At 36.0% G+C, this 57,671-nt stretch carries 55 protein-coding genes, 1 tRNA gene and 1 pseudogene (1 of these 57 running past the window's edge); 47 read left to right on the forward strand and 10 right to left on the reverse strand.

The genetic code is table 11. The features are described from left to right. Window positions 1-37: 37 nt before the first annotated feature. The 8 genes from GSM_RS00570 to GSM_RS00610 all read left to right on the forward strand — a co-directional run bounded on the left by GSM_RS00570 (window position 38) and on the right by GSM_RS00610 (window position 7,039). A complete protein-coding gene (locus GSM_RS00570) occupies window positions 38-382 on the forward strand; it encodes a phage head closure protein (protein WP_235720323.1) in 345 nt (114 codons plus the stop codon). Between the two features lie 49 nt (window positions 383-431). Then, complete coding sequence (locus GSM_RS00575; protein WP_003688126.1) at window positions 432-809, forward strand: DUF8602 domain-containing protein; 378 nt, start codon at window positions 432-434, stop codon at window positions 807-809. A 262-nt stretch (window positions 810-1,071) separates the two neighbouring features. Continuing rightward, window positions 1,072-1,545, forward strand: coding sequence for a phage terminase small subunit P27 family (locus tag GSM_RS00580; protein WP_010077674.1), 474 nt, complete (start codon window positions 1,072-1,074; stop codon window positions 1,543-1,545). Beyond that, the gene (locus tag GSM_RS00585; protein WP_003688123.1) at window positions 1,542-3,236 is read left to right on the forward strand and encodes a terminase large subunit; all 1,695 of its coding nucleotides are present in this window, start codon (window positions 1,542-1,544) and stop codon (window positions 3,234-3,236) included. The genes GSM_RS00580 and GSM_RS00585 overlap by 4 nt, the downstream gene beginning before the upstream one ends. Before the next feature lie 151 nt (window positions 3,237-3,387). Further along, complete coding sequence (locus GSM_RS00595; RefSeq protein ID WP_003688121.1) at window positions 3,388-4,509, forward strand: phage portal protein; 1,122 nt, start codon at window positions 3,388-3,390, stop codon at window positions 4,507-4,509. Further along, window positions 4,481-5,986 carry a phage major capsid protein gene (locus GSM_RS00600; protein WP_003688120.1) on the forward strand — a complete coding sequence of 502 codons (1,506 nt, stop codon included), beginning with the start codon at window positions 4,481-4,483 and terminating at the stop codon, window positions 5,984-5,986. Before GSM_RS00595 ends, GSM_RS00600 begins: the two co-directional genes overlap by 29 nt. A gap of 81 nt (window positions 5,987-6,067) precedes the next feature. Beyond that, entirely contained in the window at window positions 6,068-6,337 is a 270-nt protein-coding gene (locus GSM_RS00605; protein WP_003688118.1) for a head-tail connector protein, read from the forward strand. Between the two features lie 315 nt (window positions 6,338-6,652). Further along, window positions 6,653-7,039: a hypothetical protein gene (locus tag GSM_RS00610; RefSeq protein ID WP_003688116.1), complete on the forward strand. Its 387-nt coding sequence runs from the start codon at window positions 6,653-6,655 to the stop codon at window positions 7,037-7,039. A 21-nt stretch (window positions 7,040-7,060) separates the two neighbouring features. Here the strand turns inward: GSM_RS00610 and GSM_RS00615 are convergent, their stop codons facing one another. Next, window positions 7,061-7,555, reverse strand: coding sequence for a hypothetical protein (locus tag GSM_RS00615; RefSeq protein ID WP_003688114.1), 495 nt, complete (start codon window positions 7,553-7,555; stop codon window positions 7,061-7,063). Between the two features lie 287 nt (window positions 7,556-7,842). Further along, window positions 7,843-7,914, reverse strand: a tRNA-Arg gene (locus GSM_RS00620). Window positions 7,915-7,979: 65 nt separating this feature from the next. On the opposite strand from GSM_RS00620, the gene rpoN reads away from it, so the two are divergent. The 11 genes from rpoN to GSM_RS13775 all read left to right on the forward strand — a co-directional run bounded on the left by rpoN (window position 7,980) and on the right by GSM_RS13775 (window position 22,018). Beyond that, window positions 7,980-9,296 carry an RNA polymerase factor sigma-54 gene (gene rpoN / locus GSM_RS00625; protein ID WP_003688112.1) on the forward strand — a complete coding sequence of 439 codons (1,317 nt, stop codon included), beginning with the start codon at window positions 7,980-7,982 and terminating at the stop codon, window positions 9,294-9,296. Between the two features lie 323 nt (window positions 9,297-9,619). Further along, a complete protein-coding gene (locus GSM_RS00630; protein WP_003688110.1) occupies window positions 9,620-10,648 on the forward strand; it encodes a sugar-binding transcriptional regulator in 1,029 nt (342 codons plus the stop codon). Between the two features lie 60 nt (window positions 10,649-10,708). Beyond that, entirely contained in the window at window positions 10,709-11,722 is a 1,014-nt protein-coding gene (gap, locus tag GSM_RS00635) for a type I glyceraldehyde-3-phosphate dehydrogenase (protein WP_003688108.1), read from the forward strand. Window positions 11,723-11,824: 102 nt separating this feature from the next. Further along, a complete protein-coding gene (locus GSM_RS00640; protein ID WP_003688106.1) occupies window positions 11,825-13,015 on the forward strand; it encodes a phosphoglycerate kinase in 1,191 nt (396 codons plus the stop codon). Between the two features lie 33 nt (window positions 13,016-13,048). Further along, entirely contained in the window at window positions 13,049-13,804 is a 756-nt protein-coding gene (gene tpiA, locus GSM_RS00645; protein ID WP_003688104.1) for a triose-phosphate isomerase, read from the forward strand. A gap of 104 nt (window positions 13,805-13,908) precedes the next feature. Continuing rightward, window positions 13,909-15,234 carry a phosphopyruvate hydratase gene (eno, locus tag GSM_RS00650; RefSeq protein ID WP_003688102.1) on the forward strand — a complete coding sequence of 442 codons (1,326 nt, stop codon included), beginning with the start codon at window positions 13,909-13,911 and terminating at the stop codon, window positions 15,232-15,234. 351 nt (window positions 15,235-15,585) lie between these two features. Further along, window positions 15,586-15,822, forward strand: a complete 237-nt coding sequence (gene secG, locus GSM_RS00655; protein ID WP_003688101.1) for a preprotein translocase subunit SecG — start codon at window positions 15,586-15,588, stop codon at window positions 15,820-15,822. A 105-nt stretch (window positions 15,823-15,927) separates the two neighbouring features. Continuing rightward, window positions 15,928-18,273, forward strand: a complete 2,346-nt coding sequence (rnr, locus tag GSM_RS00660; protein ID WP_003688099.1) for a ribonuclease R — start codon at window positions 15,928-15,930, stop codon at window positions 18,271-18,273. 25 nt (window positions 18,274-18,298) lie between these two features. Next, window positions 18,299-18,766 (forward strand): SsrA-binding protein SmpB, encoded by a 468-nt coding sequence (gene smpB / locus GSM_RS00665; RefSeq protein ID WP_003688097.1) that lies wholly within the window; start codon window positions 18,299-18,301, stop codon window positions 18,764-18,766. A gap of 470 nt (window positions 18,767-19,236) precedes the next feature. Beyond that, window positions 19,237-20,382 (forward strand): 3D domain-containing protein, encoded by a 1,146-nt coding sequence (locus GSM_RS00670; protein ID WP_003688095.1) that lies wholly within the window; start codon window positions 19,237-19,239, stop codon window positions 20,380-20,382. 469 nt (window positions 20,383-20,851) lie between these two features. Continuing rightward, a complete protein-coding gene (locus tag GSM_RS13775; RefSeq protein WP_003688093.1) occupies window positions 20,852-22,018 on the forward strand; it encodes a 2-isopropylmalate synthase in 1,167 nt (388 codons plus the stop codon). 147 nt (window positions 22,019-22,165) lie between these two features. Here the strand turns inward: GSM_RS13775 and GSM_RS00680 are convergent, their stop codons facing one another. From GSM_RS00680 to GSM_RS00690, 3 genes are read right to left on the reverse strand one after another with little or no spacing between them, the layout of a single operon-like run. Next, entirely contained in the window at window positions 22,166-22,744 is a 579-nt protein-coding gene (locus GSM_RS00680; protein WP_003688091.1) for a GNAT family N-acetyltransferase, read from the reverse strand. A gap of 18 nt (window positions 22,745-22,762) precedes the next feature. Then, entirely contained in the window at window positions 22,763-23,278 is a 516-nt protein-coding gene (locus tag GSM_RS00685) for an LURP-one-related/scramblase family protein (protein ID WP_034541702.1), read from the reverse strand. A gap of 41 nt (window positions 23,279-23,319) precedes the next feature. Next, window positions 23,320-24,186, reverse strand: a complete 867-nt coding sequence (locus tag GSM_RS00690) for a Cof-type HAD-IIB family hydrolase (RefSeq protein WP_003688088.1) — start codon at window positions 24,184-24,186, stop codon at window positions 23,320-23,322. Window positions 24,187-24,351: 165 nt separating this feature from the next. Here GSM_RS00690 and GSM_RS00695 point away from each other — a divergent pair, with 165 nt between their 5' ends. From GSM_RS00695 to nrdG, 5 genes are all read left to right on the forward strand, one after another. Continuing rightward, entirely contained in the window at window positions 24,352-25,035 is a 684-nt protein-coding gene (locus GSM_RS00695; protein ID WP_003688086.1) for a uracil-DNA glycosylase, read from the forward strand. A gap of 18 nt (window positions 25,036-25,053) precedes the next feature. Beyond that, window positions 25,054-26,028, forward strand: a complete 975-nt coding sequence (gene pta, locus GSM_RS00700; RefSeq protein ID WP_003688084.1) for a phosphate acetyltransferase — start codon at window positions 25,054-25,056, stop codon at window positions 26,026-26,028. A 26-nt stretch (window positions 26,029-26,054) separates the two neighbouring features. Continuing rightward, window positions 26,055-26,522: a tRNA (adenosine(37)-N6)-threonylcarbamoyltransferase complex ATPase subunit type 1 TsaE gene (tsaE, locus tag GSM_RS00705; protein ID WP_003688083.1), complete on the forward strand. Its 468-nt coding sequence runs from the start codon at window positions 26,055-26,057 to the stop codon at window positions 26,520-26,522. Between the two features lie 333 nt (window positions 26,523-26,855). Further along, complete coding sequence (nrdD, locus tag GSM_RS00710) at window positions 26,856-29,015, forward strand: anaerobic ribonucleoside-triphosphate reductase (RefSeq protein WP_010077675.1); 2,160 nt, start codon at window positions 26,856-26,858, stop codon at window positions 29,013-29,015. Further along, complete coding sequence (gene nrdG, locus GSM_RS00715) at window positions 29,008-29,598, forward strand: anaerobic ribonucleoside-triphosphate reductase activating protein (protein ID WP_003688072.1); 591 nt, start codon at window positions 29,008-29,010, stop codon at window positions 29,596-29,598. Before nrdD ends, nrdG begins: the two co-directional genes overlap by 8 nt. A gap of 267 nt (window positions 29,599-29,865) precedes the next feature. Here nrdG and GSM_RS00720 read toward each other — a convergent pair whose 3' ends face one another. After that, complete coding sequence (locus GSM_RS00720) at window positions 29,866-30,423, reverse strand: M15 family metallopeptidase (protein ID WP_003688070.1); 558 nt, start codon at window positions 30,421-30,423, stop codon at window positions 29,866-29,868. Between the two features lie 50 nt (window positions 30,424-30,473). Continuing rightward, complete coding sequence (locus tag GSM_RS00725) at window positions 30,474-30,935, reverse strand: hypothetical protein (protein WP_003688068.1); 462 nt, start codon at window positions 30,933-30,935, stop codon at window positions 30,474-30,476. Window positions 30,936-30,998: 63 nt separating this feature from the next. Here GSM_RS00725 and GSM_RS00730 point away from each other — a divergent pair, with 63 nt between their 5' ends. From GSM_RS00730 to pepF, 5 genes are all read left to right on the forward strand, one after another. After that, window positions 30,999-31,739: an MBL fold metallo-hydrolase gene (locus GSM_RS00730; RefSeq protein WP_003688066.1), complete on the forward strand. Its 741-nt coding sequence runs from the start codon at window positions 30,999-31,001 to the stop codon at window positions 31,737-31,739. 365 nt (window positions 31,740-32,104) lie between these two features. After that, window positions 32,105-32,503, forward strand: coding sequence for a transcriptional regulator SpxA (gene spxA, locus GSM_RS00740; protein ID WP_003688064.1), 399 nt, complete (start codon window positions 32,105-32,107; stop codon window positions 32,501-32,503). A 241-nt stretch (window positions 32,504-32,744) separates the two neighbouring features. Further along, the gene (locus tag GSM_RS00745) at window positions 32,745-33,557 is read left to right on the forward strand and encodes an adaptor protein MecA (RefSeq protein WP_003688062.1); all 813 of its coding nucleotides are present in this window, start codon (window positions 32,745-32,747) and stop codon (window positions 33,555-33,557) included. 58 nt (window positions 33,558-33,615) lie between these two features. Further along, on the forward strand, window positions 33,616-34,623 hold the full coding sequence (locus tag GSM_RS00750; RefSeq protein WP_003688060.1) for a competence protein CoiA: 1,008 nt from the start codon (window positions 33,616-33,618) through the stop codon (window positions 34,621-34,623). Window positions 34,624-34,715: 92 nt separating this feature from the next. After that, window positions 34,716-36,527, forward strand: coding sequence for an oligoendopeptidase F (gene pepF / locus GSM_RS00755; RefSeq protein WP_003688059.1), 1,812 nt, complete (start codon window positions 34,716-34,718; stop codon window positions 36,525-36,527). A 155-nt stretch (window positions 36,528-36,682) separates the two neighbouring features. On the opposite strand, the gene GSM_RS00760 is transcribed toward pepF, so the two are convergent. Continuing rightward, window positions 36,683-37,306: a DsbA family protein gene (locus GSM_RS00760; protein WP_235720325.1), complete on the reverse strand. Its 624-nt coding sequence runs from the start codon at window positions 37,304-37,306 to the stop codon at window positions 36,683-36,685. Window positions 37,307-37,517: 211 nt separating this feature from the next. On the opposite strand from GSM_RS00760, the gene yjbM reads away from it, so the two are divergent. The 4 genes from yjbM to mgtE all read left to right on the forward strand — a co-directional run bounded on the left by yjbM (window position 37,518) and on the right by mgtE (window position 41,317). After that, window positions 37,518-38,150, forward strand: a complete 633-nt coding sequence (gene yjbM / locus GSM_RS00765) for a GTP diphosphokinase (protein ID WP_003688056.1) — start codon at window positions 37,518-37,520, stop codon at window positions 38,148-38,150. 94 nt (window positions 38,151-38,244) lie between these two features. Further along, entirely contained in the window at window positions 38,245-39,051 is an 807-nt protein-coding gene (locus tag GSM_RS00770; RefSeq protein ID WP_003688054.1) for an NAD kinase, read from the forward strand. After that, entirely contained in the window at window positions 39,041-39,943 is a 903-nt protein-coding gene (locus GSM_RS00775) for an RluA family pseudouridine synthase (RefSeq protein ID WP_003688053.1), read from the forward strand. Before GSM_RS00770 ends, GSM_RS00775 begins: the two co-directional genes overlap by 11 nt. A gap of 6 nt (window positions 39,944-39,949) precedes the next feature. Then, window positions 39,950-41,317, forward strand: a complete 1,368-nt coding sequence (gene mgtE, locus GSM_RS00780; RefSeq protein WP_003688052.1) for a magnesium transporter — start codon at window positions 39,950-39,952, stop codon at window positions 41,315-41,317. 171 nt (window positions 41,318-41,488) lie between these two features. Here mgtE and GSM_RS00785 read toward each other — a convergent pair whose 3' ends face one another. Beyond that, on the reverse strand, window positions 41,489-42,520 hold the full coding sequence (locus GSM_RS00785; protein WP_003688051.1) for a lactonase family protein: 1,032 nt from the start codon (window positions 42,518-42,520) through the stop codon (window positions 41,489-41,491). 144 nt (window positions 42,521-42,664) lie between these two features. Here GSM_RS00785 and GSM_RS00790 point away from each other — a divergent pair, with 144 nt between their 5' ends. Further along, window positions 42,665-43,021 carry a PTS glucitol/sorbitol transporter subunit IIA gene (locus tag GSM_RS00790; protein ID WP_003688050.1) on the forward strand — a complete coding sequence of 119 codons (357 nt, stop codon included), beginning with the start codon at window positions 42,665-42,667 and terminating at the stop codon, window positions 43,019-43,021. Between the two features lie 143 nt (window positions 43,022-43,164). On the opposite strand, the gene GSM_RS00795 is transcribed toward GSM_RS00790, so the two are convergent. Beyond that, window positions 43,165-44,142, reverse strand: coding sequence for a GMP reductase (locus GSM_RS00795; protein WP_003688049.1), 978 nt, complete (start codon window positions 44,140-44,142; stop codon window positions 43,165-43,167). 221 nt (window positions 44,143-44,363) lie between these two features. On the opposite strand from GSM_RS00795, the gene GSM_RS00800 reads away from it, so the two are divergent. The 13 genes and pseudogenes from GSM_RS00800 to argR all read left to right on the forward strand — a co-directional run. Continuing rightward, window positions 44,364-44,861, forward strand: coding sequence for a YbaK/EbsC family protein (locus tag GSM_RS00800; RefSeq protein WP_003688048.1), 498 nt, complete (start codon window positions 44,364-44,366; stop codon window positions 44,859-44,861). Between the two features lie 15 nt (window positions 44,862-44,876). Further along, the gene (locus GSM_RS00805; protein WP_003688047.1) at window positions 44,877-45,734 is read left to right on the forward strand and encodes a methyltransferase domain-containing protein; all 858 of its coding nucleotides are present in this window, start codon (window positions 44,877-44,879) and stop codon (window positions 45,732-45,734) included. A 205-nt stretch (window positions 45,735-45,939) separates the two neighbouring features. Beyond that, window positions 45,940-46,452, forward strand: coding sequence for a tRNA (uridine(34)/cytosine(34)/5-carboxymethylaminomethyluridine(34)-2'-O)-methyltransferase TrmL (trmL, locus tag GSM_RS00810; RefSeq protein WP_003688046.1), 513 nt, complete (start codon window positions 45,940-45,942; stop codon window positions 46,450-46,452). A gap of 50 nt (window positions 46,453-46,502) precedes the next feature. Next, window positions 46,503-48,829, forward strand: a pseudogene (locus GSM_RS15610) (DNA translocase FtsK). A 179-nt stretch (window positions 48,830-49,008) separates the two neighbouring features. After that, on the forward strand, window positions 49,009-50,280 hold the full coding sequence (gene yfmF, locus GSM_RS00820; protein ID WP_003688044.1) for an EF-P 5-aminopentanol modification-associated protein YfmF: 1,272 nt from the start codon (window positions 49,009-49,011) through the stop codon (window positions 50,278-50,280). After that, window positions 50,267-51,568: an EF-P 5-aminopentanol modification-associated protein YfmH gene (yfmH, locus tag GSM_RS00825; RefSeq protein WP_003688043.1), complete on the forward strand. Its 1,302-nt coding sequence runs from the start codon at window positions 50,267-50,269 to the stop codon at window positions 51,566-51,568. Before yfmF ends, yfmH begins: the two co-directional genes overlap by 14 nt. Continuing rightward, on the forward strand, window positions 51,568-52,293 hold the full coding sequence (gene ymfI / locus GSM_RS00830) for an elongation factor P 5-aminopentanone reductase (protein ID WP_010077676.1): 726 nt from the start codon (window positions 51,568-51,570) through the stop codon (window positions 52,291-52,293). The genes yfmH and ymfI overlap by 1 nt, the downstream gene beginning before the upstream one ends. Before the next feature lie 90 nt (window positions 52,294-52,383). After that, entirely contained in the window at window positions 52,384-53,304 is a 921-nt protein-coding gene (locus GSM_RS00835) for a helix-turn-helix domain-containing protein (RefSeq protein ID WP_003688038.1), read from the forward strand. Window positions 53,305-53,351: 47 nt separating this feature from the next. After that, entirely contained in the window at window positions 53,352-53,939 is a 588-nt protein-coding gene (gene pgsA / locus GSM_RS00840; RefSeq protein WP_003688037.1) for a CDP-diacylglycerol--glycerol-3-phosphate 3-phosphatidyltransferase, read from the forward strand. 92 nt (window positions 53,940-54,031) lie between these two features. Further along, window positions 54,032-55,270, forward strand: a complete 1,239-nt coding sequence (locus GSM_RS00845; protein WP_003688035.1) for a competence/damage-inducible protein A — start codon at window positions 54,032-54,034, stop codon at window positions 55,268-55,270. A 100-nt stretch (window positions 55,271-55,370) separates the two neighbouring features. Beyond that, the gene (gene recA / locus GSM_RS00850) at window positions 55,371-56,411 is read left to right on the forward strand and encodes a recombinase RecA (RefSeq protein ID WP_003688034.1); all 1,041 of its coding nucleotides are present in this window, start codon (window positions 55,371-55,373) and stop codon (window positions 56,409-56,411) included. 171 nt (window positions 56,412-56,582) lie between these two features. Then, window positions 56,583-57,305: a Crp/Fnr family transcriptional regulator gene (locus GSM_RS00855; protein ID WP_003688033.1), complete on the forward strand. Its 723-nt coding sequence runs from the start codon at window positions 56,583-56,585 to the stop codon at window positions 57,303-57,305. 74 nt (window positions 57,306-57,379) lie between these two features. Further along, window positions 57,380-57,671 carry the 5' portion of an arginine repressor gene (argR, locus tag GSM_RS00860; RefSeq protein ID WP_003688032.1) on the forward strand. Its footprint extends 173 nt past the window's final position, so the window shows 292 of its 465 coding nt (coding positions 1-292); it begins with the start codon at window positions 57,380-57,382; its stop codon lies beyond the right edge, outside the window.

The raw sequence follows: 57,671 nt of genomic DNA on the forward strand, positions 1-57,671 counted from the left end.
ATTCTTTACTGCAATGTTTTAGTTTATGAAGTAGGTGATGATGATGCTGAACTATGATATATCGAGATTAAAACAAAGAGTTGAGTTTGGATTGGTTAAGTCAGTTGAGGACGATAATACAGGCGACTATAAGCAAGAGTTTGTACCACAGTTCAAGTTATGGTGTGGTGATTATACACAGACAATGACACAACAATATACTTTATTAGGTAATGACCAACAGAACTTATTAACGATAGTTGTAAGACACAATCCAAGTATTAATGATACTTTACTAGCAAAGTTGAACGGTGTCTTGTATGATGTGGCAGCAGTCAATAGTGATAGTCAGATAAATGCGTTCGATACGGTAACATTGAAGCAGAGTAGCAAGAAAGGTTAAGCAATTGCGGTGGTGTAATAGCCATCGCTTTTTATTAGGGGTGATAAGAATGAGTGTACCAATGAAACAATGTAATCATGCTGGTTGTAGAACGTTAGTACCGTTTAATGAACGCTATTGTGTTAAACATAAGCAGGAACTTAACAAGTATAGATATAATAAGCGTATGTACAACTCAAATGAGAGCAAATATCAGCAGTTTTATAAATCAACGGCATGGCGAAGATTAAGCAGACGATTTTTGGAAAATAATCCAATTTGTGTGAAATGTTATGAAGATGGGGTAATAAGGAAAGCTGACGTTGTCGATCACGTACAGGAAGTTAAGGATAATTGGTCAAGAAGATTAGATGAAAGCAACTTACAAGCATTGTGTAACTCTCATCATAATACAAAAACACGAAACGAACGAAAAAAACGAGAGTAAAAATCTTTGAAACGCTGATATATCAACAATGGGGGGCCGTGTAAATTTCAAAAAGGAGCGACACAGTTACCTCAACGTTTATAAAAATCCCTTTTTAAAATTATCAATCGAACGTTTGTTTGCATTTTTTCAATAAAAATGCTATCATTATGATATAATAAAGATATTATAAATTGATTTCAGATATATGTAAGAGTAGTCGTTGCTAGGAATGGTAACGGCTTTTCTTGTAGATAAATTTAAAGCGAAAGGAGCTGATTGCATGGGTAGAAAGGTAAAACAACTTGCAGATATGAGTAAGCATCTAACCAATGAAGAAATTGAGCAACGTAAGGATATGGAAAAATCTTTATTTGAGTATCCTGAACTTGATAACAATGCGCCTGATTGGTTGAGTGGCAGAGCCTTAACAGAATGGAATAGGATAGTGCCCTATTTAAAGCAAAATACGCCCGTATCAGAGCTTGATAGAAGTTTATTAGCTAGTTACTGCAAACTATATTCGGTTGTTCAGACATGCAATACAGACATTACAAAGCATGGTTTAGTAATAACCAACAAAAGTAATGGGTCAAAGAAGAAAAATCCATACATTGAAATTATGAGTACAGCTATTAAAGATATGAAAGCCATCGCCAATGATTTAGGAATGACTATATCTAGTCGGGCAAGAATGGAATTGCACAAAGCCAAGTCTGATAAACCAAAAGATGAATATGAAGCGATGCTATCATGATTAAATATGTTGATGATGTGCTTGCTGGTAGAATTCTAGTTGGTAAGAAGATTAGACTAGCTTGCGAACGTTTTAAACGTGATTTAGGGCGTTCTAAGACAGATGAATTTAATTACTACTATGATGAAGAAGAAGCTACAAAAGCTGTTAAATTTATCGAGAGCCTGCCAAAAACGGATGGTAGTAAGTTGGATATGCAACCATTTCAAGAATGGATAATATCAGAATTATACGGCTGGAAAGAAAAGGATACAGGATTCAGGCGATATGATCGTGCTTTTATTTCAATGGCCAGGAAAAATGGTAAAACTTATTTGGCCAGTGGCGTAGCTGCTAATGGTTTATTAAGAGAAAAAAGCCCAGCAATGAATAGACAAGTCCTATTTGTTTCTAACGGCTTAAAACAAGCTAAATTGGGTTACAATATGCTTTCTAGTGGCTTAAACCAGGTTCGAAAGAAGTCCAAATATATGCGCCAAAGAATAAAGGTACAAAAACAAGAAATTGAAGATTTGGAAAGTGGTAGTAAGGCGATTGCGTTGGCCAGTGATACTAGTACGCTTGATGGTTTTGCAGGAACTACTATTGTTCTTGATGAATGGCATGAGGCCAAGGATAGAAAAGTATATAACGTTTTAAAGTCAGGGCAAGCACAAGAAGATAATTCCTTACTTGCAGTTATTTCAACATCAGGGCTTAATTTGAATGTTCCAATGCACGCTGAATATGAAATGCTTAATGATGTTTTAAATGGTAAAGCAGAGGCAGACAGGTATTTTATAGCTATCTGGGAACTAGACGATAGAGAAGAAGTATACGACCAAAATAATTGGGTAAAGGCTAATCCATTGTTTAGCGAGCCAAAAGTTAAAAAGAAAATGACTGAAAAAATAAAAGCTGATGTAGATTTGGCGATTAAGCAAAATAATATGATCCCGATTCTAGTTAAGAACTTCAATATGTGGCTACAAGCCAGTGAGGATAGTTATATAAGCGCAGATGATTGGAGTGTTGGCAAGGTTAAAAGTATTAATTTGAACAATCGTGATATTTATATTGGTGTTGATTTATCAAAAAGTAATGATTTGACCGCAGTTAGTTGGATAATTCCGACTGGTGACGGTCATTTTTACTGTGATAGTCATTCATGGATAGGCACTAAATACGGCTTAGACAGCAAGATAAAACGTGATGGTATTGATTATCGCAGTATGGAAAGAGCCAAAGAGTGTACCATTACACGTTTAGAGAGCGGAATTATTGATTATGATGCAGTCTTTGAATATATCCAGTCAATAATTGGTAAATATAATTTTAGAGTTAAAGCAATTGCATATGATCCATATAATTTTGATGCATTATTAACTAAATTTGAGAAAGCTAATTATCCGCTGTTTGAAGTAAGACAAGGAACAAAGACCTTGAATATACCAACTAGAGATTTCAGAGAAAAACTTTATGATGGCAAGATTCAGCATAATGGGAACAAGATATTAGCTTATGCAGTCAATAATGCAATTTTAAAAGTTGATAATAATGGCTGGCAGATTGATAAAGCAAGAAATAGTAATCGTATTGATCCAATCGCTGCATTAATAAATGCTTATGTTGCTGGCATGGATTATTACGAAGAAAGTGAGGCGAACCAACACGCAAACGATTATTACACGAGTGCAGAATTTTCTTTCTAAATATATTCAAGGCGTTTTATTAGTCCTAGGAATGTTGCTTCTAATAATTGGAGTGGCATTTACATGGGGCTTTTTTATTGCAGTAATGTTGGCGGGGTTGTTGATGATTGTGCTGGCATTCCTGATTAACTATGAAAGGAGTGAGGGATAATTGAGTTTTTTTACAACCAAGACCACAAGCACAACACAAGATCCGTTTTTAGATGCTTTGGTAAGTTTATCGAGTGACGATACAAATACATTTGTAAGTGCCAGCGTACTAAAAAATTCCGATATATTCGCAGCAATTAATATCATTGCGAGTGATATCGCAAGTAATCCAATCTTATGTGGTACTGATGCAATAGATAAGATGATTAACTCAAAGCCAAATAGTATTATGGACGGTTATCACTTTAAATATGCTTTAGCGGTAAACATGTTGCTGAATGGTAATTCATTTGCACAGATTTTACCAGGCAATCAACTTAAATTCATACCCAATAACAAAATGGTCGTTGAACAAGATGATGTGAGTGGAGTCTTAACATATACTTACTCACCTGATGGACGAACTAAGCAGCAGATTGAGCCTGTCAGCATACTTCATTTCAAGTATTTCACTAGAGATGGAGTTACTGGTATTAGTCCATTGTATTCATTAAAAGATGAACAAAATATTCAGTCTGCTGGAAACAAATTGTTAACAGGTTTCTTTAATCAGGGAGTTCATGGCACAACAATTGTGAAAGTCCACCAATCAGATTTGGGGAAAGATGCTAAGGAAAACATTAGGAAGAAATTTGATGAAGCAACAACAGGAAATAACTCACTTAATTCCGTTGTGGTTGATGATGGTATGGACGTTTCAAATTTACAAATTAATACTGATGTTTTAAAACTGGTTAACTCTAATGACTGGACAACTAGACAAATTGCTAAGGCATTTCAGTTACCAGTTGAACGGTTAGGGTTAGAGAATGAGCACTCAAACACCGAGCAAAGTAATATTCAATATCTTAAAGGCACTTTGCAGCATTATTTTGATTGCTTTACAAGTGAGTTAGCTTTCAAGTTAGATAAAACATTTAATTTCAATACTGATAAATTGCTTAGTTTAGACCCACAAGACCAACAAACAATGGCTGCTGCTGGTTATTCTGGCGGAGTTTTAACCAGAAATGAGGCACGAGATAAACTAGATCTTCCAGTAACAGACGATGGCAATATATTTGTAAATATTAATAAGAATGGAGCTGAGAATAGTGAAACAGGACAGAAGATTAACGGTTGAAGCTGAACTTAGAGCAGATCAACCACAAGCAGAAACACCAGAACAAGAACAACCTGAACAAGGGGGTGCGCAAAATGACGCAGACCCACAAGGTAAAGTTATTTCAGGCTATGCGATTGTGTGGAACTCACCAAGTAAAGATTTAGGCGGATTTACAGAAGTAGTTACACCGCAGGCACTTGATGGAGTGGATTTATCAGATGTTTTAATGCTGAATAACCATGATTATAGCCAAGTTTTAGCAAGCGTTAAAGCTGGCACGTTGGAACTTGAAACAGATGATAAAGGACTTCATTTTAAAGCCACGTTGCCAAATACGACCTATGCAAATGATGTTTATGAGCAAGTGACGGCTGGCAATGTTGATTCATGCAGTTTTGGTTTTGAAGTGAATGATGGTACAGATACATGGACAAAAGATGATGATGGAAACATTACAAGAACGATTAATGCAGTTAAGAGTTTGTTTGATGTTTCCGTTGTCGCTGTACCAGCATATGACGATACCAATGTTCAAGTAGATACACGTAGTTATGAAAAATTTATCAATAAAGAAAAGGAAGATGATACTATGACAAAGAAAACAATTATTGATCCAGAAAAGCAGACAGAAACACGTTCATTTGAAGATTATATTCGTTCACGTGGTGAATTACGTGATGGAATTACAACATCAGGAGCGGCTGCAGTTATTCCAGAAGAAATTATCACACCAGTATTTCAGTTAAAACAATCAAAATACAACCTTGCACAATATGCAACGGTTAAACAAGTTTCTACTGGTTCAGGTCACTATCCAATCGCAACAAGTCAGCAAACCGCAGTTTTAGCAACTAAGGAAGAACTTGCAGATATTGCAGATGTTGACGCAAATATGTTTGCTGATGTTCCCTTTGATGTAAAAACACGTGCTGGTAAGATTGCACTATCTAATGAAGTTGTCGAAGATGCAGAAGTTGATATTGTTGGTGAAGTTAAAAACCAGTTACAACAGTTAGTTGATAATACTGATAATTCTCAAATTATGACGCTGCTTACTGGTTCAAACTTTGCTAAGGCAACCGCAACGGGTGTAGATGATTTGAAGAAAGTCTTTAATGTAACGTTAGACCCAGCGTTAGATAAGATGTTCATTGTTAACCAATCAGGATTTAATTACCTTGATACCTTGAAAGATTCCGAGGGTCGTTATCTGTTACAACCAAACCCAACTGCACCAAGTGGATTTAGCTTGTTAGGTGCACCAGTTGCATTAATTAGCGACAAAGTGCTTGCTAATAATTCAGATGGTTCATTCCCTGTGCTTTGTGGAGATATTAGTCAAGCGGTAGCAGTATTTAGACGTAACCAAGTAACAGCACAATGGGATAAGTTCGACCAATTCAGTCAAGGTCTATCCGTTATCGTTCGAAACGATTACGAAGTAATTTCTAAAGATGCAGTAATAAATATTTCACTTAGCGCACCAGCAAAATAACATATAAGTAATTTTAGGGGGTGGCTGAAAATTCGGCCACCCTTTTTATACATATAACTAAAGAATTTAGGAGGTGAGAATATGGCAATAACACCAGCAGATATTAAGGCAAGTCTTAGGATAGAAGTTTCAGACGATGATGATATGATTCAACAATATATAGATAGTGCTTCAAACTACATTCAAACTGCGGTTTCAGCCACAGAGGAACAACTTGAAGCGTATAACCAGTATTGGTTTGCAGTCAGCTTACTAACTCAATTTTGGTATCAGAACAGAGCAACGGACATGAAGAATACACCGTATCAGGTTGTGTCAATGATTCAACAGTTAAGAGGGCTAATAGAGTAGTTTTATGCGAACGTATGTTTGTATTTTATTGAAAAAAGTCTTATAATATAGGTGTAGGGAAAGCCTACAATTGACAAAATAAAAGATTCGTCCACTGATTTGTGTCGAAAAATATTCAATATATGCGCCGGTTTGAGGTGTGAGTGATGCGCAGCTTATGACTTCAATTAATTCGATTGTAGGCTGGTATTTGGGTTTTAAGGCATAGGATATAGTTTCAATGTGTCGTTAATTAGTGCTTTTTTATTCATAATGTGGTGGGCTGAAATGCCCACCCTCCTTACATATATCTGGAATTGCTGAAAGGTGATTCCTATGAAACAAGAAATAAAACATATAAGAAACATATTAAAAGAGTATGCAAGACTTAAACGTGATATAAGGGCGTTTAGTCAAGTATCTAGTCCAGTAATAAGTGGTATGCCAAGTCATTCATATGGGAATGGCACCGAAAAAAGCATGGTCAATCACGTTGATCTAGCTTATCAAATTAAACAAGTTGAGGACGCTCTAAAGGCTGTAGAGGATCCACGTTATAGTTTTATCCTTAATGAGTACATTATTAATAAGCGATATTCAGTGGAGGACTGTTGCCACATGTGGGGAGTATCAAGAAGTAAGTTTAATTACATGAAGAACAAAGCACTTGAAAAGTTTGTGGGAGGATATACTGGTGAAAAAAGCACTGGCTATAAAGGCTAGTGCTTTTTTGTAACAAAAAAATTATTTAGAATTAACAGTAATTAGACTAACTGGTTCTAAAACATCTGTATCTTTTATATCTATAAAAGGTAATGCTAATTTGCTTTCCATAGACGATACATTAAATAGCTTTTTACCAATAGGATCATGACCAGAAAGTTTTAGGTCACTTACTAACTTTATAGTGAGGTCGAAGAGTAGAACGTTACTTTGCTTCAAAGCAATCGGTACACCAAATGGAGTGTCAAATTTTGTAAACCACGTGTTTCTGACTAATTGCAAGAATGATTTCTCAATTTCACTAATATAGATAGGATGTTCATCTAATTCACCTTGAGAATATTTTGGGTAAGAGAGAACAAAATGTTCTTTATAGCGAAGTGTATTACCAATTAAAAATCTATCGTTAAGTTTCCATACTATTTTAGGGGTTTCAAAAGAAATTTGTCTTGCTACAAGTAATTCCTTGGTAAGCCCTAGGGCGTATTCAAATGCCTGACATTCAACTAGTTTCATAATTTTCACCTCCAATGTATTGACATATTTGTAATTATATAACTTTATCAAAAAAAATGTCATTTATTATGCAAAAAACTGCTACTCGATTGAGTAACAGCCAATTAAATTTATTAGGATTTTTTTGAATAAAATGTTAGTATATATGCATAAAAGAAAGTGTTTTCTTGACTCACTATTGACTCACATTTTTTGAAAATACGTTAAAACTATTGAAAAGACAAAAATAAAAAAGCCTTGATTTTCAAGACTTTTGACGATATATGATAACCGATATAAACTATCCATGCGCCACGTGGGAGTCGAACCCACATTACAAGAACCGGAATCTTGCGTGCGATCCATTACACTAGCGGCGCAATTACTCATACTATTCTACAAGAAAGAATTCAAATTTACAAGTTGAAAAGATAGGTGAAATTTTATGCCCCACAATCAAAGTTATGGATATGGGCAGATTCAAAAGCAGATTCAAAAATTTGCCATGACGCAACAAATGCAGCAGTCGATCCAGATACTGCGTTATAGTACTGAAGACCTTGCGAAGTATTTGAAACAAAAACAATTGGATAATCCTTTTGTTTCCATCAAGGAAACAATGAATTACACGGGTAATTCAACTGACCTATCAAATGCAAAAGTGAGTCAGTTGGATATGGTTATGAATAATAAAAGTCAGTCTCTTTATGATTATCTACTATCACAGGTCCATTTGACTATGAGAAAAACAAATCTTAGGAGCTGGGTCATTTATCTAATTGGGCAACTTGATGAGAATGGATATTTAAAAGTTGACTTAGAGGGATTGATTAGAAAAACCGGTGTTGAATATATTACGATGATGGACGCAATGACTTTATTGCAGCAACTAGACCCACCTGGTGTTGGTGCACGTTCTTTGAAAGAGTGTTTGCTCCTGCAAATCCAAAATATTGAAAATGCTCCCATTGAGGCGCAACTAATTATTGAAAATGAGTTTGAAAGTCTAGTTGAGCAAGACTGGGATAAAATTGCAGCTGATCTATCTATAGACAGAGAAAAGGTTTTGAGTGTTGTTGAATTTATTAAACGTCTGACTCCAGCACCAGGTGCAGCTTTTGAACAAGAAAATGTTGGGTATGTTTATCCTGATTTGATAATAAAAAAGATTTCTGGAACGTCTGACTTTAGTATTAAGCCAACTAAGAAAACAAAGCCACTAGTTGTTTTCAAGCAAGATTACTATAATAAATTTGCAACGGCAAATGAAACTGAAGTAAAAAAATTTTTGAAGGAAAAGCAAAAAGACTTTCAAGAGCTTATCAGAGATATTGAATTGCGTGCAGAAACAATTGTCAGAGTGGCAGAGGTTATAATTGAACGTCAGCATGAGTTTTTCGAAAATGGTGACAGACAGTTGAAGCCGTTTCTATTAAGAGATGTAGCTCAAAAGTTGAATTTACACGAGTCTACCATTAGTCGTGCGGTTAATGGCAAGTATTTAAGGTGTGATTCGGGAGTGTATGAACTAAAATATTTCTTTAGGCGGCCTGTGAACAGTATGGAACAAGATATTTCTGTTGATACGATAAAAAAACATATAACTGTGATTGTGGCGGCTGAAAATCAGCAAAAGCCCTTGTCAGATATCAAGATTGCAATGAAATTAGAGAAAGTTGGGATAAAAATATCCCGTAGAACCGTTGCGAAATATCGAGAGGAATTAAGGATAGGCAGTTCAACTCAAAGAAAAAAGATTTAATTCATACTTACGCATTTTGAACACAGGTAAAAATATTTTATTGTTCGCTACTAGGAGTAGATTTTAAAATTTTCTTCATTAAAATTCGGAATAGTAGAATAATCAAGAAAAAAGTTGGCATGAAATTAAGCTATTAACGACTATTAATAACAAGACCTTACTCACTTGCATTAGGTGTGAAATATTGCTATAATGCAGTTGTTGATGAGGGTATGAGAACAATTAATTAGAGAGAAATTGTTGTTGTACTTTTGTTTTTTGACTAGCTGGGTCGCTTAGCGACACCATTGGACAATATTGGTCCCATTAGGAAGGTAACTATGATGCATCAGGAGTTTGAATGGATTGAAAAGATTGCTCCCGACATGGTGGAAACCATGGTGCAACGGTTCATGATATTACGTTATATCTCTTGGATGGGGCCGATTGGTAGGAGAGTTCTTTCGCAAGAATTTGGTTTAACAGAACGGGTACTTAGGACCGAGACTGATTTTTTGCGCGGACAGGGCTTGATTGCTTCAACTAGGTCTGGCATGATTATTACTGGAAAGGGTCAGGATGTTATTCAGGGCCTTCGAGGGTTGATGGATCAGTTCGCAGATATAAGGCACCAAGAAGTTGAGCTTTCGAAGAAATTAGGCATTGAAAAATGTCTGATTGTAGCAGGTAATTCTGATGAGCAACCAAGAGTTATAGAAGAAATGGGTAAGCTTGTTGATGAATCATTAGTTGCTATTTTACCGAGCGGCAAGAATGTGATTGCTGTTATGGGAGGAATTACGATGGCGGCTATTGCAAAGGCTCTCACGAAAAGAGTTGGCGAAAATCGTGAATTGCTTTTCGTACCTGCCAGAGGTGGTGTAGGAGAGGCTGTTGATATCCAAGCCAATACAGTTAGTTCACAAATGGCGATACATACTGGTGGACAGCATCGTGCGTTGTATGTACCTGAACAGTTGAGTGAGGAGGCATTTGAACCTTTACTCAAAGAACCAGCAATTCAAAAGGTAATTGGGTTAATTCGAAATAGTGATGCTGTTATTCATAGTGTGGGAGATGCTATTCGGATGGCTAAAAGAAGAGATATGCCTGTTTCTGTGATTGAAATGTTGAAAAAAAAGCATGCAGTTGGAGAGGCTTTCGGTTATTTTTTTGATGAGCTAGGTAATGTGGTGTATAAGATTCCAAGAATTGGATTGCAATTAGAGGATCTCACCGATAAGAAATGTGTGCTTGCGGTTGCTGGCGGTGCTTCAAAGGCTAAAGCTATTGCGGCATACATGAGACATGCTCCTAAACAAACTTGTCTGATTACTGACGAGGGAGCAGCAAACTTGATTTTAAAAGAGTAGTGTTTAACCAACACACTTTTTAAAATAAATTTTTTATTTCCTAAAGGAGGAAATTTTAGTATGACTACTAAAGTAGGTATTAATGGTTTTGGCCGTATTGGCCGTTTGGCATTCCGCCGTATTGCTGAGACTTCAGAAAGCTTGGAAGTTGTTGCTATCAACGATTTGACATCTCCAGCTATGTTGGCACATTTATTGAAGTATGATACAGCTCATGGTCAATTCGATGCTGAAATCTCTGCTACAGACAATGCACTTGTTGTTAATGGCAAAGAAATTCCTGTATACGCAGAAGCAGACGCACGCAACATTCCTTGGGTTAAGAATGATGGTGTTGATTTAGTTCTTGAATCAACAGGTTTCTACACATCAGAAGAAAAGGCATCTGCACATATCGAAGCAGGCGCAAAGCGTGTCCTTATCTCAGCACCAGCTGGCAAGATGAAGACAATTGTTTACAGTGTTAACGATGACACATTGACAAATGATGACAAGATTGTTTCTGCTGCTTCATGTACTACAAACTGTTTAGCTCCTTTAGCAAAAGCTATGAATGATGCTTTTGGTATTAAAGCTGGTACTATGACAACAATCCATGCTTACACAGCTACACAAAAATTACAAGATGGTCCAGATCGTGGTGGTAATGTTCGTAACGCTCGTGCTGCTGCTGCTAACACAATTCCTCATTCAACTGGTGCTGCTAAAGCTCTTGGTTTAGTTGTTCCTGAAGTGAAGGGTAAGTTAGATGGACATGCACAACGTGTTCCAGTTATTACAGGTTCATTAACAGAATTAGTTACAACTCTTGACAAAGAAGTAACTGTTGACGAAGTTAATGCAGCTGTTAAGAAAGTTACAGATGGTAACGAATCATTCGGTTACAACGGAGACGGAATCGTTTCATCAGATATCATCGGTACAACATTTGGTTCAGTATTTGACCCAACTCAAACACAAGTTGTTGGTTCAGGTGAAGGCCAAGTTGTTAAGACTGTTGCATGGTACGATAACGAATCTGGTTTTACAGCACAAATGATCCGTACTTTGGAAAAATTTGCTAGCATGCTTTAAGATTTAGCTGACGCTAAGTTTTTAAATGATTTAGTTCATTGAGGCGGGGGGAGGCATAACTCTCTTCGCTTTTTATTTTAAAAAAATGGAGGATTACAATTCATGGCTAAACTAACTGTTTCTGATTTAGATGTTACGGGTAAAAAAGTTTTAATTCGTGTTGACTTTAATGTTCCTATTAAAAACGGTGTTATCGGAAATGATAATCGTATCGTTGCCGCTTTACCAACAATTAAATATATTGTTGAAAATGGTGGTAAAGCTATTCTGTTTTCACATCTTGGTCGTGTTAAAACTGAAGAAGACAAGAAGGAATTATCACTTCGCCCAGTTGCTGAAAAATTAGCTGATTTGATTAAAAAACCTGTTACATTTGTGCCAACAACTCGTGGTGCACAACTTGAAGAAGCAATTAACAAGATGAACAATGGCGATATTTTGTTGGTTGAAAATACACGTTTTGAAGACTTAGACGGTAAAAAGGAATCTAAGAATGATCCTGAATTGGGTAAATATTGGGCATCACTTGGTGACCTGTTTGTAAATGATGCTTTCGGTACAGCTCATCGTTCACACGCTTCTAATGTAGGAATTGCAAGTAACATGGATCAAGCTGCTGCAGGGTTCTTGCTTGAAAAAGAAATCAAATTCTTAGGTAATGCCGTTGATACTCCGGTTCGTCCATTTGTTGCCATTTTGGGTGGTGCAAAGGTTTCAGATAAAATTGGTGTTATTGATCACCTTCTTTCAAAGGCTGATAAGGTTATTATCGGTGGTGGTATGACTTATACATTTTATGCTGCTAAAGGCATGAGCATTGGTAACTCATTGGTTGAATCTGATAAAATTGATCTTGCTAAAGAAATTATTGAAAAAGCTGGAGACAAATTAGTGTTGCCGGTTGATTCAGTTGTCGCTGAAAAATTCGATAATGATGTACCTAACAAGACTGTTGATGGCGACATTCCTGCTGGATACATGGCACTTGATATTGGACCTAAGTCAATTGCTCTGTTCAAAGATGTTTTAAAAGATGCTAAGACAGTTGTTTGGAATGGACCTATGGGTGTGTTCGAAATGAGCAACTATGCTGAAGGAACTCTCGAAATTGGTAAGTTCTTGGGTACACTTAGTGATGCTACAACAATTGTTGGTGGTGGTGATTCAACTGCTGCTGTTCAACAATTAGGTGTAGCTGACCAATTAACGCATATCTCAACTGGTGGTGGAGCTTCCCTCGAATATCTCGAAGGTAAGACACTTCCTGGAATTGCTGCTGTTTCAGATAAATAGTTTATAATAGGCAAAATTGAAAGGATGATATAAGTGCGTACACCAATTATTGCAGGTAACTGGAAAATGAACATGAATCCAGAACAAACTGCTGAATTTGTTAAAGCTGTAAAGAATGACTTGCCAGCTACAAGCAAGGTTGAATCAGTGATTGCTGCACCAGCTGTCGATCTTCCAGCACTTTTGGAAGCTGCAAAGGGTTCTGAACTTAAAGTTGCTGCTGAAAATTGCTACTTTGAAGATGAGGGTGCATTTACTGGTGAAACCTCTCCCAAAGTTCTTAAAGAAATGGGCGTAGACTATGTAGTTATTGGTCATTCAGAGCGTCGTGATTATTTCCACGAAACTGATGAAGACATTAACAAGAAAGCTCATGCAATCTTCAAGAATGGTCTTTTACCAATTATTTGTTGTGGTGAATCTCTTGAAACTCGTGAAGCCGGTAAAGCTGAAGAATGGGTTGCTGGACAAGTAACTGCTGCATTGAAAGATCTTTCTGGTGATCAGGTTGCAAGTTCTGTAATTGCATATGAACCAATTTGGGCTATTGGAACTGGTAAAACAGCTTCATCAGACCAAGCTGAAGAGATTTGTGCAGTTGTTCGTAAGACAGTCGCAAAACTTTATGATGAAACTGTTGCTGACAAGGTTCGCATCCAGTATGGTGGTTCTGTAAAACCTGCTAATGTTAAGGATCTTATGAGCAAAGAAAATATTGATGGCGGACTTGTTGGTGGTGCATCATTAGTTCCCGAATCATATTTGGCATTGGTTAACTTTAACAAATAGTTGATGTTTTTTTGCGGCTAACAATTGAAAGTCGTTAAGAAAACCTTTAAAATAGGTTTGGGCGAGAAACTCAAGCCAATCTAAAACTCAAAGGAGAGTATATTATGTCTAGTATTACAGAGATCTATGCACGCGAAGTCTTAGATTCACGTGGTAACCCAACAGTTGAAGCAGAAGTTTATACAGAAGCAGGTGCTTTTGGCCGTGGAATCGTTCCTTCTGGTGCATCTACTGGTGAACATGAAGCTGTTGAATTACGTGATGGTGACAAGTCACGCTACATGGGCAAAGGTGTAGAAAAAGCTGTTGCTAATGTTAACGACATTATTGCAAAAGAAATTGTTGGTTACGAAGTTACAGATCAAGTTGCTATTGATAAGGCTATGATTGCTTTAGATGGTACACCTAACAAAGGTAAATTAGGCGCAAATGCTATTTTGGCTGTATCAATTGCTGCTGCACGTGCTGCTGCAGATGAGTTACAAGTACCTCTTTATAACTACTTGGGTGGTTTCAATGCTCATGTTCTTCCAACACCAATGATGAACGTTATCAATGGTGGAGCTCACTCTGACAACAAGGTTGATTTCCAAGAATTTATGATCATGCCTGTTGGTGCAAAAACAGTTAAGGAAGCAATCCGTATGGGTTCAGAAACTTTCCATAACTTACAAAAATTACTTGCTAAAGCTGGTAAGGTAACTTCTGTTGGTGATGAAGGTGGATTTGCTCCTGACTTTGAAAATAATGAAGAACCATTGAAGTTCTTGATCGAAGCTATTGAAGCTGCTGGTTACAAACCAGGTAGTGAAGTTGCAATCGCAATTGATGTTGCTTCATCAGAACTTTGGGATGGCGAAACTGGTAAGTATAAGTTACGCTGGTCAACAGGTGAAGAATTCTCTACAGAAGAATTCATCAACTATCTTGAAGGCTTAGTTGACAAGTACCCAATTATCTCAATTGAAGATCCTATTGATGAAAACAACTGGGATGACTGGAAGACAATTACTAGCAAGTTAGGCAAGAAAGTTCAACTTGTTGGTGATGACTTCTTTGTTACAAACACAGAATACTTGAAGAAAGGTATCAAGATGGGGGCTGCAAACTCAATCCTTATCAAAGTTAACCAAATTGGTACATTGACAGAAACTGTTGAAGCAATTGAGATGGCTAAAGAAGCTGGATATACAGCTATCGTTTCTCATCGTTCAGGTGAAACTGAAGATACAACAATTGCTGATTTAGTTGTTGCTACAAATGCCGGTCAAATCAAGACTGGTTCAATGAGCCGTACAGATCGTATTGCTAAATACAACCAATTGATGAGAATTGAAGACCAATTGAGTGAAAGTGTAGCTCAATACAAAGGAATCCAATCATTCTATAATTTGAGTGAACAAGCTCGTCAAGAAATTGAAGGCAAATAATTAAATAAAAGTGTAGTTTAGATTGTCAGTTTTGACTTAGTAATAGATAAATAAATTGACAGAAATTACAATGATTAGCAACAAGGCTGCTACAAATCGAATGATTTGTGACAGCCTTGTTATTTTTTATAGCAAAGGAAAGACATTTCTCAATGAGTTGACTTGCAAAATTTTAAAATGTATATTGCAGATGAGCGTTAAAGAGTAAATTAGTTTTTGACATATTGGTTGAGACCATTATTTCATAAAATAAATCTTGGTGTATAAGTGTTAAAACTGACTGGAAATAAAAGATTATTTATGCTACATTATAATAGATGTAGATTACCTATGGAGTAAGGGGGTATGAGCTTGTACAATTTAATTTTAACTATTTTGATGATTGTTTCAGTATTAATTATTATTGCGGTAATGATGCAACCTGCGAAGAATGATAATGCAGCTTCTGCTTTATCGGGTGGAGCTGCCGATTTGTTCAGCAAGCAAAAGCCTCGGGGATTTGAGGCGTTTATGCAGAAGGTAACGGCTGTACTAGGAGTCATCTTCTTTATTCTTTCATTGGCTTTGGTTTATATTTCATCGCATTGATAAAAAGTAAGGTCTTCTGCTTAATTCTGTGCAGGGGGGATTTACTTTTTTTTTAGATTAAGAACAGCTCTTAATGGATAATCAAGTAAGTAAACGAGGAAATTAATGGAAAATAATATTATTAAGGAAAAGATACTAAAAAAATTAAGAGAATCACCAGATCGTGATTTTCAAGTTCAGGAATTGGCTGAAGCTATTGCTATGACAACAGCTGTTCAGTTTAAGTTTGTTGTGCAAGCATTGGCACAATTAGAACATGACAAGGAAGTTACACTTAATCAAAATGGAGCGTTTACAATTGCAAAGGATGATTCTCTTCCAAAATTTGTTGGGGTTTTTCATGCTAATGATCGTGGCTTTGGTTTTGTAACTGTAGATGTTGATACTCCAGACTTTTTCATCAATCCAACGCAAACAATGGCGGCGTTGAATGGCGATGAAGTTGAAGTTATCATGCTCAGAAAAGCTGATGAAAGAACAGGTAGAGGTCCTGAGGGTAAAGTAATCGGCATTATTAAGCATGCCATCGAGCAAGTAGTCGGTGAATTTGTGACAGATGATGGAGAAGGATATCCTGAGGGAATTATTGGAACAGTTAAGCTAAAGGACCGTAAATTATCGCATTATACTTTTTTGGTTGAAGATAAGGGATTAAACCCTGTTCCTGGAGAAGTAATTTTGGCAGATATTACTGCTTATCCAGATGCACATCTTCCAGGAATTCTTAAGGGGATTGCTGTAAAGGTAATCGGAAATGTCAATGATCCAGGAATTGATATTTTACAGATTGTTTATCAACATGACATCCCCACTCATTTTCCTGATGAAGTTATGGCTGAGGTTGAACAGATTCCTGACCACGTAACTGATGAAGAGCGCAAAGGAAGAGTCGATTTAACTGACCAAGATCTGGTTACAATTGATAGTATTGAATCAAAAGACCTTGACGATGCAGTTACTGCATGGAAAATGGATAACGGCAATTATCACCTAGGCGTACATATTGCAGATGTATCTCATTATGTAAGAGTAGGGACGGCATTGAATGATGAAGCCCTTAATAGAGGAACTTCAGTCTACTTAACGGATCGTGTAATTCCAATGCTTCCTCATAAGTTATCAAATGGAATTTGTTCTTTGAATCCCAAAGTAGAGCGCTTAGCGATGAGTTGTGAAATGGAAATCGATTCTGAAGGCAATGTGCTAAATCACAAGATTTTCCCGAGTGTTATTAAAACAACAGAAAGAATGACTTATGTTGCAATTAATAAAATTCTTGAATCGCATGATGAAAAAACGATGGCACGTTATGAAGAACTCGTTCCAATGTTTGAAACAATGAATGAACTTCATAAAATTTTGCTCAAGATGAGAAAAAGACGTGGTGCAATTGAATTTGAAGACACTGAGGCAAAGATTATTGTCGATGAAAAGGGCCATCCAATCGACATTCAACTGCGTGAACGTGGTATTAGTGAGAGAATAGTCGAATCATTTATGCTTGCGGCAAATGAAACAATTGCTGAACACTTTAATCATTTGCGCGTTCCGTTTATCTATCGTATTCATGAAACTCCCAAAGCGGAAAAAATGCTGTCATTTTTTGAAGCATTATCAAGTTTGGGGATTGAGACATCGGGCAGCAGCAATGACGTAAAGCCTAAGATGTTACAGACAATTTTGAAAAAGGTTGCAGGTAAACCTGAAGAAGCAATGGTTTCGACAATGTTATTACGGTCGATGCAACAAGCAAAATATTCTGATCAACCTTTGGGTCACTTTGGTCTTGGAGCGGATGATTATACACATTTTACGTCTCCAATCAGAAGATATCCTGATCTTTTGGTTCATCGTTTAATTCGTTTTTATGAACAAAATGGAATTAATGATGAAACGAAGGAAAAGTATAAGCAAGAAATTCCTGAAATAGCTCTTCATAGTTCACAGATGGAACGTCGAGCAATTGATGCAGAGCGTGACACAGATGCGATGAAGAAGGCTGAATATATGGCTGATCATGTAGGTGAAGAATTTGATGCAGTTGTTAGTTCTGTAACAAAATTTGGGATGTTTGTCGGTTTGCCTAATACAGTTGAAGGACTTATCCATATTAGTGAGATGAAAGATGATTACTATGAGTATTTGGATAAGCATATGGTTTTAGTTGGCCGTCATACCAAGAGAACCTATCGAATTGGGCAACCAATAAGAGTTAAGTTAGTCAATGTCAATGTTGATCAAAAAGAAATTGACTTTACACTTTTAAACCCAGAGGATGCTCCTAAGACAGATTTATTGGTCAAAGCTGGCGGTAACGATTCCAGAAGAGGTAATGGTGATAGAAAGTATCAAGGAAATCACAAGTATGACAGCAAAAAAGGACACTCAAAAAGCAGAGAAAAACAACATGGATATCATCCTTTTAAGGACAAATTAAGAAAGAGACACTGATAACTAAGTTTAGGAGGCGTTCGTAATGGTAAAGAAAAGACATGAGAATCCTCCATTGGCTCAAAATAAGAAGGCAAGCCATGACTATGCAATAATTGATACGGTTGAGGCTGGAATTGTTTTGACTGGAACAGAAATCAAATCAGTCCGTGCACGACGGATAAATCTTAAAGATGGATTTGCACAAGTTCATAACGGAGAGGTCTGGTTGATGAATGTTCATATTTCTCCATATGAACAAGGAAATCAGTTCAATCATGACCCGCTTAGGAATCGTAAACTGTTACTCCATAAAAAACAGATTGCCGATTTAGGTAAAATGACTTCGGATAAGGGGATAACTTTAGTACCTTTAAAGGTCTATATAAAAAGCGGATTTGCAAAAGTTTTGTTGGGTGTAGGCAAAGGAAAGAAAGATTACGATAAGAGAGAGTCTATTAAGCGTAAGGACCAAGAGCGGCAGATTCAGCGAACTTTGAAGAATTATGGTTAAAACAAATAAATAATTAGGCATCTCGCTTGTGCTGACCTTTTTTGTATTAACGATTGAATTGATAATTCAGGTTTTCAGCTGTGAAAGCTGTGTAATGTATGACTAGAGGAAAAGTAATTTCGATAAGTAGTATGCGTAATTTGTGAATAAGATAATTAAGGATCAAGGGACTGGATTGAAAGTTAAATTTTGATCTGGTTTTTTTGTTGATTCCAAATAAACATGTTGATAAGTCATAATTTAGTATAAAAAATAAATCTTATTGTTTTGGACGCTACTCTTCTTTTTGTAAAAATAGCACTGTTTTTGTTATTGTACTATGTGAGATGATACTGTGTAGTGTATTTTTTTATTACAATTCTTAAGAAATAGGTAATAATGAAACAAATAAGTAATATTTTGTAAGATACTTGCAACCAATGAAATTAACTGATTGCGTATAATATTCATTGGTAAAGGGGTTAATTCTTATGAAAATAATTGGGGTCGGCACGAAGTACATATTACTAATAGCACTTGTAATGACGACCATGGCAAGCGGGGTCTCTGCTGATACTGTCAACGATTTACAAGGACAGCAGAGTGTTGCTCAAAAAAAATTAGATACAAATAATGATCGGTTGTCTAAAAAGATTACCGCTGTTAATCAGGTGTATCAAGAAATTCAGCAGTTAAATGAAAAAAAGAAGGATACTTCCGCTAATATTGCATCAGTTAAGCAAAAGCTTGCAACAGCAAAAGCGGAGAAGCAAAAGCGTATTACGGATGCTAAAGCTAGGTTGAGAGAACTCCAGTTAAGAGAAGGGACAAATGATACCCTTCAAGTTTTGGAAAATTCTAGTAATCTATCTCAGTGGTTAGGTAATGTTATAGCATTAACTCGTTTGCAGTCTGTTTATAATGATAGCTTAGATGCTGTTAAGCAGAGTGTTAATACAATTGCGAATGATCGTAAGCAATTGCTAACGTATCAAGCAAGTCTCGACACACAGGCAAAAGATTTGGCACTGAAGAAGGATCAGATGAATGCTTCACTGAATTCTTTGAAACAGTTGGTCAAGAATAATCAAGCTACAGTAGCAACTCTTGCTAACAAGGTTTCGTGGGCAAAGGAAAGTGCTGCAAAAGAAGCATTAGCTGCAAAGGTTAGCACTGCAAGTACACAGTCTGCACAACAAGCAAGCGGCAGCTCGCAACAGGCGGCTACATCAAGTTCTGCAGTAGTGTCTTCTAACTCAAGTTCAACAGCATCTAGTGCTTCGACAGCGAGTTCCGCTAGCTCGACAACTGCTACTACTACTAATGTAGCTGCGACGACAACAAGTAGCAGTTCGAAAACACTTGTTATGCAATCAACAGGTTATTCAACAGCTCAGAGTGGGTTGAGTTCTTATAGTGCAACAGGAGTCAATTTAAGTCAACATCCAAGTTGTATAGCTGTAGATCCTAGTGTTATTCCATTAGGAAGTATTGTTTGGGTTTCTGGATATGGTGTCACGGTAGCTGGAGATACAGGTGGTGCAATTAAAGGAAACATTATTGATGTACATTTTTCAACGGTTAGTCAAGCTCAGAGTTGGGGAAGAAGAACAGTTACAGTTAAGATATTGGATTAGTATTAGCAAATAGATTAAATTTTTGTCTTTACTAGACAAATGTGACAGAAAAATAAAATTTGATGTTAGAGGGACTTGATCAAGGGTTAATATTTGATCAAGTTCCTCTAGTTGTTTCTGAATAAACATGTGCTATAGGCGATTCTTCACTTTAAAAAAGTTAGACGAACAAGAATAATTTGAAAAACATAGTAAAAAGGTTATTTTAATTAAATAAAATTAGTTGTTGACCTTTTAATTAAAATGGTTTACTATGTGAATATCAAATGAAAGGAGTCCTTTGTATGAGCATTCAATCGAATAACTACGTAATTGAATTCGCCCTACTACTATGATGGAGGACTCTGACAATATGTCGAGTCCTATTTGTGGTTAGAATGGGGCTTGAGCGGCAGACGAACGTCCCATTCTTAATGAATGGGACGTTTTTTATTACAAGTTTTTTATTATAAACTAGGAGGGTATAAAAATGGAAAGAATACAATTTTTTGATACAACATTACGTGATGGTGAGCAGACAATAGGTGTTAATTTCTCGATTGAGGATAAGATAAACATAGCTAAGCAATTGGTCGAATGGGGTGTAGATGTAATTGAGGCGGGATTTCCGGTGGCATCAAAAAATGATTTCATGTCTGTCAGAAAAATTGGTCAAGAAATAACTGGTTGTAAAGTAACAGGGCTTGCACGCTGCGTAAGAAAGGATATTGATGCTGTGATTGAAGCTTTAGGTGATACTCCTAATGGACAGATTCACGTATTTATTGCTACAAGTCCAATTCATCGAGAAGCAAAGTTACATATGACTAGGGAGGAAGTGATTAAAACAATTCAAGACTGCGTTAGTTACGCCCATCGAGAATTTGAACATGTTGAATTTTCTCCGGAAGATGCTACCAGAACTGAATGGGACTTTTTGGTTAAAGCAATTCGTACAGCAATCTTTGCAGGAGCTGATGTAATTAATATTCCTGATACCACTGGTTATACGAATCCAGAAGAAATTGGTGAGTTATTTGATTATTTAAAGGATAATATTCCTGAATTTGATGAGGTAACATTCTCGGTACACTGTCATAATGATCTGGGAATGGCTACGGCCAATGCATTGGCCGCGATTCGTCATGGTGCGACTAGGGTCGAAGGAACAATTAATGGCATAGGAGAACGTGCTGGAAATACTGCACTTGAAGAGGTTGCTGCTACGTTGATGGTTCGGAAGGACTTTTATCAAGTAAAAACAAATGTTTGCTTAGATAAGACTTTTGAAACTGCTAAAATGGTTAGTCAAAAATCAAAAATGCAAATTCCTAATAATAAACCTATCACAGGGACGAATGCTTTTTCACATGAGTCTGGAATTCATCAAGATGGTTTTTTGAAGTATCATGCGACATACGAAATTTTAACTCCACAGAGTGTAGGGGTTGCTCACTCATCAATACCACTGGGAAAATTATCTGGTTCCCATGCTGTGATTGTTAAGTTGGAGGAGCTGGGATATGAGATAGATAAAGATATTACGAAAGATATCTTTGCTAAATTTAAATCAATTGCTGATAATCAAGCAATTGTTTCTGATAAAGACTTAGTTCAAATGATGGATGAAATCCAAGTGGTTTCGAACAAAAAATGAGGTTATTTCGATAGTAATAAGCTAAAAAATGAAGGTGTAGGCAAACTTTAGAAATCAAAGGGGTTAGGTCAAAAGTTAAAAGTTGACCTAACCCCTTCTGGATAGATGTGTTCCATACTATAGCACATGTAAAATTTAGTTCACTAATTATAAATTATTTTTTACATTTTTCTGGAGATGATTGTAATTATGGTCACCCAATATTGTTAGACCAACATTTCTAAAACCATAACTATAATACAAAGCTTCTGCACGCGGGTTTTCCCAATCAACATTCAAGCCAAGTTTGTTCTTATTTTGCTTTGCAGCCACAATAGATGCCGTTTCCAATAATTTACTCCCAATTCCGTGTCCTTGATACTCTGGATCAACAGCAATTGAATTTAAGTACCATTCATTTGGGAACGCTTCAGGATCGGAAAAAATTACAATTGAAGGAGATAAACCAGCATCTTGTAAGAAGGAATGCATTAATTTATTGATTTTCTTTTCATTTTCAAAAGAGTATCCATACAGAAAACCCACTACTTTATCATTTTCAACTGCAACTGTCGTTTGAGCCCAGTCTGTTAGAAATTCTTGTGTTTCAAATGATTTTTGAAACACAATGTCTAGCTTAGAGCGATCTAATGACTTGATTACATCCAAGTCCATTTCATCAATGATAATATTAAATAAGGAAACAATTGCACTAGAATCCTTTTTTGTCGCTTTTCTAATTAACAAATTTTTCTCCTTTAGAATTTAATCATATTTGACTTGGAATTGATAATGAGCGCGTCGCTTTTTTTGAGATGAACTGGCAAAATAATCTAAAATTGCAACAATAGACAGGCAGAGAGGTTCATTGGTTTCATTATTGATTGCTAACTCTAGGAATTTACCTGAAGGTAACATGACTTCTTGCAATGACATTATCAAAGTTTGTTTATGATAAATCCTATAAACAAACTTAATGATATTACCCGTTACAACCCAATTCAGTCCCTTTATAAGAATCAGATCCTTATTGCCGAAGTTAATCCGTCGCAGGGACCCAACTTTTTTGTCATTGAGAAAAAGGTCAAACTTGGGGAAAATTCCGAAACCCCGTTGTTTGATTTGTGCCAATAACTCACCAGAGATTGCATATACTGATAAAACATCCTGATGTCTGCCCCAATTGCCAACAACAAGGTAGATTGCTTTTGAATTTTCATCCACGATTTTAGTTGCACCTTGAGTGCTAAGGCGATATCTGTGGGCATACAAGTTACGCAATTCAAAACCTCCTTTGAGTTTGGGTAAATAGGCAAATACAATCATTTTTCTTTCAAGACTTCTTCGATAGCTATCCCAACACCATCTTCGGTATTGTTTTTTGTCAAGCGTTTAGCAGTCTGTTTTACTTCAGTGATTGCGTTACCCATCGCATAACTAACACCTGCAACCTTTAGCATCGACATGTCATTGTTATTGTCACCGATAGCCATCACATTATCCATAGGAACATTCATCAGATCTGCAAATGCTTGAAGGGCTGCCCCCTTTTGTGCATTGACATGATTGATTTCAATATTAGAACTTGAGGATGAAGTAACAACAAGAGAAGCAAATTGTTTTAATTCTTCTCTGATTGGATCTAGTTTTTTAGGTCCTTCATTACTGAATGTAACGAATTTATAAACCTTTAATGATGGGTCTTCAATAATTTTCAAATAATCATCAGTGTAATTAACATTCATTAGCTCAAAGCGAGCAGCAGCCATAGAAACTGCTAATTTGTATGGTGTCTCTGGACTGACTTTTGTTAATAACTCAGCAAAGTTTTCAATACGATTTGTTTTGCTGTCAGAGTAAATACCTGCCGATGTAACGATTTCAAAATATAACCCTTTTTTCTTCAACAAATATAAAATGTTACTTGCAAGGGTATCGTTAATCGCAGCAGAGCTCAGGAGGTTGCCCTTCTCGTCAAATACTTGGGCACCATTCAGTGTAATCATTGGGCAAGTAATGCCCGCTTCTTCAATTAAGGGTTTGATTTCTGTATACCCGCGTCCTGAAGAAACCACAAAGTGGACACCGGCTTTTTGTGCAGCTTTGATTGCATCGGCATTTCTTTTCGAAATAACCATATGATCATTTAATAAAGTCCCATCCATATCGGAAGCAATAATTTGTATCATACTTTTTCCCCCATTAATAAATTCAATTCGATTTTACAATCATTTTACCATGAATAATGTTTTTTTTTAGTGAGTTAGTTTTTTTTAAAATATAATCAATAAAAAACCAAGTAAAATTATTATTTTTAAGATCAAATATGATAAAATGGATGCGAGGTGTCGCAAATGAAAACGCTTATTAATAATGACTGGCAGGAAATTTTAGGACCTGAATTTGAAAAAGACTATTATCAGAATTTACATAGTTTTTTAAAGAAGGAGTATGCAAATCAAGAAATTCATCCAGATATGTATCATATTTTCCAAGCATTTGAATGGACTCCTTTTTCTAAAGTCAAAGTCTGTATATTGGGGCAAGATCCATATCATGGATCCCATCAGGCACATGGCTGCAGTTTCTCAGTTTTACCGGGAGTTAAGGTTCCACCATCCCTCCAAAATATTTATAAAGAACTTGAAAGTGATTTGGGAATTAAACCAGTTAATCACGGTTATCTTGAGAAATGGGCAAAACAAGGAGTGTTGTTGTTGAATACGGTTTTAACTGTGAGAGATGGGCAAGCATTTTCTCATCAAGGCAAGGGATGGGAATTATTGACTGATAAGGCAATCCAAAGTTTATCAGAAAGAAAACAACCTGTTGTTTTTATACTCTGGGGGAAAGCGGCACAGGATAAGATTCAATTAATTGATCAAAAGAAGAATGTTATTTTAACTTCAGCGCACCCGAGCCCTTTTTCCGCACACAGGGGATTCTTCGGATCAAGACCGTTCTCTAAGACAAACACGGCACTCATTGCTATGGGGGAGAAACCGATTGATTGGCAATTGCCAGAAAAAATAAATTAGTAAAGTGGAGGGTTAATTATGGAATTATTTGAAGGTTTAGTTGGAAAGATTAAAGGTAAGAATAAAAAAATAGTTTTTCCTGAAGGAAATGATGTAAGAATTGTTAGGGCTGCGGTGAGATTAGCTGAGGACGGCTTAATCAGCAGTGTGGTTCTTGGTAACGAAGATGAAGTGAAGAAACTGGCAGGAACCGACAAGTTACCAAAGAAAATGTCTATAATAGATCTAACTTCTTATTCAAACGACAAATTTGAAGAAATGGTTTCAGCTTTCGTTGACAGAAGAAAGGGAAAAAACACACCAGAACAAGCAAGAAAAATGCTGAAAGATGTTAATTACTTTGGAACAATGCTTGTTTATATGGGAGTGGCCGATGGACTTGTTTCTGGTGCTGTTCATCCAACTGGTGATACGGTTAGACCAGCTTTACAGATTATTAAGACTAAACCTGGAACCACAAGAACAAGTGGTGCTTTTGTAATGACAAGAGGGAGCGAGAAATATTTATTTGCCGATTGTGCTATTAATATTAATCCAAATGAACAAGAGTTAGCGGAAATTGCGGTTGAGAGCGTGCAGACTGCAAGACTCTTTGACATTGATCCTAAAGTTGCTATGCTGAGCTTTTCAACAAAGGGTTCAGCTAAATCTGATGAGGTAACCAAGGTGGCAAAGGCAACCGCATTGGCAAAAGAGTTGGCACCCGGTGAGCAGATTGATGGAGAGCTGCAATTTGATGCAGCGTTTTTAGAATCTGTTGCGGCCAAAAAGGCGCCAGACTCTGAAGTTGCAGGTAAAGCAAATGTATTTGTATTTCCAGAGTTACAATCAGGGAATATTGGATACAAGATAGCACAGAGATTAGGCGGTTTTGAAGCAGTCGGACCGATCTTACAAGGGTTGAACAAACCAATATCTGATTTATCACGTGGTGCTAATGAAGATGATGTATACAAAGTGGCAATTATTACTGCACTACAGGCAATTTTATAGGAAGAAATAATAGAGGATTGATTCTTATGGAACTTAGTGTTAGGAATGCGGAAGAGACAATTAAATATGCGAAACTCTTGAGCAGACTTTTGATGCCGGGAGATATTATTTTGTTAAATGGTGATTTAGGAGCTGGTAAAACAACTTTTACAAAGGGATTAGCTGCTGGTTTGGGAATCACTAAGAATGTAAAAAGCCCAACTTTTAATCTGATCAAAGAGTATCATGATGGCCGTTTACCCTTATTTCATATGGACTTATATCGTCTTGAAGGAATTGGGGCTGGAGACCTGGGACTCGAAGAATATTTTAATCAGGCTGGTGTGAGTGTGCTTGAATGGTCAAAATTTGTAATTGAAGATATTCCATCGGACCATTTGGTAATTAATCTAGTGAAGAATGATGAACATGAGAACTGGCGGAAATTAGAGTTGATTGCAAGAGGACAGCATTATGAACGATTGCTTAGCAAATTTGCTGAGTTAGTCAAATAAGAGTTGATGCTTTTTTATGAATTTTTCAAGTTAGGAAGTTTGTAAAGACTTATTTAAATGGAGAAACCTAAATAGAAATATATTATTAATATTGTGTATAGTAGGAGGTGGGCCATAACAGATCTTGTGTGGTTAGCCTCCTATTGAATTTAAATATTGACGTTTAAATGTTTCCTCTTTATTGTTCTAGTAGCTCGTTTTCATATAGTAATAAATATCACAAAGTTAAAAAACAATATATAGTGTACGTTCATTTTCATAACACTATAAGTTGTATTATATAACCTATGAGCATACAATATATATATTAAGTTAATCATAGGAGGCAAAATTGTGGTTGTAGATGTAGAAGAAAAGAAGAACGTGAAAAGCCCAACATATTTTATTAAGCGTGATGGTAGCAAGATGGATTTTGCTTCCTACAAACTTGGAATAATTTTTGATGAGATGGGTCTGCAAAAACAGAAGAAAACATTAATTAAAAAAATTCTAAAATTAATCGGAAATGTGACTGAAGTTGACGCACATGAAGTTCATCGTGCTGTAATCGATGTGTTCAATAAAGAGGGGTATCAGGCCGAAGCACTTGCTTACATAAAAGTCTACAAAGAAAATGAAGAATATTGGCAGGATCAGACTAATCCTGCTAGTAGATTAGAAAGGCTGCAAGTTAAAGATCCAGCATTGGTTCATGAAAATGCTAATAAGGATAGTAATGTCTTTAATACCCAAAGAGATTTGACTGCTGGTGCAGTTGGTAAGACACTAGGCCTAAAAATGATGCCAATGCATATTGCTAAAGCACATTTGCGCGGAGATATTCACTACCATGACTTGGATTATACACCATGGAGCCCAATGACTAACTGTTGCTTGATTGATTTTAAAGAAATGCTTACAAATGGTTTTAAGATTGGAAATGCTGAGGTGGAGAGCCCGCATTCAATTCAAACAGCAACGGCTCAAATGGCCCAAATTATTGCTAATGTTGCTTCAAGCCAATATGGTGGCTGTTCAGCTGATAGGGTCGATGAATTATTAGCACCATTTGCTAAAAGAAATTATGAGAAGCATTTGGTCGATGCTAAGGATTATATTGATGATAACGATAAATTGCATGAGTTTGCAAAGAAAAAGACAAAAAAAGATATTTATGATGCAATGCAGGGCCTTGAATATGAAATAAATACGTTATTCTCATCACAAGGACAAACACCTTTTACGACATTAGGCTTTGGTCTGGGCACATCTTGGATTGAACGTGAGATTCAAAAATCAATCCTTCAGATTAGGATAAAGGGATTAGGTAAAGAAAAAAGGACTGCAATTTTTCCTAAACTTGTGTTCACATTGAAGAAAAATTTAAATTTAAAACCTGGTGATCCCAATTATGATATTAAAGAATTAGCTGTTGAATGTGCTACTAAGAGAATGTATCCTGATGTTTTAATGTATGACAAAATAAAGGAATTAACTGGTAGCTTTAAGGTTCCGATGGGATGTCGCAGTTTCTTACAAGGTTGGAAAGATGAAAATGAAAAAGAAGTTAACTCTGGCAGAATGAATTTAGGAGTTGTAACAGTCAATCTTCCGAGGATCGCAATCGAAGCCCGTGGTGATAAAAAACTGTTTTGGAAGATTTTTAATGAGAAAATGGGAATTTGTAAGGAAGCTCTTGTGTTTAAGGCAAAGAGGGTGGAGCAGGCAATTCCAGAAAATGCGCCTATACTGTATCAATACGGTGCGTTCGGAAAGAGGCTTAAGCCAGGGGAGGATGTTTCAACACTCTTTAAAAAGAGGCGAGCAACGATTTCTCTGGGATATATAGGTTTGTATGAAGTCGGCACAGCATTCTATGGACCCGATTGGGAAAGTAATAAAGAAGCACATGAATTTACGGTTGAAATTGTACGGCAATTAAAGAAGAATTGTGTGGCATGGTCGGATGAATATGATTATCATTTCAGTGTCTATTCGACTCCAAGTGAGTCGCTGACTGACCGCTTTTGTGTACTTGATACAAAAAGATTTGGCAAAATCAAGGACATCACAGATAAGGAGTACTATACAAATAGTTTTCATTACGATGTAAGGAAGCATCCATCTCCTTTTGAGAAGCTAACGTTTGAAGAAGACTATCCAAAGTATGCTTCTGGTGGCTTCATCCATTATTGTGAGTATCCTAATTTAAGACAAAATCCCAAAGCGCTGGAGTCCGTTTGGGACTGGGCATATGATAAAGTTGGTTATTTGGGCACAAACACTCCGATTGATCATTGTTTCAAATGTGGTTTTGAAGGCGAATTTAAACCCACTGCTAGAGGTTTTGAGTGCCCAGATTGTGGTAATCATGACCCGAAAACATGCGATTGTGTAAAAAGGACTTGTGGATATTTGGGAAACCCATTGCAGCGTCCAATGGTTCATGGTAGACACGCAGAGATTGCATCGCGTGAGAAAAATCTTTTTGATGGGACGGGATATAATGGCTGATAGAATAAGAAAAGCACGTAGACCTAAAGATCCCAAACCAAAAGAATGGTTAGCAGGCGACTTAAGTCAGGAGTTCATTGCTGATTATAAAGCCTTTAATTTTGTTGACGGTGAAGGTGTTCGTTGCAGTATATATGTCAGTGGCTGTAAGTTTGCATGTCCTGGCTGCTACAACAAAGTAGCTCAAAATTTCCATTATGGAACGCGATATACTCAAGAATTAGAAGATTTGATTATGGATGATATTGGTGCGGAATATTGTCAAGGATTGACCTTACTAGGTGGGGAACCTTTTTTAAATACACAGGTTTGTTTGAAGTTGGTCAAGAGACTTCGTAAGGAGTACGGTAACACAAAAGATGTCTGGTCTTGGACAGGTTATACTTGGGATGAATTAATGAAAGAATCGGAAGACAAGCTAGAGTTATTATCATTAATTGATATACTTGTCGATGGGCGTTTTGAACTTGCGAAAAAAGATTTAACGCTGCAATTTAGAGGTAGTTCTAATCAGCGAATAATTGATGTACAAAAGAGCTTGAAAAGTGACAAGGTAGTTTTGTGGGATAAATTATTGCGATAATATTTTTTGATTTAAAGAAGTGAGGCAGGTCTGAGGTTTCGGATATTGATTCGAAACCAAGAATATGCTTCACTTCTTTTGTTATGAATAATTAGAGCTAGTTTTAACTTATTGGAATACGTTTATTTGGAATAAATGAAGAGACTAGGCCAGATTAAATCTTGACCTAGTCTCTTCATAATCTAATTTTGCAGCTGCAAATATTTAAAATTAGTAATTACCGTTTAATGTGTGAATGTCGGCTAGTATATAAATTTTTCATTGAACTTAGGAATAATCATTTGGATCAGCTGCCAATGGTTGATAACTATCCATTTCAGAATCCCGATAATCCCACCATTCTTCGGGATACCCTACAAATCCGGCTTCCAACATCGCGTTATTCAGAATTTGATAGTATTCTTCTTCTTCAGCAGTCCGTTTAAAATTGCGATGGGCACGTGTGGAAAAATCGTCAAAGTCGCTTTGCATCTTGACATCATTTTTATCGGCATCGACCAATGTTAAGTCGAAGGTTACTCCTTTTTGGTGGCTAAAATTTGGATTAGGCTCGGCCACAAAATGCGGATCAGGATAAACTTCAAATAATTTTTTCTGAGCGATAACAGGTCGATAAGCATCCCAAACTTTTAAAAAATATCCTTTCTTTTTGACCAAATCACTTGCAACGGCTAATTTCTGCGCAGTTCCAGTACGCGCAATCGCAGTTGTGAAATTATAGACTATTTGTTGAGTGAAATTATCAGTTGTTGCATATTTTAAATCAACTATAATATCCGAGTCTATTTTTTGAATATTTGTAAATCCTTGCTTAGCTGAGTTCATTTGACATCCCTTCCTTTATAATTTTAATTGTTATGAGAAATAGAGGTTAGCTATGAGTTAATGTACATTTTTCTAGAATATGAATTATCGGAAGAATTATTGGAAGTTGTAATGAAACTGTGGCGTGCCAGCCAATTCTTATATTGAACAGTATTTGTCCAACAAGAGATGACTAAGAAATCAAAATCATGTTCAAGTGATTGACAAAATAAAAATGAAAGAGAACCATCAGGAATATGTTGAAAAGAAGCTAAGTACATCTTTTGCTGCTTTTCATCTAATGAAAAGTGATCAAAGAAATAAGGTGTTTCTTTGATTATATCAAGATTACCATTCAAAATAGAGTAATTGAGGTTGGATTTAAAGAATTTTTTTTCACTGTCAATTGTTATTAGTGCATATTGATGGGGATCATTTTTATCGGAAAACTGAAGAAATTTCTTTGTCTTATTTTGGGCTTTTATACCTTCAATTACATATGATGAACCAAAAGTTAAATGAAGTTTTTGCATTATGGAACCTCCTTGTAAATAAAATATATATGTTATAATTAAACAAAGAAAGGGTGATTAGTAATGAAAGTCACGGTTTTAGGGATGTACGGTGGTTATCCTTATGCGGGTAAAGGGACAAGTAGCTACTTGATCCAAACAAATGATTATAACTTACTTTTAGATTGCGGCAGTGGAGCATTATTGAGTCTGGAACAGCATCTTAATCCTCTAGAACTTGATGGAGTATTGCTCTCACACTATCACAACGATCATATCGCGGATGTTGGAGTTTTACAATATTATTGGCAACTGAATAACCAGGAGATTGCTGGAAAAGAATTACCAATTTACGGACATGCTGAAGATCAAGAACATTTTGCTAGTCTTACTTGGCCAGATGCAACAGTTGGAGTTGCATATAATCCCGCTGAGGAACTTACTTTAAAGTCCTTGAGAATAACTTTTCTAAAAACTAAGCATCCAGTTACTGCGTATGCTGTTAGAATCGAAGATACTGTAACGAAGGAAGTTCTTACGTATACAGCTGATACAGCAGAAATTCCTGAGATGATTCCGTTTGCACATGATTCTGATTTATTAATTACTGATACGAATTTCAGTGCTGCTAAAAAGGGGAAGAAGTGGCATATGACGTCTACTGAATCAGCAAAGCTTGCTTTAAAGTCAGGTTCAAAAAAATTGATGCTCTCACATTTGCCACAAAAAATTTCGGCCAATCAACTAGTGAAAGAAGCTGAGAAGGTTGTAGGTAAGCAAGTTGAAGTTTTCTCTGCGTATGTTGGTCTAAAAATTATTGTTTAAAAAAGATTCAAAAATTAATCATTTTTAATAAATTTTTTTAAATAATATTAAGAGGAAATTTTGTTTGATTTACTAAAAAGGCTTAACAAAGCGCGAATTGTTGTATCTTCTATCATTTTTCGCAAAATATTTTATTATTATCATAATTTTTATCTAATAGTAATAATTACGCTTAAGAACAAGAAATTGTTAGTATCTGTTATTGATGTTGATGATAAGGCAACTACATCGAAAATATTGCTTGTAAGAAAAGTGAAATAAAATATTTTTTAAAATAAGGTATTAATTTTTTGATACAAGTGTTATAATAATGTTGTGAACGATATTAATTTGTAAGCTGTTTTCATGTAAAGGAGCGAAAGAATATGGTTACTTTATATACATCACCTAGTTGTACTTCTTGTCGTAAGGCACGTACATGGTTAAGGAAGCACGACATTCCCTTTAAAGAGCGAAACATTTTTTCTGAACCATTGAATATTAATGAAATTAAACAAATTCTACAAATGACTGAGAATGGGACAGAAGAGATTATTTCAAAACGTTCGAAGGCTTACCAAAAGTTAAATATTGATTTGGATGAAATTCCGCTAAAACAATTATTTTCTTTGGTTCAAGAGAATCCTGGTCTTTTGAGACGTCCGATTATTCTCGATGAGAAGCGTCTGCAAGTGGGTTACAATGAAGACGAAATTCGCAGATTTTTGCCTCGTGAAGTTCGTGCTTTAGAGTTAAGAAAAGCACAGGAACTTGCAGGATTTTAAAATTCAATAAAGTTATTTAATTTTTTAAGGATCTCAGCGCAAGATGATTGCTTTCGCTAAGGTCCTTTTGTACACTTAAGACATGTATAATCCATGTATTTTATGATTGTAGCTATAAATCGAGATTTCTATGTAAATTTTTATCCCACTAGTCTTGTTTTTTAGTATAAAGTGCTTTACAATTCTGTTTTTTTAGTTATCATTAAGCGAGAGGGTAATATCGGAAAGGTGGGTGATCTCGATGGAGATGGAGAAAATCAATGACAACACTATTAGGGTGCTACTTGAAACTGACGATTTGACCGAACGTGGAATTACCGTGCTTGATTTACTGGGCAATCGCAAGGAAATAGAGAGTTTCTTCTATAGTATTTTAGATGAAGTTGATATCGATAATGAGTTCCGTGAAAATGATGCTGTGACATTCCAATTGTTGCCAAATAGGAATGGACTTGAGTTATTTATCAGTAAGGTAAATCCAAAAGATATAGAAGATTATGAATACGATGATGACCAAGATAATCCGGATGATTCAAAAGATGATGATGAGGATGAGAAAGACTCAAAAGATGATGACAAGAAATCAAGAAAATTTTCAGATGATGTGCGTTTCACCTTTTTAGAACCAGATGGAAGTGAAGGCAGAGATATAACTGAGATGATTCACGACGAGTTAATTAAAAACAAAGATAAAGATAGCGGACAGAAATATTTGGGAAATGATGGAGATGGAGTTTCTGAATATTTGAATGATAAAAGTATTGAACGTAAGCATTATGTAATTGAATTTAGTGACTTTGAAGATTTTGTCAGCTTGGCAAAACTTTTGAAAAGTGAAAGTTTAGCGTCTAGCTTGTATTTGCTGGACAATAAATATTATTTAGACTTAATTTTCTTTGTAGATCAAACGGGTGACAGTCACATTAAGGATATTTTGTCTCTGGCTGTTGAATATGGTAAGCGTGTCAGCTTGTCTCACGATATTTTAGAGGAGCGTGGGAAGTGCATACTTTCATCTTCTGCTTTCGAGTTAGCAAGATACTATTTTAAATAAATTTTAGCAATGAAGACTCTTGGTAGTTAGTGCGTATTTAACTACTAGGGGTGTTTTTTTGTTAAAAGCATTAGATGGTGATGGGAGATTGATATGGGCTAGTGATGCAATCAACGGTGGCAACTATTATTGCCCTTTTTGTCACTCGAAACTTCTTATAAAAAATGGCACGCTAAAAAGAAATCATTTTGCTCATCAAAAAAAAGAGTGTCACAGTTTCTCTGAGGGTGAAACAGTTGAACATTTACAAGGGAAGATGGCACTTGCAAAACTTTTTGAGAGGGATCGATATAGTACAGAGATGGAAAGCTATTTTCCTGAACTTAGACAACGGCCTGACATTGTGATTCAAAAGAATTTCCAAAAGGGTATAATCGAGTTTCAATGTGCACCGGTGTCGGTTTCAAAGATGAGAGCACGCAGCAAGGGATATAAGAAGGCAGGATTCAAGTTCTTGTGGATATTAGGACAACAATATCTTTTGAAAAGGAAAATGACACAGCAAATTGCAAAATTTCTCAAATGGAATAGGTCACAGGGATACTACTTAGTTTATTATCTAACAAATAAAAAAATATTTAGAGTGATTTATAATATTCAGCAAACTGATTATCTACCATTGAAATATAAAATAGCTGATTTTGGCACCGTGACTGCGCTTAAAGAATTTCTAACTAGCAAAAATAATTTTGAATTTTGTAAAATTTCTCAAAATGCATGTATAATCCAAGCTAATTTTTTTGAAAGAGACATTCTGCGAAGCCAAGGAAATTTTAGAAGTTTGCAGATTAGGTGTTACTTGCGGAAACAAAATCTTGAAGCTCTTAAGACCTTATTATTTGCTGGCAGATATTCACCGCCAATCTATGCTGTTAAGGAACTATATTGGAAGACCGATTTTATATATCTGAAAAAATTAAATAATATCAGTGAAAAAGATTTATATTGGAAAATAATTTTGGAGCATCAAAAGTATCTGTTTGAAGTACCATTAGTAAATGTAGATAGAATAGCTGATTTACAAGTAAAAGAAATGAATTCATTTGTTGATAAGCAAGGAAGTTAACTGTTAATCTCGTTTTTTAATAATATTGCATTCTGGCTCCAACTATGATTTCATTAATAAAATAAAGAAGTGTTGCTGGGGAGGGCTATAACATGTCAAAAGAGATTTCCAAATTAAAAAGTAGAAGTGAAGTACCTGAGGAATTAAAGTGGGATTTAACAAAGGTATACCAAAACGAAAATGAACTAGCTGAAGATATTAAAGGGATACAAGAAGAAATCAAGAGAGCAGATAAACTAAAAAATACTCTCAAAGATGGGAGTTTGGCTCTTAAAGAAGCATTAAAGACTTATTTTACAGTTGAAAGAAAGACAGTTAAGGTATACGTTTATACGAGTATGCTGAGTGATCAGGATACGAATAATAAAAAAAATCAGGGCTTGTTTTCGCAAGCACAACAACTTTATGCTAAAGTTGCTGCAGCTTTTTCATGGTTTGAACCAGAACTATTGGCGTTAGGCGAGAAAAAATTGAATGAGTATTACGATAATGATCAAGAATTGACAGGATACAAGCAGTATATAAGCGAAATCATGGCAAAGAAAGATCATTTATTATCAGAAAAAGAAGAGAAGCTTCTTGCAGGAGCGTCTGATATTTTTTCTACACCGGAAAATATTTTTGGAATATTGAATAATGCTGATCTTAAATTTCCAACTGTAACAGATGAAAAGGGAAATAAGGTTGAGTTGTCGCATGGATTGTACGGAAAATTTTTGGAGTCTGGAAATCGTAGAGTTAGAAAAGAAGCATTTCAAGGGTTGTACAAGACATATGGACAATTTGAAAATACATTTGCAACTTCGCTTGCAGCGCATGTACATACGCATAATTTTCAAGCGAGTGTCAGAAACTATCCAGATGCAGTTTCGGCTGCATTAAGTACTAATAATATTCCTGTTGCTGTTTACGATACATTAGTTGAACGAGTGAACAATCATCTAGATTTGTTGCATCGCTACGTAGAAGTGCGAAAAGAGGTATTAAATTTGGATTCGGTACATATGTACGATTTATATGCACCAATTACAAAATTACCTGAGGAAAAATATAATTATAAAAATTCAAAAAAGATAGCGCTGGATGCACTAAGTATATTTGGGGAAGATTATGTTCAGACGGTTAAAAATGCATTTGCAAGTCGTTGGATAGATGTTCTTGAAAATACTGGTAAGCGCAGCGGAGCGTACTCATCGGGAATGTTTGATACGCCACCGTATATTTTACTTAATTGGCAGGATAACTTGGAGAGTCTTTTCACGTTAGTACATGAGATGGGTCACAGTATGCATTCATATTTGAGCAATCATAATCAACCGTATCACTACAGTGACTACTCAATTTTTGTTGCTGAGATCGCATCAACAACTAATGAGAATATTTTGACACAATACTTACTAGATAATAGTGATGACTTGCAATTTAAAGCTTATGTATTGAATCACTACTTGGATGGATTCAAGGGAACAGTGTATCGTCAAACGCAATTTGCAGAATTTGAGAGATGGCTTCATGATCAGGACAAGGCCGGGTTACCGTTGACTTCACAAGAACTCAATAATAAATATGCTAACTTAAATGAGCATTATTATGGGCCTGCAATCACTAATGATCCAGAAATTGCTTTGGAGTGGTCGAGAATTCCTCATTTCTATTACAACTTTTATGTATACCAGTATGCTACAGGATTTGCAGCTGCAAGTGCCTTAGCAGGCAAGATTGTAAAAGAAGGGCCTGCAAGCTATCTTGAATTCTTAAAATCAGGTAGCTCTGCATTACCGATTGATATTGTTAAACAAGCGGGCGTTGATATGACAAAACCTAATTATTTAGATGATGCTTTTGTGGTTTTTGAGCAACGTTTGGGAGAGCTTGAAGATGTTCTGGCAAAATTACAGAATTAGAATTGCCAGTTAGTGTAAAATTTTGAGTACAAGAATGATTGAATTAATATGTTGATTTGAAAAATATTAATTATAATAAAGAAGGGGCAAGTCGTGTATTTCGACTTGCTCCCTCTTTACCTCATGTAAAATATTACCTAGATGCACTATAATTTTTAAATTGTGTGAAGCGAGGTAATTGAATTTTTATGAACCTTACTATTTTTGCATAGCATAATTTCATCGTTCAGCTTACCAAGACATAACTTCTCAAGCATATCGTAAGAGGAGCAATCCGTGAGTGAAACACCAAAGTCAATGTTGGCGAGATTGTACAGTACCATTGTTGAATGAGTGGTGACGTTCATCTCAGCAGCCATCTGTTGATCTCGCTTGAATGATTCAATCGTAAACTTGGAATGGCGATCATTCTCAAACATCTCGCAGTCAATTCCGATAGAACCGATAATGTCATGGACGACTTCGTTTGTGTACTTTTTGTCACCATTAAAAACTTTATCCTGAAGATTCAAAAGAAAACTACGCCCATGTTTCTTACCCTGAAAAAGGGCAGCTTTGTAGTCAAGGGAAGCTTGATAGATATCGTTGAAGATTTTGTTTCTTATATCGAGATTATTTAAAGGTAAATTATGCTCACTCAATACATTGGTAACCGTATTAAGATTTAAAAATGGGATAAACCTGAATCGAATATCAATATCAAGATTTTTTACAAGTTTTATAATATTTTTCTCTGATTGATAGGACTTTCTTCCAACCGGATTGATAAATAAATACATTTCTAACACAATTTTTCCCCCATATGAATATACGTAATCTCTCTTATGATTAAATGCTATCTATACTTTAACAAAAAAAAAATAATTCAATAATTGTGCTTATTTTTGATCAAAATAAGTGAGAATTTAGTTTTACTTGCAATTATTACGTTTGCAATAAAGATATGTTAAACTGAGGGGTATAATTTAATCTAGGTTAGAGGGGATTATTTTGAAAGAAGATTGGACAGACTTCTTATTACCTTACAAGCAGACTACATCTGAGTTAAAGGCAAAATTTACATCGTTGCGCGACCAATTTAGATTATCACAGCAACATGTCCCAATCGAATTTGTAACAGCTCGGGTAAAGCCCATAGATAGCATAATTGAAAAAATGCAGCGTCGCAATATTGTGGAAACAAATTTAGAAACTGAGATGGAAGATATTGCTGGTATTAGGATAATGTGCCAGTTTGTTGATGATATCTATCAATTAGTGAAGTTAATTAGAAAACGAAATGATTTAAGTGTCATTGAAGAAAGAGATTATATTGCTAATGAAAAAGAAAGTGGATATCGTTCATACCATCTGATTATAAAGTATCCGGTCCAGCTACTGGAAGGACAAAAGAATGTACTGGCCGAAATTCAAATCAGAACACTAGCAATGAATTTTTGGGCCACAATTGAGCATTCTTTAAACTACAAGTATAATGGCCAATTTCCGGTCGAGCTAGAGGTTAGGTTAAAGAGGGCTGCCGAGGCAGCTTTTCAGTTAGATCAGGAAATGTCAGCAATTCGGGAAGAAATAAAGGATGCACAGCAAGAATTTTCATATCGAAGGGGTAATGATAAAAGATAATGGTTTCATTTGTAAAATATTTTCTTTTATACTATACTCGTGCGATAATATAAAATGGTGGTTAAATTAAGAACGAATTTAGAAGAGGTCGGCTATGAAAATCGCGATTTTTACAAATGATGGGCGTCAATCAGTAAAAGTAACCAAAAAACTCCGAAAAAAGTTTGAGGATACACATTTTGTTATGGATGAAAAAAATCCTGACATCGTTGTAACTATTGGTGGCGATGGGACTTTATTGGCGGCCTTTCATAAATATGAAAGTATCTTGGATACAGTTCGCTTTGTTGCAGTGCATACTGGACATTTGGGATTCTACACAGATTGGCGTGATGATGAGATTGATGATTTGGTTATTAGCTTGCAGTCAGATAATGGCCAATCGGTCAGCTACCCTTTATTGGATATAAGGGTTAAATATGAGGATGATCAAAGGCCAGTCAATCTTTTAGCATTAAACGAAGCAACTTTAAAGCGAAATAGTGCAACTATGGTAACTGATGTTTTCGTAGGTGGCGACCTATTTGAGAAGTTCAGGGGTGATGGCCTTTGTATTTCTACCCCAACTGGCTCAACTGCTTATAATAAATCACTAGGTGGTGCCGTGATTCATCCTAATCTAAAGGTCTTACAGATGACTGAGATAAGTTCTATAAACAATAGAGTTTTTCGGACCTTAAGTTCACCAATGATAATTGCGCCGAATGATTGGGTAACTTTGGTTCCAACAAGTGAATGTGATTATATTCTAACGGTTGATCAGGATAGTTTTCATGGTAGGAGAATTGAACAAATTAGGTTTAAAATCTCAAATAGAAGCATACAATTCGCTAAATATCGGCATATGCAATTTTGGCAAAGGGTCCAAGATGCATTTATTGGGGCAGAGTATGCAAATTAGTTGGTTTTACAATGGAAACCAGCCAATAAGGGTAAAAACATTCTTGAAGCAAAAAAGAGTTTCGCGCCGATTATTGGCTACAGTTCGTTCTGATGGTGGCAAATTACTCATAAATGGTAATGAAGGTAGAAAAATTGATAAGATGGTAAGCGGGGATTTGCTAGTAATCAGCTTACCATCTGAAAAAATCAGTCCTTTTCTTGTGCCTTCATTTGTACCGCTTAATATTTTGTACGAGGATCGCGACTATTTGGTTGTTGATAAGCCAGCAGGTGTTGCGTCTATTCCTTCTGCGTTGCACAAGGAAGATTCACTTGTCGCGCGGGTACTGGGATACTACCGGATCAGGGGCTATAAGGAAATTGGGCCTCACATAGCAACGCGACTTGATCGTGACACCTCGGGGATTGTATTGTTTGCAAAACATCGGTATGCCCATGCGATGATTGATGAACAATTAAAGGCACATGAAATTAAGAAATTTTACTATACAATATTGCAAGGAAGTATGGCAACAAACCACTTACTAATAAATTTACCACTTGCTCGAATGCAAGGATCTCTTGTGAGAAGAATGGTTGCAAAAAATGGAAAATATGCGAGCACCGAGTACTGGAAAGAATCTGAAAGTCAGAACTATGTTCTTTGCAGGATACAGTTGCACACGGGCAGGACTCACCAAATTAGAGTTCATAGTGCATTCTTGGGGATGCCACTTGTAGGGGATACATTGTATGGTGGAGTTAGTAGGCTTCCACTGCAAAGACAGGCACTTCATTGTCAGCAGGTGACTTTTTTCCATCCATTTCTAAATAAAGAATTAACAATTACAAGTAAAATTGCAGATGATATGCAAATGTTTATTAATAACGAGTTCAACGTTAAGGGGTGATAATTCATGGGAGATAGAGAGAAGAGAGATGCAGATATAAGAGACAAAATTGTTAATTTGCTTGATCAGCAACAGGCAACAAAATTTCACCAGCAGTTTGTAATGCTTCATGTGTATGAACAAGCATTAATTTTTGTTAATTTAGATGAAAAACAACGAGCAAGGGTGTATCGCTATCTCACTCCTGCTGAATTAGCCGATACCTTTAATGCGATCGAGGAAGAACCTGAAAATGTAGCAAAATATTTTCAAGAGATGTCAACTAAGTATGCTGCTGGAGTAATATCTGAGATGTATACTGATAATGCTGTTGATATTTTGGCATATGTGGATAATGTAAGTTTAAATAAGTACTTAAGGCTGTTGCCACGGGAAAATGCTGCAGAAATCAAAGAAATGCTGCACTATGAAGATAAAACAGCCGGAGCTATTATGGCAACCGAATTCGTCAAGATTGTCGTCAATCAAACTGCTAGATCTGCGCTGCATGTTTTGAAAAAAGCTGCAGTTGATGCGGAAACAATTTATTATTCATACGTGGTCGATGCTGATGACAAACTTATTGGTGTAGTCACCTTAAGGGACTTGTTGATTAGCGATGATGATTTGTTGATTGAAGAAATTATGAATAACCAAGTAATGTCGGTAAAAGTCGATGAAGATCAAGAAGACGTTGCTAAGACAATTCGTGACTATAACTTTTTGGCAATTCCAGTGACAGATTATGATGAAAAGATGATTGGAATTATCACAGTCGATGATATTATCGATGTTATCGATGAAGAATCTGCTGAAGATTACTCTGGACTGGCTGGTGTTGATACAGAGGAAAGTACAACTAATCCCTTTAAATCTGCTTCGAAGAGATTACCATGGCTCGTAACACTGCTTTTTTTGGGAATGTCAACTGCAACATTAATTTCGCATTATGAACAGCTAGTGAGTGAGGCAAGTATCTTGGCAGTTTTTATCTCATCTATTACGGGTACTGCGGGGAATGCAGGGACGCAAAGTTTGGCTGTTGCGGTCAGAAAACTGGCTTCTAAAGATGATAATGATGGCCTTTTCAAGACGATTATTACTGAATTATTGACTGGTCTCATAATAGGGATAATTACAGGACTAACAATTTTTTTAATTGTTGGAATTTGGAAGGGTAATTTTGTTTTAGGTTTTGTAATTGGCTTGGCTATGATGTGTGCGATTATTGTGGCCAATTTGGCTGGTGGTCTTATTCCTATGGCCATGGACAAGCTGGGCTTTGATCCAGCAGTTGCCTCCGGTCCTTTCATTTCAACGCTTAGTGATTTAACTTCTGTTTTAATTTATTTCAATATTGCGAGTCTATTTTTATCATTCATTGTAAAGAAATGACTCATTTAAAATATTTCGTAAATTTGTTATAAGCATTACAAAGAATATTAAACAGAGGACTGGTTCAAAAGTTATTTTTGAATCAGCCCTCTGTTTATTCCGTATAAACACGTGCCCGTAAGCCAAATTTTACTGGCTTATGCCACATTTTCTTTTCTTGTGTCAAAAAAGTTAATTGAAGCGCGCAAAAGAGACACAGACCCCCTCAGGTACCGGGATATCTTTTTGAAGTAGAGTAAGTGAACCATCTGTACTAGAACGTTCAAAAAGTGTAGCGTTGTCGGTGTTTTGGTTGGTAACAACCAGAAACTTTTCAGTTGAATCTAGTGCAAAGTCACGTGGGAATTCACCTTCTGTTGACGTGTAGCCAGAATGACTGAGTGTGAAATCAGGATTGACTTTGAACACAGCAATTGTATTGTGACCACGATTAGAGACATAGACGAATTTACCATCAGTTGAAATACGAACTGCCGCAACCCCGTTATTAGCTGCATCAAACGTCTCGGGAATCGTTACGAGTGTCTGAAGTAAATCAAATTTGCCAGTTTGACTGTCGTAAGACAGTGTAGATATGTGACTGCTGAGTTCACCAACAAGGTAGGCAAATTTACCATTTGGATGGAAAACGATATGACGTGGGGCGAAACCAGGAGCCGTTTCAAAGGTTGCAACCAAGCTTAATTGTCCGTTTGCACTAATATCGTAAGTATAGACTTTATCGGATCCTAGATCACAGACAACTAGACGTTTATCTGGAGTCAAATCAGTAAAATGTATTTTTGCTGTATCTTGTTCTGGTAGTGGACCATGACCAGTATGTTTAACTTCATTAACAGTTGTTAATACCCCATCTGAATCAACTTTGTAGACTGTAATTGTACCCTTATGATAGTTTGCAGCAAAGGCCAAATGATGCTCATTATCTAATCCAACATAGCAGGGAGGTGCGCCAGCAGCTGTTTGTGTATTGATAAGTTTAGGTTTCGTTTTGCCAGAAAAGCTTGCGATGCCACCCAAATCATCGTCTTTTACAACGGTAAAGACTTGACCAGCAGAATTGCTTTGCAGGTAAGTTGGATTATCTAGTTGAATAAATAATTCTGGAGTAGATAATCGCTTTTTATTTTCATCCAGAATTGCTTCATAGATACCTTTAGAAGCTTTTTTAGTGTAAGTACCAAATAGAATTTTTTGAGTCAATATACGTCCTCCTTAGAGTATTTATTATTTTCTATAAGTATATCATATCTTATAAAAACGGTAACAATTACTTAGTAAAGTTCGACTACAATGTGATACAATAAATGATAAAGACAAACACTTAGTGGAGAAGGGGTCAGTAGTATGCTAGAAGCAAAGGTTGTTGAAATTGGGCCAGAGGCTATTTCAAAAAACGATCCATTGATGATTCTTTTTGATGAAACAGCATCGGTCCAATTAAGACGAGTATCTGTGGTACAACATTTTATAAATTCAGACATTAAAAAAAGAGATATTAAGAGTTTGAAAAACATTCAGATTGATGATCAGGTTTATGAAATAAAACATATTGGGGAATTAGTTCAAAGTAATATGGAAATGATTGGTCATGCAACTTTGTTTTTTGCACCAGTTCCTGAGAACCCACAGCATAGCGGAATTTATTTAGAACCATATGAATTACCAAATATTTCTGTTGGAAGTGTTATTAAGTATTATTAGAACTAAACTTGACACAGACTTGAATGTAGAAGAAGCGTGACTCAAGATGAAAAGCGTTCGCGTGTAATTAAAAAAGGAAGCTAGGTTAAAAGTTAAATTGACCTAGCTTCCTTTTTGCTACACTTTTATTTTAAAAATACTTGTTAGATATTATCTCCATTGAAAATTGAATTTTTTACGATAACATAATCAACTTTTCTTAATGAATTCAATTCTCGACCACCAGCATAAGAGATTGACGACTGCAAATCTTCACGCATCTCGCGCAATGTGTCGGCAATAGAACCGCGGTAAGGAATTAGTACTTTCTTTCCTTCGACATTCTTGTACTGGCCCTTTTGATATTGTGATGCTGAACCAAAGTAAGTCTTGAACTTCTCACCATTTTGTTCGATGATTTCACCAGGACTTTCTTTATGACCAGCAAACAGCGAACCAATCATGCACATTGAAGCGCCAAAACGAATCGATTTTGCAATATCGCCATTGTGACGGATTCCTCCATCTGCAATGATTGGTTTACTTGCAGCCTTTCCACAGAGACGAACAGCAGCTAATTGCCAACCACCAGTACCAAAACCGGTTTTAAGTTTTGTAATGCAAACTTTACCAGGACCAATTCCAACTTTTGTTGCATCTGCACCAGCATTTTCGAGTTCACGAACACCTTCTGGAGTACCGACATTTCCAGCTATCACAAAAGTACCAGGAAGTTTTTTCTTAATATACTTGATCATTTCAATGACTGTGTCAGAGTGACCGTGGGCAACATCGATAGTAATGTATTCTGGAATAGCTCTGAGTTCAGCTAGTTCGTCTATTAATTTGTATTCATTTGATTTTACACCAACTGAAATTGAAGCAAAAAGCCCTTTGGAATGCATCATCTGTACGAAGGTTGTCCTTTTATTTTCTTCAAAGCGGTGCATGATATAAAAATAACCATTTTGGGCTAGCCAGATAGCAAGTGGTTCATCAATTATTGTTTGCATATTTGCTGGGACTACAGGAATCCTAAAAGTCATTGGACCAAACTTGACAGTGGTGTCAACTTCAGACCGACTTTTAACGATACACTTATTTGGAACTAATTGAATATCTTCATAATCGAATACAGACATTTTTAAAACCTCTCATTCTTTATTGAACACATAATTCGGTTAATTCGGTGAATACGTTTATCAAGATGACAAACACATTGTAAGTTACAGCAATATGTGATAAAAGTCAAATTTAAAATAGGAAAAGTATGATAAATATTCGTGTTTTGTTCTGAGAATGACTAAATTCTTAGTACGGGTTATAATCAATATGATGAATTATGTTGAGGAGAGTAAGTAAAATGTCAAAAAAAGAGAAAATTAAAAAAACAAATGATGAAAGAATTCTTGATCAACATCATGTAAAATATCAGGAAGTTTTTTTCAATTGGTTAGAAAAAGGAGCAGATGCGTTAGGTGAAGCCGAAGCTGTTGGAGTGCCAGCCAAAAGTATCTTGAAGACTATTGTGTTAAAAGGAAGCGATAATGAAAATGACTATCTTGTTGTCTGTTTACCATTAGAATTTGAAATCGACTTGAAGTTGATTGCTAACCAGCTGCATAAAAAGCAGGTTCATCTCGCAGATAATAAGAAACTAATTAATATTACAGGATATGTTCACGGAGCTAATACGCCAATTGGCATAAATATTCGCAAGGGTTTTCCTATTTATTTTGACGAACGTATTAAAGAATACGAAGAAATATCGGTTTCAGCTGGCAAGGTTGGGCGTTCAGTTCGTTTAAAGCAAAGGGATTTAGTTGAACTTGTTGCAGGAAAATATTTGAAGGTCCAGTAGAGTAGGGAGACGAACTTGAAAAAAATCGAGAAAAAGTTACATTTTGTTGCACAGAATATTGATATGTTTGTCTGTCCTGTTTGTAGATCGAGCTTTGTAGATACTCAACCTTATAGCGTAATCTGTAAGAATGGTCATAATTTTGATTTTTCAAAAAAAGGAACACTGTATCTCCTAACACATCAAATAACAAGCGATTACGATGACGATAGAATGTGGAATTCACGAGCAAAAATTCAGGCAGCTGGTTTTTTTGAGCCAATTGCGGAAAAAATAACATCAATTATCGGTACTGAAGAAAGGAAGCGAATATTAGATGTTGGATGTGGTGAAGGGTCAACACTTTCGTACATTGAAAATAAACGGCAGAATAGCGAAGATGTAATGATAGGTTTTGATATTTCAAAACGAGCAATAAATCTAGCAGCTAAAAGAGAAAGTGACGCATTTTATTGTATCGCAGATCTGGCAAAGCTTCCCTTTAACAAGGGGATATTCGACATTGTCATTGATATGTTTTCACCTTCATCATATAGTGAATTCAAGCGTGTACTCGCTCCAGGCGGTTCACTGATTAAAATTATTCCTAATAGTAATTATCTAATTGAATTACGACATCTTCTTTACGACGAAGGCGATAAGAACTATTCATATAGTAATCATGATGTGTTGGAATTATTTAAGGAGAACTATCCGGCTGCAGAAATCGAACAACTTAGGTATTCCTTTAAATTAACGCCGGAATTATTTGAAAATCTTGTATATATGACTCCTCTTCATTGGGGAGCAGACTCCGAGAAACTTGAACAGGCTCTGAGCAACAAATTGAATGAGATAACTATTGATGTTTCAGTTTTAGTTGTTAAAAGCTAATAAAAGTTAATTTTTTTGTAAGAAAACCTTGAAAACTTAATAGGGGCATGGTAATATAATCTCAAGAAATCGGTTTTTAGTGATTATCGAGTTTATCGTTAGTCATTACATAATTGTACTTCATTTAACGTAACTGTTCGCCGTGCCCACACCGAACAGTTACGCTTTTTTATTGTAAATTTTTTTGAATGGAGACCTATCTGAAATGACAAATCATATTGTTTTATTCGAACCATTAATGCCAGCAAATACGGGTAATATTGCCCGAACGTGTGCTGGAACAAATACAGAACTGCATCTAATTGAGCCACTTGGGTTTTCAACTGATGATAAATATCTTAAAAGAGCTGGACTTGATTATTGGGACAAGGTCAAGATTACTTATCATAAAAACTTACCAGTTTTTATGGACTCACTGGGTGAAAATGATGAACTGTATCTAGTTTCAAAATTCGCAACTAGGTCATACGCTCAGGCAGATTATTCCGACACAAACAAGGACCACTATTTTTTGTTTGGAAAAGAGACGACTGGGTTACCTGAACCATTTATGCGTGCGAACATGGAGAAATGTATTCGTATCCCGCAAAACGATAAAAATATCAGGGCCTTAAATTTATCCAATAGTGCAGCAATTGTAATTTTTGAAGTTTTAAGACAGCAAAATTTCCCTGATTTAGAGCAAACGCATCTTTATGAGAATGATAAATTGAAGTAGACAATATCTGAGCATTTGTTATGTTAGAATTGAATCAGATATATATCGAGGTGAAAAAGGTGGCACAGAGAAAAAGAAAACCAAGTATCAAGGCTAAAAAGAGAGAGTCCAATAGGATTTGTGGAGCCTTTTTTATTTTCTTTGGTGTATTTGGAATTTTTAAATTGGGGTTTTTAGGAATATTGTGCTTGAATCTCTTCCGTATCTTTCTAGGGGATGTAGCAGTAATTGGTTTAGCTGCACTTGTTGTACTTGGAGCCTATCTCCTAGTTTTTGGAACTGAGCCAAAGCTAAAGAAGAATTGGATTTGGGGATTAGGTGGTCTTATATTATCCTTGCTGTTGATCTTGCATGCGATGTTGTTTGGTAAGCTTGATTTGCATTCTCATTTTATTAATATTACGTGGCAGTATCTTCAAAATGATCTAGTAGCTGGTGATATTGGAACGAGTGTAGGTGGTGGAATGCTGGGTGCATTCTTCTATGCTCCAGCTTATTTCTTATTTTCCCAGGTAGGGACTTATATATTTGGTTCGGTCTTTGCTGTCCTTAGTTTGTGTGTTTTCTTTGAAGTATCATTTACTAAGGTTTTACAGGTAATTGGAGTTACTGCTAACTACTTCATAAAAGGCTGTAGTGTTATATTAAGAAAACTGTTTGAAACAGTTAAAAGTGGCTATAGCAAGATAAAAAGGCATAATAAGAAATCACATGAACAAAAAATTGTAAAAAACAAAAAGAACTTGCGCAGCAAAAACAACAGAGTGTTGTAGATAATACTGAGCAAGAACAGATGAAAGGGCAAGAACCTGTAACTGAGACAGAATTTGTCAAAACTAACAGTTGGAATACAGAAAAAAAAGAGACTGAAGATACAACCGGTGATGAGACTAAAGATGATAATAGTAGCGAATCGCTTATTACTGGAAATTCAGTGAATCCAGATTATAAGTTACCAGGGACAGAATTGCTACAAGATGTTGCGGCAGAAGATCAAAGCGATGAATATAAGAAAATTGAGCGTAATACTAAGGTTCTTAAGGAAACATTCAAAAGTTTTGGTGTTGATGTCGAAATAAAAAAAGCAATCTTAGGTCCCTCCGTTACCAAATATGAGTTACATCCTGCGATTGGTGTAAAAGTGAGCAAAATTGTTGGATTGACGGATGATTTGGCCTTAGCATTGGCAGCTAAAGACATTAGAATTGAAGCACCGATTCCTGGTAAATCATTGATTGGTATTGAAGTACCTAATCAGAAAGTATCAACTGTCTCGTTCAGAAGTATAATTGAGGAACAAAAGAGACAACATTCTAAATTACTCGAGGTTCCCCTAGGAAGAGATATTGCAGGCAATCTTGTTACGGCTGACTTAGGCAAAATGCCCCATTTGTTGATTGCCGGCTCTACTGGTAGCGGAAAATCAGTTGCAATTAATGGAATTATTACAAGTTTATTAATGAACTGTCCGCCACATTTAGTTAAGTTGATGCTGGTTGATCCAAAGAAAGTTGAATTGGGTGTCTATAATGGGATTCCACATTTGTTGACACCTGTTGTGACAAATCCTAAAAAAGCTGCAAAGGCTCTAAACAAGTTGGTTGAGGAAATGGAACGCCGCTATGAGCTCTTTGCAAACACGGGTCAGAGAAACATTGCTGGGTATAATGAGATGGTAGAACGGCAAAATAAGGAAATGAAGACGGCTGAACAACTGTTACCTTATATTGTAATTGTGGTTGATGAATTATCTGACTTGATGATGGTAGCTTCAAATGAAGTTGAAGATGCGATTATTAGGTTGGCACAAATGGCACGTGCTGCTGGAATTCACATGATTTTAGCGACTCAGCGTCCCTCAGTCGATGTTATTACCGGTTTGATAAAAGCAAATGTTCCTTCAAGGATGGCTTTTGCGGTTTCAAGTGGTACTGACTCACGAACAATTATTGATTCAAATGGTGCAGAAAAATTATTAGGTCGAGGAGACATGCTGTTTCTTCCAATGGGACTTAATAAGCCAATTAGGGTTCAAGGTGCATTTATTTCTGATCAAGATGTGGCAAACATAGTGGCTTTTGTAAAAGAACAACAGCCTGCAGAGTATGATGAGTCGTTAATTGTCTCAGATGAAGAAACACAGCAAAATCAAACTGATGATACAGAAGATGAATTGTTCGAGGATGCGGTTAAGTTAATTGCAAGAGAGCAATCATGCAGCATCTCAATGCTTCAGCGCCGTTTCAGGATTGGTTATAATCGTGCTGCTAGACTTGTAGATGAGTTGGAGGCTCATGGTATGGTAGGTCCATCTGAGGGCAGTAAGCCTCGTAAAGTGTTTGTGCAAAAAGATGATGATTTAACAACGAAAGAATAACAAGTTAGAAAGGTATACAAGAAACAAGATGGTTAGCTATAAATAAAGGATTGCGCCGAAGTATCTTTTGGGCAATCCTTTATTAGTTTTGAGATATGAGTGTATGTTGAAAGTAAGATTGTTTTTTGTATTTTTTTCGCTTATTATTAGGTCTATGAATATTTAGGGAGGAAAAATAAGTGCGTATAAGCTTGAATCCAGGTGTTAGTTTATCGTTGATTTCAACCAAACAATTTAAAACAACTAGAATAGCAGTGGATTTGATAACTCCATTGAAGTCTGAATCATTAACCAAACGCTTGCTTTTAGCTAGTGTTTTGGAAAACAGCAGTCAGAAGTATCCTAGTCAGAAGATATTATCAGAAGAACTTGCACGAATGTATGGTGCAGGGTTTGGTGTTTCTACAGAAAGAAAGGGAAATATTCATGCGTTAAGCTTTAACTTGGAATGCGTTAATGAACATTTTTTGAATACTAATAGTCAATTATTAGAACAAGGAATCAATTTCTTAAAGGAAATTATTTTTAAACCATTGTTAGATGGTAATCGTTTTGATCCAAAGACTTTTGAGAGACAAAAGGAAGTTCTAGCTGATTATATCAGTTCGGTCAAAGATGATAGGCAGTTATTTGCGACACTTGAATTGAATAATGCTTTTTTTGAAGATGACGGGCAAGCGCTTCCTTCATTTGGAGATGCTGAAAGTCTGGCTAAAATTACAAATGAAGAACTATACAAGTATTACATTGAATGCATTAACAATGATCAAGTCGAAATAATTATTTCTGGTGATGTGGCTGATGAAAAGTCAAGAAAAATAGCAGCCAGTCTTAATTTTTCTGATAGGTATCCTGAAAAAGTACCACTGTTTTATGTACAATCATTGCAGAATCAGATTAAGGAACGTATTCATCATCTTGAAATCAGTCAGGCTAAATTAAACCTTGGATACTCGTTGCCTGTCTATTTTCAAGAAAATAAGTATTATGCTGCTTTAGTTTTTAATGATTTATTTGGTGGTCAACCGCTTTCAAAATTGTTTGTTAATGTTCGTGAAAAAGCGAGCTTGGCGTATTATGCGAGCAGCTCATATGATAGTTTTCGTGGATTCCTATCAGTTAAAACTGGGATTGAAGCAAAAAACAAAAATCAAGTCTTACAGATTGTTAACCAACAACTAGAGGAACTAAGAGCGGGAAACTCCGCAAAAAAAGAAATAGAGACTGCAAAAAGATCTTTGATCAATAGTTATTTAAGTCAATTGGATCATCAGGGTGTCTTACTTAGTCGAGCACTGTTTAATGGTTTATTGAATAAAGAACTGCAAGAAAATGAGTGGATTGAGAAAATAAAAAGTGTGACAATTGCAGATATCGCCGAGATTGCCGGAAAGGCACATTTAGAGGCAGTCAGCTTTTTAGATGGGAAAGTAAAGAATGAAAATAATTGATTATCCTAATTTTGAAGAAAAAGTTTACCAAAAGGTATTATCTAATGGATTGACCGTTAATCTGGTCCCAAAAGTGGGATTTCATAAGACATATGCAAGCTTTACTGTAAATTATGGTTCGGTAGATTCAACGTTTGTATCATTAGATGATAATAAAATTATGAACAGACCAGACGGAGTTGCACATTTTTTGGAGCATAAGTTGTTTGAAAAACCTGACTATGATGCTTTTGAATTATTTGGACAGTTGGGTGCGGATTCAAATGCATTTACTTCATATACAAAAACAAGTTACCTTTTTTCAACTGTTGAGAATGTCAGAAAATGTCTTGAGACCTTACTTGACTTTGTACAATCTCCGTATTTTACAAAGGAATCGGTCGAGAAGGAAAAAGGAATAATTACCCAGGAAATCATGATGTACAATGATGACTATAACTGGAGATTATATAGTGGAATAGTTGAAAATTTGTATCCACACAGTCCTTTAAGCAAAGACATTGCAGGCACTGTAGAGTCGATTCAAAATATCTCAAGCAAAGACTTGTATGATTGTTATCGGACTTTCTATCAGCCTAGTAATATGGATTTGTTTGTAGTAGGTGCAATTAATCCCAATGAAGTAATCAACTGGATTGAAGAAAATCAAAGTAAAAAGCAATTCCCTAGTGCTCCTCAAATAATGCATAGTAAGACAATGATAAATGATGAATATGACATTATTCCTTATCGCACACTCAGAGTTGACACAAGTCGGCCTAAAGTTGCGGTTGGAATTCGTGGGAATATAGAATTACCAGCTGGTAAAAAGGGATTAAAGTATAAAATTGCTTTAAATATTGGGATGTACTTGTTGATGGGTGAATCGTCGGAGGCATACAATGAACTATACGATAATGGCTTGATTGATGATAGCTTTGATTACGATATTTCAGTTGGTCGAGGATATCATTTTTGTGTTATAAGTGGTGAAACCAGTAACGCTGAAAAATTTATTATGAAAGTGACAGAGTTGCTAAAGAGTGCTAATGAAACAATTAGTGGTCAAAAAGTAGAATTTGTACTGGCAAAGAAGGAATTTATCGGTAGACAAATTCAGTCAATGAATTCACTTGAAGGAATTGCAAATCGATATGAAGGAAAATTATTTGACGGTGCTATGAGTTTTGATGCGGTTAAGATTTTGAAAGAACTGAAAATGAAAGATATTTTGCAGGCGATTGATGAATTCATTGAACCTGATAATATGAGTGTGTATCAAGTCTTACCGAAAGAAGATGTTGATTAATGAGATGGGCACTGGTAGTGGGTGCATCTGGAGATATTGGTGAAAAAATTGCGGTTGATTTAGCAAAAGATGGATGGTCATTGTATTTGCATGCAAACACAGAAATCAATAAAGTAAACAAATTAATTGAAAAATTAAGATCAGAGTATCAAAAACAGGATTTTTTGCAAATTAAAGCAGATTTCAATGATTTGAAACAAGTTGAAGGCATAACGGCTCAGTTGTTTTCTTTGGATGCATTGATTTTTGCACAGGGGACAACATACTACGGATTATTTAGCCAGAGTGCGTATGACAACACTGCAGAAATCATGCAGATGCAAGTACTTAGCCCATTGAGACTGATTCAATTATTGGAAGACAAACTTGCAAAAAGTGGTTATGGAAGAATTGTTTTTCTAGGTTCAGTATATGGCGGTTCAGGTAGTGCAATGGAGGTAGCTTATAGTACAGCCAAGGGGGCATTATCGGCGTTTGTAAAAGCTTATAGTAAGGAAGTAGCCTCACTTGGAATCACTGTCAATGTAATTGCACCAGGTGCAGTTGATACAAAGATGAATTCGTTGTTTTCTGATAAGCAAAAAGAAAAAATTGATGAGCAAATTCCGATGGGAAGGTTTGCTTCTGCGGATGAAATCAGTTATTGGGTCAGGGCAGTTTTGGAAGAACACGCTAGGTATCTCACGGGTCAGACGATTTATGTAACTGGTGGTTGGTTGAAATAAGTAATTCTTAATTAATATATTTAACTGTCTATGATATACTTGATGTAGATTAGATAATTATAGATATAAGCTAATATTGGAGAGTTAAAAATGGTTGAAATTGGAAAAAGTTTACAAGCTGCAAGAATTGAAAAGGGATATACCTTAGATGATTTACAACAAATCACAAAAATTCAAAAGAGATACTTGATTGCAATTGAAGATGAACGTTTTGAAGCATTACCAGGAGATTTTTATGTCAAAGCGTTTATTAAGCAGTATGCAGAATGTGTTGATGTAGATCCAACAGAATTTTTAAGTGCATTTGAAAGCCAAAAGGCAACAGCTAGTGACGCGGTCGAGAAGACTGCAAAAACCCGAAGCGAGGTTACTCGCGAGAGTATCCAGAAATCCAATAAGGTTAATCGCTTTTTAGGCTATCTTCCCACTATCATTGTTGTTGCGGTAGTGGTAGTGATACTGGGGTCTATTTATTATGTTGCATGGAGTAAGCATCAAGAGGATGCACAAACACAGCAAATTGAGAGCAGTTCGAAGGTTTCTGTTTCTTCACAAAAGGATTCGAAGTCAAGTTCAAGTTCAACTTCAAGTTCAAGTTCATCATCTTCGAGCGAAAGTAAGAAGTCATCTTCAAAGAATTCTAAGAAGTCGAGTAGTTCGAAGACAAAAAAAGAGAAGAGCAGCAAGTCAAAAATTAGTTTAGCTTCAAGCAGTGGGTCGAAATTTGTATATACGATGACTAAACCTGCAAGTACAAACACCGTTAAATTTGCAGTTGATGGCAGCAAGGCTTGGAGTGCGGTATCTTCAAACGGCACACAGCAATGGCAAGGAACTTTAAGCAGTGGGGAAAGTCATGAAGTTAGCTTACCAAGTGGAACAACAGCAATTACTATTAACTTGGGAAATTCTGAAGCTACTACACTGACAATTAATGGTAAGAAGTTTAATTATAAGAAGGACAACAGTTCTTTGACAGTTAGGACGATTACAATTAATTTAGAGGACTAGTATTTTAAAGTACTAGTATAAAAAAGGATTGAGAGGCCTGTTTTCTAATGAATTTACCAAATAAACTTACGGTGATACGTATTATTTTAATTCCAATTTTTATGTTAATTTTGTTACTGCCACTTGACTGGGGAACAGCTTCAATTGGCGGTGCAATGATTCCTACCACACAGATTTTAGGTGCAATAATTTTTGCAGTTGCCTCAATTACAGACTTTGCTGATGGACAGATTGCTCGCAAACAGCATTTGGTAACAAATTTTGGTAAATTTGCTGATCCTTTGGCCGATAAAATGCTTGTGATGACAGCTTTTATTATTTTAGTTTCAATTGGTAAGGTACCTGCATGGGTGGCAGCGATAATTGTTTGCCGTGAGCTTGCCGTTACTGGGCTACGCTTAATCGTTGTTGAGAATGATGGTAAGGTTATTGCAGCTGCAATGCCTGGAAAAATTAAAACGACGACCCAAATGTTATCAATTATTTTTCTGTTTTTGAATAACATATTTTTTGCGGCTATAGGTATTCCTGTTGGGGAAATTTTGTTATATATTTGTTTATTCTTTACCGTATATTCAGGTATCGAATATTTTGTGAATAGTAGGGAAATATTTGCGGATTCATTTGATAAATAGTCAATAACAACTAATCCTGTATTGTTGAATACAAAGATTGGTTGTTTTTTTAAAATTTTGCGTGTATACAATTTAGTGGGAGGCATTTAATAATGCATGCAGAAATAATCGCGGTTGGAACAGAGATTCTCTTAGGACAGATTGTTAATACTAATGCTACTTTTGTTGCAAAAAGGTTGGCAGACATGGGGATTGATGTTTATTTTGAATCTGTAGTTGGAGATAATGAAGGACGTCTTTTAGGTGAGGTTAAGAGGGCTGCCTCTAGGAGTGAGCTTGTAATTTTGATAGGAGGGCTTGGACCGACAAAAGATGATTTAACAAAACAAACTGTTGCAGAGTTTTTAGGAAAAGATCTTGTTGAAGATGAAGCAGCGATGGCTAAAATTACGCGCTATTATGCTGAAACTGGAAAAACAATGACTGAGAACAACAAAATACAAGCACTTTATATTCAAGATTCTATTGCTTTAAAAAACGAAACTGGATTTGCAGTAGGAAATTATTTTAAGAATGCAAATGGAACGGATTTTTTGTTGTTGCCTGGTCCGCCTAGTGAAATGAAACCAATGTTCGCTCATCAAGCACAGCCAAGACTGCAAGAGACTTATTTTAATGATCATCGATTATTTTCAAGAGTATTACGCTTTTTCGGAATAGGTGAGTCAATGTTGGTTACAAAATTAGCTGATTTAATTGATGGACAATCTAATCCGACGATTGCACCATATGCAAAAACCAGCGAGGTTACTTTGAGGTTAACGGCAAGTAGTGAAACAGAAGCTGTTGCTAAAAAAATGTTAGATGAACTAGAGAACGAGATAAATGAACGTGTTGGTGAATTTATGTATGGATACGGCGACGATAATAGTTTGGTCGCAGTTGTAGTGGATCAATTAAAAAAAAGCAAACTGACAATTGCAGCTGCAGAGAGTCTCACTGCTGGTAAATTTCAATCTACTCTAGGAAGTGTTCCTGGTGTTTCAACTGTGTTTTATGGTGGAGTAGTCACTTATTCAAACCAAACTAAGGAACATTTGTTAGGTGTTTCTCATGAGACATTAGAAAATGAAGGAGCTGTGAGTGAACAAACAGCCAAAGAAATGGCTGATTCTGTAAGAGAAAAACTTGGAACAGATATTGGAATTTCCTTTACCGGAGTTGCGGGTCCCACAGAATTAGAAGGACAACCAGTTGGAACGGTTTGGATAGGTCTTGCAATGAAAGGTCAGAAAACAACTGCAAAGTTATATCATTTCTCAAGTAATCGCTATTTTATAAGAGAAAGAGCGGTATTATCTGGTCTTGATTACATAAGAAGGTCTCTTTAATATCGAACTTTTGTTCGTTTTTGGCTTGCTTTTTTTAGAATTAATCTGTATTATAAGACTGTAAAGAATTGTTTATACGGTATTATTAGGAGGAGTAAATTTGGCTGATGAACGACAAGCAGCTCTTGATGCTGCGTTGAAAAAGATAGAAAAGAATTTTGGCAAGGGATCGATTATGCGTATGGGCGAAAAGGCCGATACACAAATTTCAACAGTTTCAAGTGGCTCACTTGCACTTGATGAAGCTCTTGGCGTCGGCGGATATCCTCGTGGGAGAATCGTTGAAGTCTACGGACCTGAAAGCTCAGGTAAAACGACAGTGGCACTTCATGCTGTTGCCGAAGTTCAAAGTAATGGCGGTGTGGCAGCGTATATTGATGCTGAGAATGCGTTGGATCCAGCTTATGCGACAAAGCTAGGTGTCAATATTGATGAATTGCTTCTTTCACAGCCAGATACTGGTGAACAAGGATTAGAGATTGCGGACGCACTTGTTTCTTCAGGTGCGATTGACATTGTCGTTATCGATTCTGTTGCAGCTTTGGTTCCCCGTGCTGAAATTGAAGGCGAAATGGGTGATGCTCATGTTGGCTTACAAGCAAGATTGATGTCACAAGCGTTACGTAAATTGTCTGGGACTATTAACAAAACAAAAACGATTGCGATTTTTATTAACCAAATTCGTGAAAAAGTCGGAGTTATGTTTGGTAATCCAGAAATTACACCGGGTGGTCGTGCACTTAAGTTTTATTCAACTGTTCGTCTGGAAGTCAGGAGAGCTGAACAGATAAAAGATGGAACTGAAATTATAGGTAACCGTGTAAAAATAAAAGTTGTAAAGAACAAGGTTGCTCCACCCTTTAAACGTGCGGAAGTTGACATTATGTACGGTGAAGGAATTTCAAAAACTGGTGAGCTTGTTGATATGGCAGTTGAAAAAGATATTATTAAGAAAAGTGGTTCTTGGTATTCTTATGGTGAAGATCGAATTGGTCAAGGCAGAGAGAATGCAAAACAATATTTAGCAGATAACCCTGAAGTTATGCACGAAATTATGTTGAAAGTAAGACAGGCATATGGAATTGCAGATGAAGGAGAAACTGCTGAAATTTCAACTGAACTACCACTGGATAATGAATAAATCAATAAAATAAGAAAGTCAAAAGGAATTTAACGTACTATTCATTCTTGATGGATAATATGCTAAATTTCTTTTTTTGCGTAGTTATATGCAAAGTAATAGTTATTATATTAAATAAATATATATTTTTATTTAATATAATAGAATATAATCTATATAAGGGGGGATAATATGGAAAATCAGGGGCTTATGCAACAGGATAATTTAAGCTTGGTGCTTTGTGAGTTAAGGAAAAAGGAATTATTTTCGTTATTTGAAGAAGCAAGAGTACTTTCAATTTTAGAAAAATCAGTGGTATTACGGTATAAACGTGGTGAGAGATTAATATTTGATAGCAACAGGAAACAAAGATTCTTTTTTTTGACACAAGGAATAGTTAATATAAATGTGTATAGTTGCAATGGGGAGGCTGAAGGATCATTCTTCTTGGGGAAGAATGAATTCTTGCCGTTTTCGATGATTTTGAAAAGTACCTTAAGAAATTTTAATCTGGTAGCCTGTACAGATATAACAATTGTAGCAATAACGAAAAATGATTTTGAAAAAATGGTTCATAACGATATCGCAATTGAGAATTTTTTGGATGACAAAAAAAGTAATATTATTGCTGATTTCTTAAAATGTAATATGATAAATTCGTATGCTCAACCACAGATGAGGGTTATTTTGATGTTACAACATATGAGCAAAAAATTCGGTATGATAAATGAATCTTTTGAATATGTTATTCCTAGGTGGTTAACGCAGACGAAACTTGCTAATCTTGCTGGAACTACACGAGAGACTGTAGGAAAAACCTATAGAATGTTGAGAAATGAAAATTTATTAGTTGGTACAGCTGGGAAGGAACGGCTTACGTATTCTTTTTCTAGGAAATATAAAGACTATTTATAATGTGGGATAAGATTCGAAGTGATAGACTTTTTTTGCTATAATGAAACCAAAATGAATTTATGAGGTTAGTTAATATGAAAAAAGAAGTTAGACAGGCTAAAATCGAACAATTAATCACACAAAATGAGATTGGAACCCAAGAAGAATTAATGGATGTCCTAGCTCAGGAGGGTATCAAGGCAACACAGGCAACTATTTCAAGAGATATAAGAGAAATGAGAATTATTAAAGAACCAAATGGGAGTGGACGTATCCGGTATACTATTTTCAAAGGAAACTCACCTTCTGAAGAAGAGAAGATGTATGCTGCAATTTCTGATTCGGTGACAGATGTTACATTGGTACAAACAATGAATGTTGTACATA

It is taken from the genome of Liquorilactobacillus mali KCTC 3596 = DSM 20444, from assembly GCF_000260415.1.
GTDB lineage: Bacteria > Bacillota > Bacilli > Lactobacillales > Lactobacillaceae > Liquorilactobacillus > Liquorilactobacillus mali.

Bases quoted from the DNA above. Each gene is read 5' to 3' on its own strand.
- GSM_RS00570 (WP_235720323.1), top strand. From the start codon at position 38: ATGATGATGCTGAACTATGATATATCGAGATTAAAACAAAGAGTTGAG.
- GSM_RS00575 (WP_003688126.1), top strand. From the start codon at position 432: ATGAGTGTACCAATGAAACAATGTAATCATGCTGGTTGTAGAACGTTA.
- GSM_RS00580 (WP_010077674.1), top strand. From the start codon at position 1,072: ATGGGTAGAAAGGTAAAACAACTTGCAGATATGAGTAAGCATCTAACC.
- GSM_RS00585 (WP_003688123.1), top strand. From the start codon at position 1,542: ATGATTAAATATGTTGATGATGTGCTTGCTGGTAGAATTCTAGTTGGT.
- GSM_RS00605 (WP_003688118.1), top strand. From the start codon at position 6,068: ATGGCAATAACACCAGCAGATATTAAGGCAAGTCTTAGGATAGAAGTT.
- GSM_RS00610 (WP_003688116.1), top strand. From the start codon at position 6,653: ATGAAACAAGAAATAAAACATATAAGAAACATATTAAAAGAGTATGCA.
- GSM_RS00615 (WP_003688114.1), bottom strand. From the start codon at position 7,555: ATGAAACTAGTTGAATGTCAGGCATTTGAATACGCCCTAGGGCTTACC.
- rpoN (WP_003688112.1), top strand. From the start codon at position 7,980: ATGCCCCACAATCAAAGTTATGGATATGGGCAGATTCAAAAGCAGATT.
- GSM_RS00630 (WP_003688110.1), top strand. From the start codon at position 9,620: ATGCATCAGGAGTTTGAATGGATTGAAAAGATTGCTCCCGACATGGTG.
- gap (WP_003688108.1), top strand. From the start codon at position 10,709: ATGACTACTAAAGTAGGTATTAATGGTTTTGGCCGTATTGGCCGTTTG.
- GSM_RS00640 (WP_003688106.1), top strand. From the start codon at position 11,825: ATGGCTAAACTAACTGTTTCTGATTTAGATGTTACGGGTAAAAAAGTT.
- eno (WP_003688102.1), top strand. From the start codon at position 13,909: ATGTCTAGTATTACAGAGATCTATGCACGCGAAGTCTTAGATTCACGT.
- rnr (WP_003688099.1), top strand. From the start codon at position 15,928: ATGGAAAATAATATTATTAAGGAAAAGATACTAAAAAAATTAAGAGAA.
- smpB (WP_003688097.1), top strand. From the start codon at position 18,299: ATGGTAAAGAAAAGACATGAGAATCCTCCATTGGCTCAAAATAAGAAG.
- GSM_RS00670 (WP_003688095.1), top strand. From the start codon at position 19,237: ATGAAAATAATTGGGGTCGGCACGAAGTACATATTACTAATAGCACTT.
- GSM_RS13775 (WP_003688093.1), top strand. From the start codon at position 20,852: ATGGAAAGAATACAATTTTTTGATACAACATTACGTGATGGTGAGCAG.
- GSM_RS00690 (WP_003688088.1), bottom strand. From the start codon at position 24,186: ATGATACAAATTATTGCTTCCGATATGGATGGGACTTTATTAAATGAT.
- GSM_RS00695 (WP_003688086.1), top strand. From the start codon at position 24,352: ATGAAAACGCTTATTAATAATGACTGGCAGGAAATTTTAGGACCTGAA.
- pta (WP_003688084.1), top strand. From the start codon at position 25,054: ATGGAATTATTTGAAGGTTTAGTTGGAAAGATTAAAGGTAAGAATAAA.
- tsaE (WP_003688083.1), top strand. From the start codon at position 26,055: ATGGAACTTAGTGTTAGGAATGCGGAAGAGACAATTAAATATGCGAAA.
- nrdG (WP_003688072.1), top strand. From the start codon at position 29,008: ATGGCTGATAGAATAAGAAAAGCACGTAGACCTAAAGATCCCAAACCA.
- GSM_RS00720 (WP_003688070.1), bottom strand. From the start codon at position 30,423: ATGAACTCAGCTAAGCAAGGATTTACAAATATTCAAAAAATAGACTCG.
- GSM_RS00725 (WP_003688068.1), bottom strand. From the start codon at position 30,935: ATGCAAAAACTTCATTTAACTTTTGGTTCATCATATGTAATTGAAGGT.
- GSM_RS00730 (WP_003688066.1), top strand. From the start codon at position 30,999: ATGAAAGTCACGGTTTTAGGGATGTACGGTGGTTATCCTTATGCGGGT.
- spxA (WP_003688064.1), top strand. From the start codon at position 32,105: ATGGTTACTTTATATACATCACCTAGTTGTACTTCTTGTCGTAAGGCA.
- GSM_RS00745 (WP_003688062.1), top strand. From the start codon at position 32,745: ATGGAGATGGAGAAAATCAATGACAACACTATTAGGGTGCTACTTGAA.
- pepF (WP_003688059.1), top strand. From the start codon at position 34,716: ATGTCAAAAGAGATTTCCAAATTAAAAAGTAGAAGTGAAGTACCTGAG.
- GSM_RS00760 (WP_235720325.1), bottom strand. From the start codon at position 37,306: ATGTATTTATTTATCAATCCGGTTGGAAGAAAGTCCTATCAATCAGAG.
- GSM_RS00770 (WP_003688054.1), top strand. From the start codon at position 38,245: ATGAAAATCGCGATTTTTACAAATGATGGGCGTCAATCAGTAAAAGTA.
- GSM_RS00775 (WP_003688053.1), top strand. From the start codon at position 39,041: ATGCAAATTAGTTGGTTTTACAATGGAAACCAGCCAATAAGGGTAAAA.
- mgtE (WP_003688052.1), top strand. From the start codon at position 39,950: ATGGGAGATAGAGAGAAGAGAGATGCAGATATAAGAGACAAAATTGTT.
- GSM_RS00790 (WP_003688050.1), top strand. From the start codon at position 42,665: ATGCTAGAAGCAAAGGTTGTTGAAATTGGGCCAGAGGCTATTTCAAAA.
- GSM_RS00795 (WP_003688049.1), bottom strand. From the start codon at position 44,142: ATGTCTGTATTCGATTATGAAGATATTCAATTAGTTCCAAATAAGTGT.
- GSM_RS00800 (WP_003688048.1), top strand. From the start codon at position 44,364: ATGTCAAAAAAAGAGAAAATTAAAAAAACAAATGATGAAAGAATTCTT.
- trmL (WP_003688046.1), top strand. From the start codon at position 45,940: ATGACAAATCATATTGTTTTATTCGAACCATTAATGCCAGCAAATACG.
- yfmH (WP_003688043.1), top strand. From the start codon at position 50,267: ATGAAAATAATTGATTATCCTAATTTTGAAGAAAAAGTTTACCAAAAG.
- ymfI (WP_010077676.1), top strand. From the start codon at position 51,568: ATGAGATGGGCACTGGTAGTGGGTGCATCTGGAGATATTGGTGAAAAA.
- GSM_RS00835 (WP_003688038.1), top strand. From the start codon at position 52,384: ATGGTTGAAATTGGAAAAAGTTTACAAGCTGCAAGAATTGAAAAGGGA.
- pgsA (WP_003688037.1), top strand. From the start codon at position 53,352: ATGAATTTACCAAATAAACTTACGGTGATACGTATTATTTTAATTCCA.
- GSM_RS00845 (WP_003688035.1), top strand. From the start codon at position 54,032: ATGCATGCAGAAATAATCGCGGTTGGAACAGAGATTCTCTTAGGACAG.
- GSM_RS00855 (WP_003688033.1), top strand. From the start codon at position 56,583: ATGGAAAATCAGGGGCTTATGCAACAGGATAATTTAAGCTTGGTGCTT.